The sequence below is a fragment of the Nonomuraea turcica genome (assembly GCF_030718205.1).
Lineage (GTDB): Bacteria > Actinomycetota > Actinomycetes > Streptosporangiales > Streptosporangiaceae > Nonomuraea.
Genome location: NZ_JAUZQF010000003.1, coordinates 339,309 through 394,572, shown reverse-complemented (window position 1 = coordinate 394,572; position 55,264 = coordinate 339,309). Strand labels below are relative to the sequence as shown.

The 55,264-nt window shown below is 70.5% G+C and carries 57 protein-coding genes and 1 riboswitch (2 of these 58 only partly in view); of the genes, 21 read left to right on the top strand and 36 right to left on the bottom strand.

Annotated features, from left to right (window positions below):
- Window positions 1-537: the 5' portion of a hypothetical protein gene (locus Q9G87_RS10650; RefSeq protein ID WP_305916094.1), read on the bottom strand. Its footprint begins 15 nt before the window's first position; only the first 537 of its 552 coding nucleotides appear in the window; its start codon is at window positions 535-537; its stop codon lies off the left edge, out of view.
- Between the two features lie 149 nt (window positions 538-686).
- Here Q9G87_RS10650 and Q9G87_RS10645 point away from each other — a divergent pair, with 149 nt between their 5' ends.
- From Q9G87_RS10645 to Q9G87_RS10635, 3 genes are all read left to right on the top strand, one after another.
- Window positions 687-926: a hypothetical protein gene (locus Q9G87_RS10645; protein WP_305916093.1), complete on the top strand. Its 240-nt coding sequence runs from the start codon at window positions 687-689 to the stop codon at window positions 924-926.
- Window positions 923-1,204: a hypothetical protein gene (locus Q9G87_RS10640; protein WP_305916092.1), complete on the top strand. Its 282-nt coding sequence runs from the start codon at window positions 923-925 to the stop codon at window positions 1,202-1,204. The genes Q9G87_RS10645 and Q9G87_RS10640 overlap by 4 nt, the downstream gene beginning before the upstream one ends.
- Before the next feature lie 69 nt (window positions 1,205-1,273).
- Window positions 1,274-2,716, top strand: coding sequence for an AAA family ATPase (locus Q9G87_RS10635; protein WP_305916091.1), 1,443 nt, complete (start codon window positions 1,274-1,276; stop codon window positions 2,714-2,716).
- Between the two features lie 19 nt (window positions 2,717-2,735).
- On the opposite strand, the gene Q9G87_RS10630 is transcribed toward Q9G87_RS10635, so the two are convergent.
- From Q9G87_RS10630 to Q9G87_RS10605, 6 genes are all read right to left on the bottom strand, one after another.
- Window positions 2,736-3,590: a sugar phosphate isomerase/epimerase family protein gene (locus Q9G87_RS10630; RefSeq protein WP_305916090.1), complete on the bottom strand. Its 855-nt coding sequence runs from the start codon at window positions 3,588-3,590 to the stop codon at window positions 2,736-2,738.
- A 13-nt stretch (window positions 3,591-3,603) separates the two neighbouring features.
- Window positions 3,604-4,608: a Gfo/Idh/MocA family protein gene (locus tag Q9G87_RS10625; protein ID WP_305916089.1), complete on the bottom strand. Its 1,005-nt coding sequence runs from the start codon at window positions 4,606-4,608 to the stop codon at window positions 3,604-3,606.
- A 14-nt stretch (window positions 4,609-4,622) separates the two neighbouring features.
- Window positions 4,623-5,522, bottom strand: coding sequence for a TIM barrel protein (locus tag Q9G87_RS10620; RefSeq protein ID WP_305916088.1), 900 nt, complete (start codon window positions 5,520-5,522; stop codon window positions 4,623-4,625).
- A gap of 3 nt (window positions 5,523-5,525) precedes the next feature.
- The gene (locus Q9G87_RS10615) at window positions 5,526-6,332 is read right to left on the bottom strand and encodes an ATP-binding cassette domain-containing protein (protein WP_305916087.1); all 807 of its coding nucleotides are present in this window, start codon (window positions 6,330-6,332) and stop codon (window positions 5,526-5,528) included.
- Window positions 6,329-7,387: an ABC transporter permease gene (locus tag Q9G87_RS10610; protein WP_305916086.1), complete on the bottom strand. Its 1,059-nt coding sequence runs from the start codon at window positions 7,385-7,387 to the stop codon at window positions 6,329-6,331. The genes Q9G87_RS10615 and Q9G87_RS10610 overlap by 4 nt, the downstream gene beginning before the upstream one ends.
- Window positions 7,388-7,477: 90 nt before the next feature.
- Window positions 7,478-8,506: a substrate-binding domain-containing protein gene (locus Q9G87_RS10605; RefSeq protein WP_305916085.1), complete on the bottom strand. Its 1,029-nt coding sequence runs from the start codon at window positions 8,504-8,506 to the stop codon at window positions 7,478-7,480.
- A gap of 415 nt (window positions 8,507-8,921) precedes the next feature.
- Between Q9G87_RS10605 and Q9G87_RS10600 the strand changes: the two genes are divergently transcribed.
- The 3 genes from Q9G87_RS10600 to Q9G87_RS10590 all read left to right on the top strand — a co-directional run bounded on the left by Q9G87_RS10600 (window position 8,922) and on the right by Q9G87_RS10590 (window position 10,858).
- Complete coding sequence (locus Q9G87_RS10600) at window positions 8,922-9,902, top strand: LacI family DNA-binding transcriptional regulator (RefSeq protein WP_305916084.1); 981 nt, start codon at window positions 8,922-8,924, stop codon at window positions 9,900-9,902.
- A gap of 114 nt (window positions 9,903-10,016) precedes the next feature.
- Window positions 10,017-10,493 (top strand): SRPBCC domain-containing protein, encoded by a 477-nt coding sequence (locus Q9G87_RS10595; protein WP_305916083.1) that lies wholly within the window; start codon window positions 10,017-10,019, stop codon window positions 10,491-10,493.
- The gene (locus Q9G87_RS10590; protein WP_305916082.1) at window positions 10,493-10,858 is read left to right on the top strand and encodes an ArsR/SmtB family transcription factor; all 366 of its coding nucleotides are present in this window, start codon (window positions 10,493-10,495) and stop codon (window positions 10,856-10,858) included. Before Q9G87_RS10595 ends, Q9G87_RS10590 begins: the two co-directional genes overlap by 1 nt.
- 30 nt (window positions 10,859-10,888) lie before the next feature.
- Here Q9G87_RS10590 and Q9G87_RS10585 read toward each other — a convergent pair whose 3' ends face one another.
- From Q9G87_RS10585 to Q9G87_RS10540, 10 genes are all read right to left on the bottom strand, one after another.
- Window positions 10,889-12,388 carry a CoA-acylating methylmalonate-semialdehyde dehydrogenase gene (locus Q9G87_RS10585; protein ID WP_305916081.1) on the bottom strand — a complete coding sequence of 500 codons (1,500 nt, stop codon included), beginning with the start codon at window positions 12,386-12,388 and terminating at the stop codon, window positions 10,889-10,891.
- On the bottom strand, window positions 12,388-13,260 hold the full coding sequence (locus Q9G87_RS10580) for an ATP-binding cassette domain-containing protein (protein WP_305916080.1): 873 nt from the start codon (window positions 13,258-13,260) through the stop codon (window positions 12,388-12,390). Before Q9G87_RS10580 ends, Q9G87_RS10585 begins: the two co-directional genes overlap by 1 nt.
- Window positions 13,257-14,312 (bottom strand): ABC transporter permease, encoded by a 1,056-nt coding sequence (locus tag Q9G87_RS10575; protein ID WP_305916079.1) that lies wholly within the window; start codon window positions 14,310-14,312, stop codon window positions 13,257-13,259. The genes Q9G87_RS10580 and Q9G87_RS10575 overlap by 4 nt, the downstream gene beginning before the upstream one ends.
- A 6-nt stretch (window positions 14,313-14,318) precedes the next feature.
- Window positions 14,319-15,308: a substrate-binding domain-containing protein gene (locus Q9G87_RS10570; protein ID WP_305916078.1), complete on the bottom strand. Its 990-nt coding sequence runs from the start codon at window positions 15,306-15,308 to the stop codon at window positions 14,319-14,321.
- Between the two features lie 134 nt (window positions 15,309-15,442).
- Entirely contained in the window at window positions 15,443-17,359 is a 1,917-nt protein-coding gene (gene iolD, locus Q9G87_RS10565) for a 3D-(3,5/4)-trihydroxycyclohexane-1,2-dione acylhydrolase (decyclizing) (protein ID WP_305916340.1), read from the bottom strand.
- Between the two features lie 5 nt (window positions 17,360-17,364).
- Window positions 17,365-18,282: a 5-deoxy-glucuronate isomerase gene (gene iolB / locus Q9G87_RS10560; protein ID WP_305916077.1), complete on the bottom strand. Its 918-nt coding sequence runs from the start codon at window positions 18,280-18,282 to the stop codon at window positions 17,365-17,367.
- On the bottom strand, window positions 18,279-19,181 hold the full coding sequence (locus Q9G87_RS10555; protein WP_305916076.1) for a class I fructose-bisphosphate aldolase: 903 nt from the start codon (window positions 19,179-19,181) through the stop codon (window positions 18,279-18,281). The genes iolB and Q9G87_RS10555 overlap by 4 nt, the downstream gene beginning before the upstream one ends.
- Window positions 19,178-20,140 carry a 5-dehydro-2-deoxygluconokinase gene (iolC, locus tag Q9G87_RS10550; protein WP_305916075.1) on the bottom strand — a complete coding sequence of 321 codons (963 nt, stop codon included), beginning with the start codon at window positions 20,138-20,140 and terminating at the stop codon, window positions 19,178-19,180. Before iolC ends, Q9G87_RS10555 begins: the two co-directional genes overlap by 4 nt.
- The gene (locus Q9G87_RS10545; RefSeq protein WP_305916074.1) at window positions 20,140-21,024 is read right to left on the bottom strand and encodes a TIM barrel protein; all 885 of its coding nucleotides are present in this window, start codon (window positions 21,022-21,024) and stop codon (window positions 20,140-20,142) included. The genes iolC and Q9G87_RS10545 overlap by 1 nt, the downstream gene beginning before the upstream one ends.
- Entirely contained in the window at window positions 21,021-22,049 is a 1,029-nt protein-coding gene (locus tag Q9G87_RS10540) for a Gfo/Idh/MocA family protein (RefSeq protein ID WP_305916073.1), read from the bottom strand. Before Q9G87_RS10540 ends, Q9G87_RS10545 begins: the two co-directional genes overlap by 4 nt.
- Before the next feature lie 168 nt (window positions 22,050-22,217).
- On the opposite strand from Q9G87_RS10540, the gene Q9G87_RS10535 reads away from it, so the two are divergent.
- On the top strand, window positions 22,218-22,955 hold the full coding sequence (locus Q9G87_RS10535) for a GntR family transcriptional regulator (protein WP_305916072.1): 738 nt from the start codon (window positions 22,218-22,220) through the stop codon (window positions 22,953-22,955).
- Between the two features lie 18 nt (window positions 22,956-22,973).
- Here Q9G87_RS10535 and Q9G87_RS10530 read toward each other — a convergent pair whose 3' ends face one another.
- The 4 genes from Q9G87_RS10530 to Q9G87_RS10515 all read right to left on the bottom strand — a co-directional run bounded on the left by Q9G87_RS10530 (window position 22,974) and on the right by Q9G87_RS10515 (window position 26,799).
- A complete protein-coding gene (locus Q9G87_RS10530; protein WP_305916071.1) occupies window positions 22,974-23,846 on the bottom strand; it encodes a cytochrome c biogenesis CcdA family protein in 873 nt (290 codons plus the stop codon).
- Between the two features lie 30 nt (window positions 23,847-23,876).
- Window positions 23,877-24,461 carry a redoxin domain-containing protein gene (locus Q9G87_RS10525; protein WP_305916070.1) on the bottom strand — a complete coding sequence of 195 codons (585 nt, stop codon included), beginning with the start codon at window positions 24,459-24,461 and terminating at the stop codon, window positions 23,877-23,879.
- A 175-nt stretch (window positions 24,462-24,636) separates the two neighbouring features.
- Window positions 24,637-25,305: a CHAP domain-containing protein gene (locus tag Q9G87_RS10520; protein ID WP_305916069.1), complete on the bottom strand. Its 669-nt coding sequence runs from the start codon at window positions 25,303-25,305 to the stop codon at window positions 24,637-24,639.
- Window positions 25,306-25,318: 13 nt separating this feature from the next.
- A riboswitch (cyclic di-AMP (ydaO/yuaA leader) is annotated at window positions 25,319-25,463 on the bottom strand.
- Between the two features lie 232 nt (window positions 25,464-25,695).
- Window positions 25,696-26,799, bottom strand: a complete 1,104-nt coding sequence (locus Q9G87_RS10515) for an NAD(P)/FAD-dependent oxidoreductase (RefSeq protein ID WP_305916068.1) — start codon at window positions 26,797-26,799, stop codon at window positions 25,696-25,698.
- A gap of 97 nt (window positions 26,800-26,896) precedes the next feature.
- Here Q9G87_RS10515 and Q9G87_RS10510 point away from each other — a divergent pair, with 97 nt between their 5' ends.
- Window positions 26,897-27,241: a winged helix-turn-helix transcriptional regulator gene (locus tag Q9G87_RS10510; RefSeq protein WP_305916067.1), complete on the top strand. Its 345-nt coding sequence runs from the start codon at window positions 26,897-26,899 to the stop codon at window positions 27,239-27,241.
- 24 nt (window positions 27,242-27,265) lie between these two features.
- On the opposite strand, the gene Q9G87_RS10505 is transcribed toward Q9G87_RS10510, so the two are convergent.
- Window positions 27,266-27,637 carry a hypothetical protein gene (locus tag Q9G87_RS10505; RefSeq protein WP_305916066.1) on the bottom strand — a complete coding sequence of 124 codons (372 nt, stop codon included), beginning with the start codon at window positions 27,635-27,637 and terminating at the stop codon, window positions 27,266-27,268.
- 75 nt (window positions 27,638-27,712) lie between these two features.
- Between Q9G87_RS10505 and Q9G87_RS10500 the strand changes: the two genes are divergently transcribed.
- Window positions 27,713-28,363, top strand: a complete 651-nt coding sequence (locus tag Q9G87_RS10500) for a response regulator (protein WP_305916065.1) — start codon at window positions 27,713-27,715, stop codon at window positions 28,361-28,363.
- 70 nt (window positions 28,364-28,433) lie between these two features.
- On the opposite strand, the gene Q9G87_RS10495 is transcribed toward Q9G87_RS10500, so the two are convergent.
- On the bottom strand, window positions 28,434-28,835 hold the full coding sequence (locus Q9G87_RS10495; RefSeq protein WP_305916064.1) for a hypothetical protein: 402 nt from the start codon (window positions 28,833-28,835) through the stop codon (window positions 28,434-28,436).
- Window positions 28,836-28,857: 22 nt separating this feature from the next.
- A complete protein-coding gene (locus tag Q9G87_RS10490; RefSeq protein WP_305916063.1) occupies window positions 28,858-29,469 on the bottom strand; it encodes a hypothetical protein in 612 nt (203 codons plus the stop codon).
- Between the two features lie 394 nt (window positions 29,470-29,863).
- On the opposite strand from Q9G87_RS10490, the gene Q9G87_RS10485 reads away from it, so the two are divergent.
- Both Q9G87_RS10485 and Q9G87_RS10480 read left to right on the top strand, forming a co-directional pair.
- Entirely contained in the window at window positions 29,864-30,277 is a 414-nt protein-coding gene (locus Q9G87_RS10485) for a hypothetical protein (RefSeq protein WP_305916062.1), read from the top strand.
- 194 nt (window positions 30,278-30,471) lie between these two features.
- The gene (locus Q9G87_RS10480; protein ID WP_305916061.1) at window positions 30,472-32,169 is read left to right on the top strand and encodes a glycosyl hydrolase family 28-related protein; all 1,698 of its coding nucleotides are present in this window, start codon (window positions 30,472-30,474) and stop codon (window positions 32,167-32,169) included.
- Between the two features lie 21 nt (window positions 32,170-32,190).
- Here the strand turns inward: Q9G87_RS10480 and Q9G87_RS10475 are convergent, their stop codons facing one another.
- The gene (locus tag Q9G87_RS10475) at window positions 32,191-34,002 is read right to left on the bottom strand and encodes a pectinesterase family protein (RefSeq protein WP_305916060.1); all 1,812 of its coding nucleotides are present in this window, start codon (window positions 34,000-34,002) and stop codon (window positions 32,191-32,193) included.
- A gap of 293 nt (window positions 34,003-34,295) precedes the next feature.
- Between Q9G87_RS10475 and Q9G87_RS10470 the strand changes: the two genes are divergently transcribed.
- Window positions 34,296-35,708, top strand: coding sequence for a pectinesterase family protein (locus tag Q9G87_RS10470; protein WP_305916059.1), 1,413 nt, complete (start codon window positions 34,296-34,298; stop codon window positions 35,706-35,708).
- Window positions 35,709-35,726: 18 nt separating this feature from the next.
- Window positions 35,727-37,163 carry an RICIN domain-containing protein gene (locus Q9G87_RS10465; RefSeq protein ID WP_305916058.1) on the top strand — a complete coding sequence of 479 codons (1,437 nt, stop codon included), beginning with the start codon at window positions 35,727-35,729 and terminating at the stop codon, window positions 37,161-37,163.
- A 3-nt stretch (window positions 37,164-37,166) separates the two neighbouring features.
- Here the strand turns inward: Q9G87_RS10465 and Q9G87_RS10460 are convergent, their stop codons facing one another.
- The 9 genes from Q9G87_RS10460 to Q9G87_RS10420 all read right to left on the bottom strand — a co-directional run bounded on the left by Q9G87_RS10460 (window position 37,167) and on the right by Q9G87_RS10420 (window position 45,605).
- Complete coding sequence (locus tag Q9G87_RS10460) at window positions 37,167-38,351, bottom strand: MFS transporter (protein ID WP_305916057.1); 1,185 nt, start codon at window positions 38,349-38,351, stop codon at window positions 37,167-37,169.
- Between the two features lie 104 nt (window positions 38,352-38,455).
- Window positions 38,456-38,833, bottom strand: a complete 378-nt coding sequence (locus tag Q9G87_RS10455; RefSeq protein ID WP_305916056.1) for a hypothetical protein — start codon at window positions 38,831-38,833, stop codon at window positions 38,456-38,458.
- 1 nt (window position 38,834) lies between these two features.
- Complete coding sequence (locus Q9G87_RS10450; protein ID WP_305916055.1) at window positions 38,835-40,412, bottom strand: AMP-binding protein; 1,578 nt, start codon at window positions 40,410-40,412, stop codon at window positions 38,835-38,837.
- A 10-nt stretch (window positions 40,413-40,422) separates the two neighbouring features.
- Window positions 40,423-41,247: an SDR family NAD(P)-dependent oxidoreductase gene (locus Q9G87_RS10445; protein ID WP_305916054.1), complete on the bottom strand. Its 825-nt coding sequence runs from the start codon at window positions 41,245-41,247 to the stop codon at window positions 40,423-40,425.
- Window positions 41,244-42,077: an alpha/beta fold hydrolase gene (locus Q9G87_RS10440; RefSeq protein WP_305916053.1), complete on the bottom strand. Its 834-nt coding sequence runs from the start codon at window positions 42,075-42,077 to the stop codon at window positions 41,244-41,246. The genes Q9G87_RS10445 and Q9G87_RS10440 overlap by 4 nt, the downstream gene beginning before the upstream one ends.
- A gap of 11 nt (window positions 42,078-42,088) precedes the next feature.
- Window positions 42,089-42,652 (bottom strand): 3-phenylpropionate/cinnamic acid dioxygenase subunit beta, encoded by a 564-nt coding sequence (locus tag Q9G87_RS10435; protein ID WP_305916052.1) that lies wholly within the window; start codon window positions 42,650-42,652, stop codon window positions 42,089-42,091.
- Between the two features lie 60 nt (window positions 42,653-42,712).
- Entirely contained in the window at window positions 42,713-43,954 is a 1,242-nt protein-coding gene (locus Q9G87_RS10430; protein WP_305916051.1) for an NAD(P)/FAD-dependent oxidoreductase, read from the bottom strand.
- Window positions 43,951-44,286, bottom strand: coding sequence for a non-heme iron oxygenase ferredoxin subunit (locus Q9G87_RS10425; protein WP_305916050.1), 336 nt, complete (start codon window positions 44,284-44,286; stop codon window positions 43,951-43,953). Before Q9G87_RS10425 ends, Q9G87_RS10430 begins: the two co-directional genes overlap by 4 nt.
- Window positions 44,283-45,605 carry an aromatic ring-hydroxylating dioxygenase subunit alpha gene (locus Q9G87_RS10420; protein WP_305916049.1) on the bottom strand — a complete coding sequence of 441 codons (1,323 nt, stop codon included), beginning with the start codon at window positions 45,603-45,605 and terminating at the stop codon, window positions 44,283-44,285. Before Q9G87_RS10420 ends, Q9G87_RS10425 begins: the two co-directional genes overlap by 4 nt.
- Window positions 45,606-45,706: 101 nt before the next feature.
- Between Q9G87_RS10420 and Q9G87_RS10415 the strand changes: the two genes are divergently transcribed.
- From Q9G87_RS10415 to Q9G87_RS10390, 6 genes are all read left to right on the top strand, one after another.
- Complete coding sequence (locus Q9G87_RS10415; protein ID WP_305916048.1) at window positions 45,707-46,684, top strand: zinc-binding dehydrogenase; 978 nt, start codon at window positions 45,707-45,709, stop codon at window positions 46,682-46,684.
- Window positions 46,681-47,622 (top strand): 3-carboxyethylcatechol 2,3-dioxygenase, encoded by a 942-nt coding sequence (locus Q9G87_RS10410; RefSeq protein WP_305916047.1) that lies wholly within the window; start codon window positions 46,681-46,683, stop codon window positions 47,620-47,622. Before Q9G87_RS10415 ends, Q9G87_RS10410 begins: the two co-directional genes overlap by 4 nt.
- Window positions 47,619-48,380: a 2-keto-4-pentenoate hydratase gene (locus Q9G87_RS10405; RefSeq protein ID WP_305916046.1), complete on the top strand. Its 762-nt coding sequence runs from the start codon at window positions 47,619-47,621 to the stop codon at window positions 48,378-48,380. The genes Q9G87_RS10410 and Q9G87_RS10405 overlap by 4 nt, the downstream gene beginning before the upstream one ends.
- On the top strand, window positions 48,377-49,297 hold the full coding sequence (locus Q9G87_RS10400; RefSeq protein WP_305916045.1) for an acetaldehyde dehydrogenase (acetylating): 921 nt from the start codon (window positions 48,377-48,379) through the stop codon (window positions 49,295-49,297). Before Q9G87_RS10405 ends, Q9G87_RS10400 begins: the two co-directional genes overlap by 4 nt.
- Complete coding sequence (gene dmpG / locus Q9G87_RS10395) at window positions 49,294-50,295, top strand: 4-hydroxy-2-oxovalerate aldolase (protein WP_305916044.1); 1,002 nt, start codon at window positions 49,294-49,296, stop codon at window positions 50,293-50,295. The genes Q9G87_RS10400 and dmpG overlap by 4 nt, the downstream gene beginning before the upstream one ends.
- Window positions 50,296-50,377: 82 nt before the next feature.
- Window positions 50,378-50,779: a hypothetical protein gene (locus Q9G87_RS10390; protein WP_305916043.1), complete on the top strand. Its 402-nt coding sequence runs from the start codon at window positions 50,378-50,380 to the stop codon at window positions 50,777-50,779.
- Here the strand turns inward: Q9G87_RS10390 and Q9G87_RS10385 are convergent.
- On the bottom strand, window positions 50,776-51,465 hold the full coding sequence (locus Q9G87_RS10385) for a DUF4386 domain-containing protein (RefSeq protein WP_305916042.1): 690 nt from the start codon (window positions 51,463-51,465) through the stop codon (window positions 50,776-50,778). The genes Q9G87_RS10390 and Q9G87_RS10385 overlap by 4 nt on opposite strands.
- Window positions 51,466-51,710: 245 nt before the next feature.
- Between Q9G87_RS10385 and Q9G87_RS10380 the strand changes: the two genes are divergently transcribed.
- A complete protein-coding gene (locus Q9G87_RS10380) occupies window positions 51,711-52,247 on the top strand; it encodes a hypothetical protein (protein ID WP_305916041.1) in 537 nt (178 codons plus the stop codon).
- A gap of 191 nt (window positions 52,248-52,438) precedes the next feature.
- Window positions 52,439-55,219 (top strand): AfsR/SARP family transcriptional regulator, encoded by a 2,781-nt coding sequence (locus Q9G87_RS10375; RefSeq protein WP_305916040.1) that lies wholly within the window; start codon window positions 52,439-52,441, stop codon window positions 55,217-55,219.
- Here the strand turns inward: Q9G87_RS10375 and Q9G87_RS10370 are convergent.
- A protein-coding gene (locus tag Q9G87_RS10370; protein ID WP_305916039.1) for a winged helix-turn-helix domain-containing protein crosses the window boundary here: on the bottom strand, window positions 55,197-55,264 show its 3' end. It continues 253 nt past the right edge of the window; 68 of the gene's 321 nt are visible here — the last part of the coding sequence; the start codon falls outside the window, past its right edge — the gene reads right to left on this strand; the stop codon is at window positions 55,197-55,199. The two genes, Q9G87_RS10375 and Q9G87_RS10370, sit on opposite strands and share 23 nt — an antisense overlap.

The window sequence follows — 55,264 nt, the reverse complement described above, 5'->3', positions numbered from 1 at the left end:
GCCACCGCTCGGCAGGCCGGCGCGGTCGGGCACCACCCGCGGGAGACCGCGTAGCCACGCCTCCAGGTCCGCGGGCCACCAACGGCCCGCGGCCAGCCGGCCGAGCTGCTCCGCGACCGCGACCGCCGAGGAGTGCGCAGGCACCACCCGTACGGGCGCCGCCCCTGCCAGCACGCCGAGCCACCAGTGCCGCCAGGTCTCCGCCATCCCGTCGGGATCCAGCACCAGGTAGTAGTCGGGCAGCACCAGCCGGTCGGCGCGCAGCTCGCCCAGAGCCGCCTCGATGGCCACTTCCAGGCCGCCGACGACTCCGGTGCCGTCGAAGAACGCCGTCCACGCCACGGCCACATCGGCCAGCGGGTCGGCGTCGTGCACCACATACGTGGCCGCCGACCGTGCCGCGATCTCCATCACCTCGGCCGGCCTGCGCTCCCCGCGCGGGATCGTCCGCACGTTGTGCAGCCCGTCCAGACCCGCGACCACGTCTCCAGCGCCGTCCCCCGCCACCACGACCACCGTACTGGTCAATCGCCGCATATCGGGCAGTCTAGCGCCGCCCCTGTCCCGCAGCATGGCCCACACGTCGGATACAAGCCAGACTCAATCCCCGCGCCGGTGCGATGACGGGCGGTGCGCGGATGGGTGCTGCTGCCCGGTGACGAGGGCTTCGAGCAGGCCACGCGGCCGTGGAACCGCGCCGTCGAGCAGCGCGTACGAGCCGTGGCGAGCGCACGGGCTGGCCGGCAACGCCGTCCGCGCGCTTCGCCGTGGTCACCGCGCTGGAGCTGGACCTGTTCCCGGCGCCAAGCCTGTACGGCGGCCAGGTGATCTGGCCGATCGCCCACGCGGAGCAGGTCATGGCCGCCTTCCGCGAGATCGCCACCGCCGCGCCCTGCTGCGCCCGCTGGAGGCCCTCCCCGGCGTGATCGTGGACACCCGCGGCCCCCTGCCGGTCAGCGAGCTGGGCTCCATCTGCGCCGAGCCCACCGAGCCCATGCCCGCCCTCCTGCGCGGCGAGTTGCTGACGGATCTGGACGACGCCACCGTGGCGGCCTTGATGGACGCGGCCGGCCGCGAGAGCGTCGCTCCGCTGGTGTCGATCCAGATCCGTCACCTCGGCGGCGCACTGGCCCGCCCCCGCCAGACCGCCATCGCCCAGGCGATGATCCCGCACACCAGCGGCCGCAAGCCGTTCACGTACTGACGAGCGCCGAGGCGTTGAGTATGGGGATACTCATTCCTCAACGCCCGCCCAGCGGCGATGATGATCGGTGTGACGGAGATCGAGCTCACAGAGGCGCGGGCGCTCGCCGAAAGCCTGCGGCAGGTGTACACCGCGGTGGCCGAACGCATCGGCGCGGACAACGCCGCCTCTCCCCTGATCACGAAGGTGACCGGGCACCTCGGCTGCCCGCTCAGCGACGTCGTGGTGGTGGAGGAGAAGTACCGGCTGTACGAGCACGCGGCGCTGCAGGTCGCTGCCGACCTCTACCTGGACGCGCACTCCCCCGGCGCTGAGTGGTTCGGCATCGTCGGCGGGGAGCGGCGCTGGGAGAGCATCATCAACATGCTGCTGTCGGCGATGCGCGAGGGCAGCCGGCTGCTCGGCCGCCCCGACTACGGCACCGCCCCGATCGGCCCCGACGCCACGATCGAGGTCGTGCAGCTCGGCCTGGTCGCGACGACCGCACCCGACGGCAGCCCGGTGGTCATCGGGCTGAGCGACAAGGACGACTACGACGGATACAGCCTCCTCACCGTGCTGTCGGCCGGCCGTGAGGCGGCCACCGCCGTACGCGACGAGGTGGACCGGCTCATGCGGGAGAACGATCCGTTCCGCGGCCAGGTGCTCAGCTTCGGATTCAGCGAGCACCGGGACAACGAGCTGCTCACCTTCCTGCCCCGCCCGGAGCTCGGCGCCGAGGAGGTGATCCTGCCGGAAGGCCGACTCGAGGCGATCGAGGATCACATCGTGGGCATCGCCGAGCTGGCCGGCCGCCTCACCGCGGCCGGCCAGCACCTGCGCAGGGGGCTGCTGCTCTATGGCCCGCCGGGCACCGGCAAGACCCACACCACGCGCTACCTCATCAGCCGGTTGCGCGAGCACACGGCGGTGCTGATGACGGGGCCCGCCATGCGCAAGATCGACTACGCGGTGGCGATGGCCCGCAAGCTCCAGCCGTCCATCGTGGTCGTCGAGGACGTCGACCTCATCGCCGAGGACCGCAGCCAGTACGAGAGCAGCCCGCTGCTGTTCTCCCTGCTGGACGCCATGGACGGGATCAGCGGCGACGTCGACGTGACGTTCATCCTGACCACCAACCGGGTCGAGGCCCTGGAGAAGGCCCTGGTACAGCGGCCCGGCCGGGTGGACCTCGCGGTGGAGATCCCGCCTCCGGACGCGGCGGCCCGGGAGCGCCTGATCCGGCTGTACGCCCGGAACCAGCCCATCGTGGCCGACGTCGCCAAGGTGGTCGCCGCCACCGAGGGCGTCACCGCGTCCTTCATCAAGGAGCTGCTGCGCCGCGTCATCCTGGTCACGCTCCGCTCCGGCGAACCCGCCCTCACCGACGACCACTTCGACACGACTCTGCAGGCCATGGCGGGCGACAATCAGGCGCTCACCCGCGCTCTCCTCGGCTCCCAGGAGCCAGGCACGGCCACGGGCTCCAAGGACGAGCGGACCCCCGCACGATTGGAGCCGCCCAACTGCTGACCCCCGGTGCGGGGAGCCGTCACCATGAGGCCGTGCGCTTGGTCATCTCCTGGAGCATGAACAAGTTCGACTCGCGCGCCTTGTCCTCCCACGCGAAGACGCACGCGGTCATGATGCCGTCGAAGCCGAGACGGCCGAGGGTGCCGAAGAACTCGTCCCAGTCGACCTCCCCTTGGCCGATGTTCAGGTGCTGGTGGACCCGGGCGGTCGAGCCCGGCGGGTTGACGATGTAGCGCAGGCCGGAGGAGGCGCGATGGTCGAAGGAGTCGGCGACGTGCACATGGGCGAGCAGGTCGCCGGCGTACTCCATGATCTCGGTCAGGTTGCCGCCCTGGTGGAAGGTGTGCGGCGCGCAGTAGAGGAACGACACGTGCGGGGAGTTGATCCCGCGCACCATGTCGACGGCGGTCTTGCCGTCCTCGACGAAGTCGTCCGGGTGCGGTTCGAGGCGTAGCTCCACGCCCTCGCGCTCGAAGACGGGCAGCAACTCCTCCATCGACCGCCAGAACATGGCCTCGCTCCGGGACGCCTGCTCAGGGCGGCCGTTGAACTCCGAGTTCATGACGGTGCAGCCGAGCTCGACCGTGATCTCGATGGCCCGCTTCCAGTAGCGCACCGCCGCCTGGCGCTCCTCCTCGTCGGGGCCGGACCAGCGGTAGAGCGGCAGCACCGAGGCGAGCTTGACGTCCGCTGCGGCGAGGGCGGACTTGAAGGCCGCGACGGTGTCCCGGTCGGCCCTCGGGTGCAGGAAGAAGGGCAGGAAGTCCTCGCGCGGCGACAGCTCGATGTACTCGTAGCCGAGGTCCGCGACCAGCGCGGGCAGCTCGAGCAGCGGGGTGTGGCGCACCATGTACGGATCGAGGGCGATCTTCATGTTCCGGTTCCTTTCAGGCGTACAGACCGGGCCGCTCGACCAGGCTGACCGGGACGGGCGCGCCCGAGTCGAGCGAGGCGACGGCGCTCTCCGCGACGACGGTGGCCGCGTAGCCGTCCCACGCGCTCGGCCCGCCGACGACCCCGGACCGCAGCCCGATGATCCACTCCTGCAGTTCGGCCAGGTACGTCGCGCCGAACCGGACCCGCCAGTCGGCCGGGACCGTCCGGGCGCTGTGGCCGTCGCGGATCACCGCGTTGGCAGTGGGATTCTCCAGCGTCACGACGCCGGTGGAGCCCACGACCTCGCAGCGCACGTCGTAGCCGTACTGGCAGTTGACGAACACCTCGACGGTGACCACGCCGCCGCCGGCCGCCTCCAGCAGCACGATCTGCGGGTCGCGCAGGTGGGCCGCGGCCAGCGGGCTCGGCTTGGTGGCGACGACCGTGGTGCGCACGATCTCCTGGCCGAGCAGCCAGCGGGTGGTGTCGATCTCGTGAATGACCGAGTCGGTCATCGCCATGGGGCTGGTGAAGGAGCCGGGCACGACCGCGTTGCGGTGGATCATGTGGGCCAGCAGCGGCTCGCCGATCGTGCCGTCGTCGACGGCGTCCTTGACAACCTTGTAGCCGGGATCGTAGCGGCGCATGAAGCCGACCTGGATCCAGCGGCGGCCGGTCGCGACCTCCGCCTCGAGCACCTTGAGACAGTCCGCCGCCGTGGTGGCCAGCGGCTTCTCGCAGAGCACGGGCTTCTCCGCGGCGATGCACGCCAGGACCTGCTCGGCGTGGAGGTCGCCCGGTGAGGCGATGACCACGGCGTCGACGCCGGGGTCGTCGATGACCTCCAGCGCGCTCCCCCGCGCCACGGCGCCGGCGTTCGCCGCGATCTGCTCAGTCCGGGCGGTGTCCACGTCGAACACGGCTGCCACCGTGGATCCGACGACCTGGGACGACAGGCGTGTCACGTGGTCGGCCCCGATGTTGCCGGTCCCGATGACGCCGACCTTGATTGTCACGATGCTTCCTTCTTTCAGGGACGCAGGCCGCAGCCGTTGAGGTACGTGCGGGTGCGGGTGGCGATGGGCAGCGGGGTGTCCGGTGGACACGGGTAGAGGTCCTGCTCGACGATCGCGAACAGGTCGGCGTCCAGCTTGCCGAGCTCGGCCAGCAGCGGCTCCATGGCGGGGATGCCGGCGGGCGGCTCGATCATGGCGCCGCGGCGTACGGCCTCGGCGAAGCACAGGTTCTCCTCGCGGACCTGCCGGATGATCTCGGGGTCCACCTGCTTGAGATGCACGTATCCGATCCGCTCGGGGAACGCGCGGATGATCGCGATGTTGTCCCCGCCGCAGTAGGAGATGTGGCCGGTGTCGAGGCAGAGGGAGACGACCTCGGGGTCGGTGTCCTCAAGGAAGCGCAGCACGCGTTCCTGGGTGTCGACGTGGCTGTCGGCGTGCGGGTGGAAGACCAGCTCGACGCCGCATTCCTCGTGGAGGACGCGGGCCAGCTCCGACATGCCCGTGGTGAGGTCCTTCCACTGCTCGGGGGTCAGGTCCACCGGCTGGGTGAGGTTCCCGTCCAGGTCGGTGTAGCCCTCGGGCAGCGAGACCAGGTATTTCGCGCCGAGCGCGGTGAGCAGCCTGGCCTCCGCGCGGCACTCCTCGACGGCCTCCTTCAGCGCCTCCCGGCCGCGGTGCAGGCCGGAGAACACCGCCCCGCCGGACAGCCGGAGCCCGCGCCGGCCAAGCTCGTCACGCAGCTGCTCGGGGTCGGTGGGCAGGTAGCCGTACGGGCCGAGCTCGATCCATTCGTAGCCGGCCGCGGCCACCTCGTCGAGGAAGCGGTCCCAGGGCACCTGGTTCGGGTCGTCGGGGAACCACACGCCCCAGGAGTCGGGGGCGGTGCCCAGCCGGACGCGGGACAACGTCATTGCCTATCTCCCATCAGTGGTCAGGGTCTCGCGGTGGCGCCGCAGCCCGGTCTCGCCCTCGACCACGGCGGCGGTGAGCTCCTTGACGGAGGTCTGCTCGCGCGTGGTGTCGAGGATCTTGCGGCCGTGGTTCATCACGATGTGCCGGTCGCACACCTCGTACGCGTGGTGGAGGTTGTGCGTGACCAGGACCGAGCTGACGCCCTCGCCCTTGAGCCGGGTGAGGTAGGCCAGCAGGGCCTCGGTGGCCCGCACGGCCAGGGCGCTGGTGGGCTCGTCGAGGATGAGCAGGCTGCGTTTGAAGTGCACGGCGCGGGCGATCGCCACCGCCTGCTGCTGCCCGCCCGAGAGCGAGCTGACGAGCTGCCGGGGGCTCTTGATGCCCTCGATCGTCACGACGCTGTCGAGGATGTCCCCGGCGATGTGGTCCATCGCGCGCAGCTTCAGCAGGCCGAGCCGGTTGGTGAGCTCGCGGCCCATGAAGATGTTGCGGGTGATGGTGAGTGACGGGACCAGTGCCGAGTCCTGGAAGATCGTCTCGATGCCGAGCCTCTCGGTGTCCTGGCGGGTCGGCGCGGTCAGCTTCTCGCCGCGCCAGGCGTATTCGCCGGCGTCCGCCCGGATGACCCCCGACATGATCTTGACCAGGGTGGATTTGCCCGCGCCGTTGTCGCCGAGCAGGCCGACCACCTCGCCCTTGCGGATCTGGAAGCCGACGTCGTTCAGGACGACGTTGGGCCCGTAGCGCTTGGTGATGCCCGACAGCTCCAGGAGGACCTCGCCGCCCGGCTCGGGGCCGTTCGAGCTCATTCGGCTTTCCCTTCGATGAGGCGGTTGAAGACGGCGGCGGCGACGATGATCACGCCGATGAAGAGGTTGAGGTAGAAGCCGGGGGCGCCGGAGAGCAGCAGGATGTCCTGCAGCACGAGGATGAGCGCCGCGCCGAGCACCATGCCGAGCACGCTCCCCTTGCCGCCGCGCAGCGACACGCCGCCGACCACGGCCGCGGCGATGGCCTGCAGCTCCATGCCGCGGCCGGTGCCGGGCTGGACGGACTGCGTCCGCACGGCGACGAGGATCGCGGCGAGCGCCACGCACAGCCCGAGGATGCCGAAGGCGATCAGCTTGACGCGGGCCGGGTTGATGGAGATCGCCCGGGCGGCGGACTCGTTGCCGCCGACGGCGAAGATGTGGTTGCCGAGCTTGTGGCGGTGCATGAGCACCCAGAAGAACACCCCGACCAGGACCAGCCACACGACCTGACCGCGGAAGGGGCCGATCTGCCCGGCGAAGATGGTCTGCAGGGTCTCGCCGCGCTGCATGCGCGCGGCCGACGTGCCGTTGTAGAACAGCGCGGCGCCGTCCCAGAACAACATCATGCCGAGCGTGACGATGAACGACGGGATCTTGAACCTGGCCACGATCACGCCGTTGAGCAGGGCGATGCCGATGCCCATGGCGAAGGTCACGAGGAACGCGCCGATGACGTTCCCGCTGGAGTACCAGTGGATGAACACCAGCGCGCAGAAGGTGTAGTTCATCCCCAGCGACAGGTCGAACTCGCCCGCGATCATCAGCACGCCCGCGCCGATCGCCAGGATCGCCAGGACGGGGATCGACTGGCTGAGGACGTTGAAGTTGGCCTCTGACAGGTAGGGGAAGCTGTCCGGCGCCACCAGGTAGGCGATGACGCACCCGATTTGCACCAGCACGAAGATGATGCCGATCTCGAGCGCGCCGCGGCCGCGTACCAGCCGAAGCCACCCGCCGAACGGCTCAGTACGGACGTGAGGGGTGGGGACCGCCACCGTGGGCTGATCCTGCATCGTCGGCGACGGCGCTCCGCCGCTGGTCGTGTTGCTCATGGCTGCTTGACTCTCCATGTCCGTCGCGATGGGCGACCGGTGGGGGGCAGGCCCGGTGGCCCGTTCGGGCCCGCCCCGGTCCCGGTTGGGTCAGCGGATCGTGCCTGCCAGTTGCTCGACGACCGCGACGTTGGACTTGTCCACCAGACCGCCGCCGCCGGAGTTGATCGTGGCGGGGCTGAGGCCGAAGTCGAGCTTCAGAGCCAGTTGGGCCACGGTCTGGAAGCCCTGGATGTACGGCTGCTGGTCCGCGGCGGCGATGATGGTCCCGCTCTTGATACCGTCGATGACCGGCTTGGACAGGTCGAAGCCGACCACCGGGACCTTGACGCCGACGTCGTTCATGGCCGCCTCGATGTTGCGGTGCGGGGTGCCGCCCAGCGGCACGATGGCCGCGACGTCCTTGTGACCGAGCAGATACTGGCTCATCTTGTCCAGCGCGCCCGCGTCGTCGATGCCGGTCGCGACCGTCTCGGTCTTCGCGCCTATGGCGTCGAGGGCCTTCTGGACCCCGGCGTTGCGCTGGATGGCGTACACCTGGTCGGGGAACTCGACCGGGGTGAACACCTTGGCCCCCTGCGGCAGCTTCGCTTCGGCGATCAGGCGCTGGCCGAGCAGGAAGCCCGCGTCCTCGAAGTTCTGGCCGACGAAGCCCGAGGTGCACGCGGCGACGTCGCCTTCCTGCGTGATGTTGTACGCGAGCACCGCGATGCCGGCCTTGGAGGCGGCGCAGACGTTCTCGGTGTAGCGCTTCGGGTCGTCGATCACCACGGCGATGGCGGCGGGCTTGTCCGCGACGGCGCTGCCGATCAGGTCGTTGTACTTGCCCGGGTCGCCCTGGCTCGTCTGCAGGTTCAACTCGACGTTGAACAGCTTGGCCGCGTCCTTGGCGCCCTGCGAGATGGTGCCCCAGAAGGAGTCCCCCGGATCCTGGGAGAGCAGGAACGTGATCTTACGGTTCTGTGCCCGGCTGCCGAGCCCGGACTGCAGCCCCGCCCCCGAGGCGGCCGCGGCGGGCCCCGTGGACGGTGCGCTCGAACCGGCGCCGGCATCGCTCGAGGCGTTCGAGCAGCCGACGAGGGCGAGCACGAGAAGGGGCGCGGAAACTAGAGCGCGCAAGTTAATGCTGTGCCGACGACGGGGTCTGCGAATGGAGTACGGCACTTTGGTTCTACCTCTCCCGGGGAGTGGCCACGGCCTTGTGGATCAGGGGGACATCGAGAGGTTGCGGGGGCTGTGCTGCGACGCGCAACAGCCCCTTAACGCGTCAGCCGGCACCGTGTGTCGGCTGCGATTCCCCGATGTAACCGGCACATGAAGCACCTTGTCAATAGGGTGTCTTGACATTCTTTTGTCTTTACAAAGACTCCCGCGCTACTAGCGCGCTCTAGTTCCTGTTACTATGAGCGCGGTCACACCGGATGTCAACGGCTTGCGACGAGCTGCGCACATCAGGAAAGGGTTGATGGTGGAGCAGGCCCCGGAATCCGAGCCGTCCAAGACGAGAGCATCGGCGCGGGCCAAGCGTCCCACGATGGCGGATGTCGCTGCGCGGGTAGGCGTGTCACGGGCGCTGGTCTCGCTCGTGTTCCGCAACGAGCCGGGGGCGAGCAAGGAGACACGCGACCGCGTGCTCCGCGCCGCCGACGAGCTCGGCTACCGCCCGGACAACGCGGCGCGGCTGCTCGCCCGCAACCGCAGCATGGTCCTCGGCGTGATGATCAATATCCGCAACGCCTTCCACGCCGACCTCGTCGAGGCGATCTACGCCGAGGCCGAACGGCTCGGTTACGAGGTCCTGCTCAGCGCGCTCGGCCCCGCGCGGGACGAGCGGAAGGTCGTGGAAGCCCTGCTGGGCCACCGCTGCGAGGCGTTGATCCTGCTCGGCCCGAACGCCGAGACCGGCTACCTCGCCGAGCTGGGGACGCACACCCCCACCGTGGTCGTGGGACGGCGCGTCCCGGCCAACGGCGTCGACACCGTCCACACCGCGGAGAACAAGGGCATGCGACAGGCCGTGGACCATCTGGTCGGCCTCGGCCACCGCGCCATCGTCCACATCGACGGCGGCGACGGGCCCGGCTCCGCCGAACGCCGCCACGCCTACCGCGCCGCTATGCGCGACCACGGACTGCAGGACGAGATCCGGGTCCTGCCGGGAGATCACACCGAGGAGTCCGGCGAGACGGCCGGCGAGACCTTGCTGCACGACGACCGGTTGCCGACCGCCGTGCTGGCCGGCAACGACCGGTGCGCCATGGGGCTCATGCACGCGCTCAGCCGCGCGGGGGTCGGCATCCCGCGGGACATCTCGGTGGTCGGTTACGACGACAGCCACATGGCGCATCTGTCCCACATCAACCTCACCACCGTGCGCCAGGACGCAGAGCAGATGGCCCAGCTCGCGGTGCGCTCGGCGGTGGAGCGCCTGGACGACCACCGGCTGCCCTCCCGCGAGCTCATCCTCGACGCCCGGCTCGTCGTCCGCGGCACCACCGCGCCACCGCGACCGTGACCCGATCATCGGGTCGGCCGTCATCATGACACGCAACCAGAGGTTGCGCGTTCGAAGAGCGCTTGCTAACGTGAACGCGCAACCAAAGGTTGCACATGAGACGGAAGGATCGTCATGATTCCGAGCATCGAACAAGAAATCCTGATCGAGGCGCCGGTCGACGTGGTCTGGGGCGCGGTGACCGAGCCGGACCAGATCAGCAGCTGGTTCACCAACGCCGCGGACATCGACGTACGGGAGGGCGGCAAGGGCGCGCTCACCTGGACCGACCGGGCAGCCATCGACATCACCGAACCGGTCACCGCCGAGATCACCGTGGTGACCCTCGATCGGCCTCGCCTGTTCTCCTTCCGCTGGGCCTACCCGGAGGGTGCCGTGCCGCGCGAGGGCAACTCCGTGCTCGTGGAGTTCACGCTCACCCCAGAGGGCGAGAGCACCCGCTTGCGGGTCACCGAGAGCGGCCTCAGCGAGATCGACTGGACCGAGGAGCAGAAGGCCACCTACGCGCAGGAGCACACCCACGGCTGGAGCAAGCACCTCGCCGACCTGGTGGCGTACGCTTCCGTGAAGGACCGGGCAGCAGTGAAGTGATGAACCCCGAAGACGAGGAGCTCCTGGCGGCGGTCACCGAACCGGGCCGTCGCCGGCTTCTTGACGTCCTGCTGGCCCTCGGCGAGGCGACGCCCACCGCCCTCGCCGCCGAGCTGCCCTTCACCCGTCAGGCGGTCGCCAAGCACCTGGCGGTCCTCGACCGCGCCGGGCTCGTCGAGGCCCGGCGGGACGGCCGCGAAGTGCGCTACTCCGTCCGCCCGGAACGGCTCGACGCGGCCGTCCGGGCGATGGCGGACGTCGCGGCACGGTGGGACGCCCGGCTGCAAAGGATCAAGCAGATCGCCGAGTCCGCCCACCGCGAGACACGAAGCGGCGAGGCCGCCCGGGCTACGCGCCGGCCTTGACGCCGCGGGTGCCCACAGTCCTCCTGGTCGTCAGTCGTTCTGTGGGAAGCCGAGGTTGAGGCCGCCGTGGCTGGGGTCGAGCCAGCGCGAGGTGACGACCTTGCCGCGGGTGAAGAAGTGCACGCCTTCGGTCCCGTGCGCGTGGGTGTCGCCGAACAGGCTGCTCTTCCAGCCGCCGAAGGAGTAGTACGCCACCGGCACCGGGATCGGCACGTTGATGCCCACCATGCCCACCTCCACCTCGTTCTGGAAGCGCCGCGCCGCCCCTCCGTCGTTGGTGAAGATGGCCGTGCCGTTGCCGTACGGGTTGGCGTTGATGAGGGCGAGCCCTTCGTCATAGGACTGCACCCGGACGACGGACAGCACAGGCCCGAAGATCTCGTCACGGTAGATGGACATGTCCGGCGTGACGTGGTCGAACAGGGTAGGGCCGAGCCAGAAGCCATCCTGGCCGCCGTCGAAGTCCCCCTCCCGGCCGTCGACGACGAGAGCCGCCCCCTCCGCGGCTCCCGTCTCGACGTAGCCGGCCACCTTGTCGCGGTGCTGGCCGGTGACCAGCGGGCCCATGTCGCAGCCGCGGGTGCCGTCGCCGGTACGCAGCTTGCCCATGCGCTCCTTGATCTTCTCGACGAGGTCGTCGGCGATGGTGTCGACCGCGACGAGCGCCGAGATCGCCATGCACCGCTCCCCCGCCGAGCCGAAGCCGGCGTTGACCGCGGCGTCGGCGACCAGGTCGAGGTCGGCGTCGGGCAGGACGAGCATGTGGTTCTTGGCACCGCCCAGCGCCTGGACCCGCTTGCCATGTGCGGTGCCGGTCTCGTAGACGTACCTGGCGATCGGGGTGGAGCCGACGAAGGAGATCCCCCGCACGTCGGGGTGGGTGAGCAGCGCGTCCACGGCTTCCTTGTCGCCGTGCACGACGTTCATGATCCCGTCGGGCAGGCCGGCCTCGGTCCACAGGCGGGCCACGGCGAGGGCCGCCGAGGGGTCCTTTTCGCTGGGCTTGAGGATCACCGCGTTGCCGCAGGCGATGGCGACCGGGATGAACCACAGCGGCACCATGGCCGGGAAGTTGAACGGCGAGATCACGGCCACGACGCCGAGCGGCTGCCGGAGGGAGTAGACGTCGACCTTGGTGGAGGCGTTCTCGCTGAACCCGCCCTTGAGCAGGTGCGGGATGCCGCAGGCGAACTCGGCGACCTCCAGGCCCCGGGTGACCTCGCCGAGCGCGTCGTCGAGGACCTTGCCGTGCTCGGCGGTGATCAGCGCGGCGATCTCGTGCTTGCGTGCGTTCAGCAGCTCGCGGAAGGCGAAGAGCACCTGCGCGCGCTTGGCGAGCGAGGTGCCCGCCCAGCCGGGCCACGCCGCCCGAGCCGTCTCGACGGCCTGGCCGACGAGCGAGGCGGAGGCGAAGTCGACACGGCCGGTGACGGCGCCGGTCGCGGGGTTGTGCACGTCGCCGGTGCGCTCGGAAGTGCCCTCCCAGGAGCGGCCGCCGATGAGGTGGGTGATGCGGGTCAACGTACTCATCATCCTTCCGGATCTGTGACGCCCACACGCTCGCCGGGGCCGAGGTCGGGCGCCTCCACGTCCCCGTGCTGCACCGCGGCGGGTGCGGCGACCTTGCCCGGCTCCGCTTCGCGCAGCTCATGGCTGAGCTCCTGGAGCTCCTGGCCGCCGGCCATCTCGGTGGTCAGCTGCTCCAGGGTCAGGTCGTCGCGGTGCACATCGAGCACGACGCGGCCCAGCTTGAGAACCACGAAGTGGTTGCCGACGAGGTAGGCGTGGTGGGGGTTGTGCGTGATGAAGATGACGCCGAGGCCGGCGTCACGGGCTTTGACGATGTACTTCAGGACGACGCCGGACTGCTTGACGCCGAGGGCGGCGGTCGGCTCGTCCAGGATGATCACCCTGGCGCCGAAATAGATGGCCCGTGCGATGGCGATGCACTGGCGCTGGCCGCCGGACAGTCCGCCCACCGGGCGGTCCAGATCGGGGATGACCACCCCCATCTTGGCCAGCTCGTCGTGGCAGATCTGCTTCATGCGCTCGATGTCCAGGACGCGCAGGAGCCCGGTGCGGATCTCGTTGCCAAGGAAGAAGTTGCGCCACACCGACATCAGCGGCGCGAGCGCGAGGTCCTGGTACACCGTGGCGATGCCGCCGGTCTGGGCCTCGCGCGGGGAGCCGAACGTACAGGCCTCCCCGTCGACCTTCATGACCCCTTCGCTGTGGTCGTGCAGCCCAGAGATGATCTTGATGAGGGTCGACTTTCCCGCGCCGTTGTCACCGAGCACGCAGGTGACCTCGCCCTGGCGGACCCGCAGGCTGCACCCGCGCAGCGCGTGGACGTTGCCGTAGCTCTTGCCGACGTCCTCGAGCTCGAGGATCGGAGCGCTCATCGAAGGTCCGCCTTCCTCTTGACGTACACGTTCACGATGGTCGCCAGCAGCAGCATCACGCCGAGGAACGCCTTGAACCAGTCGGGGTTCCACCCGGCGTAGTTGATGCCCAGCTGGGTCATCCCGAAGATCAGCGCGCCGATCGAGGCGCCCACCACCGATCCGTAGCCTCCGGTGAGCAGGCAGCCGCCGATCACCGCGGCGATGATGAAGATGAACTCCTTGCCGACGCCCTCGCCCGACTGGACCGTGTTGAACTGGAACAGCAGGTGCATGCCGGACAGCCATGCGCAGAACCCGACGGCCATGAACAGGCCGATCTTCGTCGCGCGTACGGGGACGCCGATCGCCCGCGCGGCCGCGGAGTCTCCGCCCACCGCGAAGATCCAGTTGCCTGCCTGCCTGCGCAGCAGGATGTGCGCCGCGACGACGGTCAGCACGACCCAGTACAGCACGGTGACCTTCAGCGTGACCGGGCCGAGCGCGATCTCGGACCCGAACACCGCCTGCGCGCCGGCGAAGCCGTCCATGTCGCTGATGTCGGCCGTGGCGACGTTGCCGGTCAGCAGCCGCGTGACGCCGAGGTTGACGCCCTGCAGGACGAAGAACGTGCCCAGCGTGACGAGGAAGCTCGGCAGGCCGGTTTTGAACAACAGCCAGCCGTTGAACGCGCCGACGCCCAGGGACAGGGCCAGCGCCAGGATGACGCCCACCCACACGTTGAGGCCGAAGTTCCAGGCGAACAGCGACGCCGACAGCCCGGCGGTGGTCACCGCGACGCCCGCGGACAGGTCGAACTCGCCGCCGATCATGAGGAGCGCCACGGGGACGGCCATGATGCCGATGGTGGAAGCGCCGTAGAGGATCGTGCCGATGTTGGCGACGTTCCGGAACGGCACCGCCACGATCATGAAGAGCGCGAAGATCACGATCGCGCCGACGAGCGACCCGACCTCGGGCCTTCTCAGCACCCGTACCGCGAGCGAACGGGTGGCGACCCGGTCGTCCAGGGTCGCCTCCGTTCTGCCCGGCTCTGTTGCCGCAGCAGTCATGTCACCTCACCTCGTGCCGCCCGCGGCGAACTGCTCCACCGCGGTGACGTTGGTCTTGTCGATGAACGCCGGCCCGGTCAGGGTCGCCTGGCCGCCGCCGATGACGTTGCCGTTGGTCTTGTAGAGCCACAGGCTGTCCACCGCGAGGTAGCCCTGCAGGAAGGGCTGCTGGTCGACCGCCCACTCCACCTGGCCGTTCTTGATGGCGGTCACGAGCTCCTTGTTGGTGTCGAAGGTGACGACCTTGGCCGAGCTGCTGGCGTCCTTGACGGACTTGGCGGCGGTCAGCGCGAACGGCGCGCCGAGGGTCAGCACCCGGTCGATGCCAGGGTCCTGCTGGAGCTTGGAGGTGATGGCGGCCTGCACGCTCGGCATGTCGGTGCCGGTGACGTAGATCTTCTCGGTGTCGGGGAAGGACGCCTTGGTGCCGTCGCAGCGGGCTTCGAGGCCGACGTGGCCCTGCTCCTGGATGACGCACAGCGCCTTCTTCGCGCCGTCGGTCTTCAACCGCGCGCCGGCCGCCTCACCGGCGATCTTCTCGTCCTGGCCGAAGTATTCGAGCACGCCCATGCTCTTCCACTGGTCGATGCCGCCGTTCAGCGCGACGACCGGGATGCCACCCGCCAGCGCCTTCTCCACGTTGGCCTTCATGGCGTCGGGCTTGGCCAGGGTGACCGCGATGCCGTCGACCTTCTTGTCGATGGCCGTCTGAACGAGGTTGGCCTGGTTCGCGCCGTCCGGATCCGACTGGTACTCCAGTTTGATGTTGCCCTTGGCCGCCGCGGCCTCGGCGCCCTTGCGCACCAAATCCCAGAAGGTGTCACCGGGAGCCGCGTGCGTGATGAAGGCGACCGTCATCGTCGGCGCGCCGGAGGCGGAGGCGGGCGCGGACGCCGCTTCGGTGCTCTGCTTGCCTCCGCTGGAACTGCACGCCGCCAACGCGAGCGCCATCATGCCGCTGGTCACCAGCACGGCGATTTTTGAAGTACGGGCCACTTCTGTCTGCCTTTCAGTCTCCGCACCCTGGAGGGGGGCGGATCGGGGGTGGTTCGGTGCTCTTCGGGTGTCATCCCGCCGCCGGCGCGATGCGCGCCGGCGGTCTCGTCCCCGCACCCCCCAGTGCGGGATCGTCAGTGGGGCAGGCCGCCTACGTGCGGGCGCTGCGCGGCCTTGTGCGCCGTGTACTCCTCATAGGCACGGCGGGTGGTGTCGAGCTCGCTGACCTGGCTGACCGGCACGTCCCACCAGGACTCGCTGTCCGGGGCGTGCACCGTCGGGTCGGTCTCCACGTGGATGACGACCGGGCCGCCGTCGGCCGGCGCGGATTTGGCGTCCTTGATCGCCTGGACGAGGCCCTCCCGGTCGCGTACCTCGATCACGGTGGCGCCGAGGCTGCGGGCGTTGGCGGCCAGGTCGATCGGCAGCCGGTCCCCGTCGAGCCGGCCGGAGGACTGGTCGCGGAAGCGGTAGCCGGTGCCGAACCGCTGGGATCCGAGCGCTTCGGACAGCGAGCCGATGGAGTGGAAGCCGTGGTTCTGGACCAGCACCAGGATGACCTTGACGTGCTCCTGCACGGCAGTGACCAGCTCGGTCGGCATCATCAGGTACGAGCCGTCGCCCACCATGACGAAGACGTCCCGATCCGGGTCGGCCAGCCGGACGCCGATGCCGCCGGGGATCTCGTAGCCCATGCACGAGTAGCCGTACTCGACGTGGTAGGCCTTGCGCTCGCGCACCCGCCACAGTTTGTGCAGGTCGCCCGGCATGGATCCGGCCGCGCACACGACGACGTCCCGCGGGTCGGACAGCTCGTTGACGCAGCCGAGCACGGTGCCCTGCGTGAGCACGCCGTCGGCCAGCGCGTCGGTGACCTCCGCCGGCGGGTTGTAGGCGGCTTCCACCCGCGCGTCCCACTCGCTCCACAACGCGGCCTGACGCTCGCGGTAGTCCAGGTCCACCCGGTATTCGGCCAGCGCTTGACCGAGCGCGGTCAGCGCCTCCCGGGCATCGGCCACCACCGACAGGCCCGCGAGCTTGCCGGCGTCGAAGCGGGCGACGTTGATGTTGACGAAGCGCACGTCCGGGTTCTGGAAGGCGGTGCGTGAGGCGGTGGTGAAGTCGCTGTAGCGGGTGCCGATCCCGATGACCAGGTCGGCCTCCCTGGCCAGGGCGTTGGCGGCGGTGGTCCCGGTCGAGCCGACGGCGCCCATCGCCTGCGGATGCCCGTGCGGCAGCGAGCCCTTGCCGGCCTGGCTCTCGCCGACCGGGATGCCGGTCGCCTCACAGAACGCGCGCAGGGCGTCCTCGGCGCCGGAGTAGTGCACCCCGCCGCCGGCCACGATGAGCGGCCTGCGGGCCGCGGAGATGAGCGCCGCGGCGTCGGCGAGGTCGGCGGCCTCCGGCAGGGGCCTGCCCACGCGCCAGACGCGCCGCTCGAACAGCTCCACCGGCCAGTCGAAGGCCTCGGCCTGCACGTCCTGCGGCAAGGCGATCGTCACCGCGCCGGTCTCGACCGGGTCGGTCAGCACGCGCATGGCGGCCAGCAGCGCCGCCGGCAGCTGCTCGGGGCGGTTGATCCGGTCGAAGAAGCGCGACAGCGGGCGGAAGGCGTCGTTGACGGTGACGTCCGCGGCGTACGGCACCTCCAGCTCCTGCAGCACCGGCCCCGCCACCCGGGTGGCGAAGGTGCCCGAGGGCAGCAGCAGCACGGGGATCCGGTTGACGGTGGCCAGCGCGGCCCCGGTGAGCATGTTGGTCGAGCCGGGCCCGACGGAGGCCGTGCAGGCCCAGGTCTGCAGGCGGTCCTTGTGTCGCGCGTAGGCGACGGCCGTGTGCACCATGGCCTGCTCGTTACGGGCCAGCACGTACGGCAACCGGTCCGGCCCGCCGGCCAGCTCGTCCTGCAGCAGCGCCTGGCCGAGCCCGGCGACGTTGCCGTGGCCGAAGATCCCGAAGCAGCCGGCGAACAGCCGCTGACGCCGGCCGTCGCGCTCGCTCCACTGGGCGGCCAGGAAACGCACGACGGCCTGGCTCACCGTCAGACGCATGGTAGTCATCGAGGTCCTCCCATCGGCAGGCGGGGATCGACGGCTTGGCCGGCCCAGGTCTCGCGCACCCAGCCGTGGGCGGGGTCGTCGCAGATCAGCCAGGCGCGGGTGGCGCCGGGGCCGGCCATCACGTTGAGGTAGTAGAGGTCGTAGCCGGGCGGCGCCATGGCGGGACCGTGCCAGCCGTGCGGCACGAGGACGACGTCGCCGGTGCGGACCTCGGCGAGCACGTCGATCGGGCGTTCGGCGGTGCCGTAGACGCGCTGGTAGCCGACGGGGTCCGCGCCTTCGGGGGCGCCCGGCTCGGCCTGCACCTCGAAGTAGTAGATCTCCTCGAGCTCGGTCTCCACGCCGTCGCGCTCCTCGTCGTGCTTGTGCGGCGGGTACGAGCTCCAGTTGCCCGCGGGCGTGATCACCTCGCAGGCGATGATCGAGTCGGCGTCGAGCACCTGCGGCACCCCGAAGTTGCGCACCTCGCGCGAAGCCGTGCCGGCGCCGCGCAGCTCGACGGGCACCTCGGCCGCGGCCACGTGCCGGAACGGCGGCGGCTCGGCGCGCTTGCCCGCCTTCGCGCCACACAGGGCGATCTTGCTCTCGCGGTCACCGGCGGAGATCGTGAGCCTGGCGCCCCTCGGGACGTAGGCGACGTCGGTGGGACCGGCGAACACGCTGTCGCGCCCGGCGAGCCGGGCCTTGTGGTGCTGCCCGTCGCGGTCGACGGCCGTGACGTCCGCGCCGCCGCGCAAGGGGACCACGATGATCTCGCTGTCGCCAGTGTCCAGCTCCACCCGCGCGAACGGCGCCAGAGTGACCACGCGCAGGCTCGTGTGCGCCCACCCGGGCGCGGCGTCGGTGACCGACACCTCGAAGCCGCCCTCGCCGGCCGTGCCGAACGGCAGCACCCACCGCGCGTTGTCGTTCATGAGGCACCTCCATGGACGAGCCCGGAGGCGATGTCCACCGCGGCGGCCACATCCCCGTCGGGCGGGAACAGCAGCGCCCGCCCGACCACCAGCCCCCGCACGGCGGGCAGGTCAAGCGCCTGCCGCCAGGAGGCGTAGGTCTCGTCGGGATGGCCGGTCGGGTCGCCGCCCAGCAGCAGGGTCGGCAGCGTGGTGGCGTCCATGACGCGTTCCAGGTCCTCGACGACGGGCAGCTTCAGCCAGGTGTGCCGACTGGTGGCGCCGAGCGCGGCGGCGATGTGGATGGAGGTGATGGTGGAGTCCGGATCGAGCAGGTTGCGCACCCGGCCGTCCGCCCCCCGAACCGACAGGAACGGCTCCACCATCGCCATGACGCCGTGCCCCGCCAGCTCGGTGACCGCTCGGCCGCTCGCCTCCAGCATGGTCACCGTGCCCGGATCCTCCAGGCAGATCCGGTTGAGCATCTTGCCGCCCTCCAGACCGCGGGCGACGATCTCGTCAGCGGTGTAGGCGGTGAAGCGGTCGTCCAGCTCGAAGACGGCGCCCTGCAGGCCGCCCCGGTTCATCGACCCGATCGCGACCTTGTCCTCCAGCGCCCCCATCAGCAGCAGGTCGTCCAGGATGTCGGGGGTGCCGAGCACACCGTCCACGCCGGGGCGCGACAGCGCGATCGCCAGGCGTTCCAGCAGGTTGCTGCGCGAGGCCATCGCCATGCGGTCCGCACGCACGCCGAGCGCGCCGCGGGCCGGATGGTCGGCGGCCACGATCAGCAGCCTGCCGTCCGCGCCCACCAGGTCGCGCCGCTTGCGGGCGGCCCATCCTTCGGTGATGCGCCACGGCTGGCGTACCCGGATCTCGGTCAGCTCGGCGATGCCAGGCCGGCTGGAGATGTGGGTCATCGTCCGCTCTCCTCTCCCTGCGGGGCCTCTCCCAGCAGGGCCTCCACCTCGGCTTCGTACGGCATGGCGCTGGAGCACTCGAGACGGCCGGCGACGATGGCGCCGGCCACGTTCGCAAAGCGCAGGACGCGGGTCAGGTCCCAGCCGCTGAGCAGGCCGTGGACGAGAGCACCGCCGAAGGCGTCGCCGGCGCCGAGGCCGTTGACGACGCTCACGGGGAAGGGCGGCACCTCGACGCGCTCCTCCGCGGTCGCGGCGAGCACGCCCTTGGGGCCCTGTTTCACGATCGCGAGCTCCACGCCCCGCTCCAGCAGGGCGGACGCCGCCCGCTGCGGGTCGGTCTCGCCGACCGCGACCTCGCACTCCTCCCGGTTGCCGACCGCGACCGTGACGTGCTGGAGCGCCTTGCCCACCAACGCGGCGGCCTCGCCGGGGTCGGGCCAGAACATGGGCCGGTAGTCAAGGTCGAGCACGGTGTGCGGGCGGCGGCCGCGAGCCTGCCAGGCGGCGAAGTGCGCCGCGCGCGACGGCTCCTGTGACAGGCCGGTGACGGTGGCCCAGAAGACGCCCGCCTCGCGCACGGCCTCCACCGGAATCTCGTCCGGCTCGATGAGCAGGTCGGGGGCGGTCGGATACCGGTAGAAGTACAGCGGGAAGTGGTCGGGAGGGAAGATCTCGCAGAACGTGACCGGCGTCGGCGGGCCGTCGACCTCGTCGGCGTAGGAGTCGTCGACGCCGAAGTCACGCAGCGCCCGGCGGACGTAGCGGCCGAACGGGTCGCGGCCGGTTCGCGTGATGATCGTGGCGCGGCGGCCGTAGCGGGCCGCGGCCACCGCGACGTTGGTCGCGCTGCCGCCGAGGAACTTGGCGAACCGCTCCACGTCCTCCAGGCCGACGCCGTGGTCGAGTGGGTAGATGTCCACTCCGCAGCGGCCCATGGCCACCAGGTCGTACGCCATCACGCCCCCGCCACGGCGAGGAGGTGCCGGATGCTCGCCCGGACGTCCGCGGCCGGGTCCGCGCCCGCGTCGCCCTCGGCCAGGATGGTGTCCTGCTCCAGGACGTACCAGCCGGTGTAGCCGTGGCCCTCCAGGGCGGAGACGATGGCCGCGATGTCGATGTCGCCCTTGCCGAGCGGGACGTACATGCCGCCGGCCACGGCGGCGGTGTAGGACTCCTCGCCGGCCTGCACGCGCCGCGCCCGGTCGAGCCGGACGTCCTTGAGATGCACGTGGGCGATCCGCCCTGGGTGCTCGCGAGCGATCGCGACCGGGTCGCCGCCGCCGATCAGCAGGTGCCCGGTGTCCAGGCACAGGCCGACGCGGCTGCCGTCGAGCACGCGTGCCGTCTCCGCCCCGCTTTCGACCATCGTGCCGACGTGCGGGTGGAGGGTGGCCACCAGGCCGCGGGCGGCGGCGGCCTCGGTGATGCGGTCGAGGTTACCCAGCAAGGTCGCCCAGCCGGGCTCGTCGAGGACCGGCCGGTCGTCGTAGCCGTCCTGCCCGGTGGCGGCGGCCAGGACGACGGTCGACGCCCCGGCGGCGACCAGGCCCTCCATCGCGCGCTCGACCTCGGGGAGGGGATCGTGCTCCGGATCGTGCAGGACGACCGGGACGAACTGCCCGACCGCCTTCAGGCCGTACCCGGCCAGGGTCGCGGCCTTGGCCTGCGGGTCGTCGGGCAGGAAGCCGTCGGGGCCGAACTCGGTGGCGGCCAGGCCGAGCGCGCGCATCTGGCTCAGCACGGTCTCAGGTTCCAGCTGGTGGCCCCAGCCAGGAACCTCGCAGACTCCCCAGGAGATCGGTGCGCCGGCCACGCGGCCGGCTACGGGTGTGGTCGTCATGGCGTGTCAATACCCTCGATCTCGGACCCCTCGATTTCGGACAGGGCGACGGGTCTGCGCTCGGCCCTGGACAGCTCGCACGCCTCGGCGATGCGGAAGGCCTCGAGCGCGTCGCGCACGGTGCAGGGTGAGGGCCGCTCGCCGCGGGCGACGTCGGCGAAGGCGGTGAGCTCGGCCTGGTAGGCGGGCAGGAAACGTTCCATGAACGACCACTTCTGCGGGCCGCGCGGGAAGTCGACGCCCTCCTCCGCCGAGCGCATCGCCAGCGAGTGGTCCAGGCCGACGGCGATCGTGCCTTTCTCGCCGTGGACCTCCATGCGCACGTCGTGGCCGCCGCCGTTGTAGCGGGTCGAGGAGATCAGCACGATCGTGCCGTCGTCCAGGGTCAGCAGCGCGCCTCCGGTGTCGACGTCGCCGGCCTCGGCGAAGAAGTCCGCGCCCTTGTTGCCGCCGGTGGCGTAGACCGTGGCCACCTCGCGGCCGCTGACGAACCGCAGGATGTCGAAGTCGTGCACGTTGCAGTCGCGGAAGATGCCGCCGGAGGTCGGGATGTAGGACGCGTGCGGCGGAGCCTGGTCATGGGTGCCGGCCCGGATGGTGTGGATGAATCCGAGCTCGCCGGAGGCCACCGCGGCCTGCGCCCGCCGGTATCCGGCGTCGAAGCGGCGCTGGAAGCCGACGTGCACCGGCACGCCGGTCGCGGCGACGAGCTCGGCCAGCTCGATGGTCTCCTTCAAGGTGGCGGCCACGGGCTTCTCGCAGAAGGCCGGCACCCCGGCGGCGATGGCCTGGCGCAGCAGCGGCGCGTGCCCCGGCGTGGCGGTGGCGATCACGAATCCGTCGATGCCCGAAGCCAGCAGCGCGTCGGCGTCCGGGGCCACGTCGAGGCCGAGCTCGGCTGCGACGCGCTCGGCGGCCCCGGTGTCGGCGTCCGTCACGACCAGCTCGTCGACGTAGTCGAGAGCGGCCAGAGTCTTGGCGTGGAAGGCGCCTATCCTTCCGACGCCCGCGAGCCCGATGCGCATGCGCGTCCTGTCCATTCACGTCGTTGGGTCGTCACTCGCCCTACCCCAGGCCTGGTCAGGCCATGGGCGATGTGGTTGAAGCCTGCCTTGTTCACATGGATCGAGTCAAGACTTTGTCCTGACATCATTGCGTAACGTCATATACATGAACAGAGGTACACTCGCCTCGTGGCAGTTCAAGTGGGTGTGACGCTCGATCGCTCTTCCCCCGTGCCCCTCTACCACCAGCTCGCCGAGCAGCTCCGCACGGCGATCGCCAGCGGCCGGCTCCAGCCCGGCGACCAGCTGGAGAACGAGCTCGCCCTGGCCGAGCGGCTCAGCCTGGCGCGCCCGACGGTGCGCCAGGCCATCCAAGAGCTCGTCGACCGCGGGCTCGTGCTGCGCCGGCGCGGGATCGGCACCACGGTGGCCAACCCCAAGGTGCACCGGCGTGCCGACCTCACCAGCCTTTTCGACGACCTCACCCGCGCCGGCGGGCAGCCCTCGACGAGCGTCCTGCGGCACGAGCTCGTGCGTGACGAACGCGTGGCCACCGCGCTCGACCTGCCGGCCGATACCGAGCTGCTCTCTCTCGTCCGGCTGCGGTTCTCCGGCAACCGGCCGCTGGCCATCATGCGCAACTGGCTGCCTCCCGCGCACTACGACATCAGCCGGGAGGATCTGCAGGAATCAGGCCTGTACGCGCTGTTGCGCGAACGCGGGGTGCGCCCCGTCGTCGCCGCTCAGTCGATCGGAGCCCGCCCTCCGACCTCGTCGGAGCGGCACCACCTCCGGCTCGAGCCCGCCGAGCCCGTCCTGACGATGACACGCACCGCCTTCGACTCCGGGGGCAAAGCAGTCGAGCACGGGGACCACTGCTATCGCGCCCAGGACTACAGCATCGAGGTCCTGGTCGACCAGCGCTGACGAGCGCCGGCGAACGCTTCAGTCTTCGGAGCGGCGCGCGCTGCGCCGTGCCAGGCGAGCGGCCAGAGCGGCTGCGCCGAGCACCGCGAGGATGACGGCGACCCAGGCCACGCCGAGGGATTCCAGCCACCGCGCGAGGGCGCCCTGCACGGCGGTCGCGGCGTCGACGATCGCGTCGCGGGAGGAGGCGCCCGCGAAGACGCGCAGCTCGTACCAGCCGTAGTAGGCGACGTACAGGCCGGCCGGGATCAGCAGTCCGCCGCTGATGCGCGACACGTACGGCAGCACGGCCCGGGTACGGGCGACCACGGCCGAGCGGGCCAGCGCCACCGCCAGCGACAGCGCGGAGACCACCAAGCCCATGCCGATCGCGTAGGCGACGAAGACCATCAGGCCGCCCAGTATTCCGCCGGCGGCCAGCGAGGCGGAGGTCACCGCGAGGAACGGGCCGATGGTGCACGACAGCGACGCCACGGCGTAGCTCAGGCCGTATCCGTACAGCGAGGGCAGCGAGGCGATGGGACGGCCGGTGGCCAGCCGGGGCGTGCGGATCAGCAGCTCCCGCCCGCTCAGCAACCACAGACCGAGCCCGGTCAGGGCCAGGCCGATGAGGATCGTCACCCACGGCAGGTATCGGCCCACCGACACCGCCAGTGGGGTCACCACCAGCCCGAACACCCCGAAAACCGTGACGAATCCCGCGGTCATGGCTGCCCCGAGCAGCAGAGCGCGCGCCACCGGCCCACGCGACGACACACCGCCCGCCGGGCGGGTGTCGTCGTCGGCCACGAGCATGGTCAGGTACGCGGGCAGCAGCGCGAACCCGCAGGGATTGAACGCCGCCACCAGGCCCGCGGCCAGGGCCAGCGCCAACGGCACGTCACCGATCACGGCCGGCTCCGGCTCGGCCGCGGCCCGGCGTCAGGCGGCGAGCAGCTTGGCGACAAGGCTATCGAGCTCATCGGAGTCGAGCGGGCCGGAGGCTTTCGCGGTTGTTCCGTCCGGTTTCATGAACACGAACGTGGACTGCTGGGTGATCCCGAGCCGGGTCCACACCACGCCCTTCTCATCCGACAGGTGGACGAGGTCGCCGGTCCCGGTACGCCGGACGAAGTCCTTCATCGCCGCCTCGCTGTCCAGGCCGGCGACCCCCACGAACGAGACGTCGGCGTACTTCTTGGCAGCCGCCTTGACGGCCGGCGCCTCCGACTGGCACTTGGGACACCACGGCGCCCAGAACCAGAACACGATCGGCTTGCCCGCCAGGCTCGCACCGTCGAAGGTCTGCCCGCCCAGTGTGGTGGCGGTGAACTTCAAGGCGTCGGGAACCCGCGCGTCACCGGACGCACCGGGCGTGCCAGATGCCGTGGACGCGGGAGCCGGGGTGGCCGGCGCCACGGTCGCCGACACGGGCGCATCACCCCGGACCGTCTCAGCGGCCCCGCCGCACCCGGCGATCAACAACCCCGCCGCCGCAAGGACGGCCATCACACGAATTCTGCCCACGTCGTGAGGATAGGCCCAGGCCGCGGGCCCGAATCTTACGAGCCGATGACAACGCCGATCTTGTGCGCTCTGATAGGCAGGCACACATGCGACGGGTGGTGCAGGACCCTGTCCTGCACCACCCGTCCACCCTTGACCATCGCACTGGCAAGGAGTCTGGCGACCTGCCTTGGGGTCAGGCCTTGTACTCGGGGTAGCCGTAGCCCACGACGTGGGCCTTGGGCCGGATGCGCTGCTCGACCTTGCCGTTGCCGGTGTTGCCCTCGATCGCGGTGATGGTGCCGTCGCCGTTGTCCTTCTTGACCATGCCGACGTGGTCGATGCCGTCGGTGCCCTGGCCGTTCCAGTCGTAGAAGACGACGGCGCCGGGCTTGGCCTCGGTGCCCCAGTGCTTGTTGGCCTGGAACCACTTGGCGTAGCTGACGGTGTAGGCGTCCCAGCCCATGGTGGGGCGGGCGCCGGCCTGCTCGCCGACCCAGGAGATGAACATGGCGCACCAGGGGGCGTTGGCGTAGGCCTGCAGGCTGCCGCCGTCGCGGGCGACGGTCTCGGCTGCCCGCGGGGAGGACATGTACCAGCTGTGGAACGGGGTGCCGCCGCCGGCGGCGTTCTCGCTCACGCCGATCTGCGACTCGGCGATCTTCAGTACGGTGTCGGCGCTCACCTGGCCGGCGCCCTTTTGCGGGATGGCCTGGGAGGCGGGCAGGTTGGACCGCGCGGGTTGCGTGGACTGCTGGTCGGCGGCGAAGGCCGGGGATCCGGCGACGACCGTCGCGGTCATCCCGGCGGCGACCAGGGAGAGGCTTGCGGACGTCAGGGCACGAGCGAAGACGTTCTTGGCCATGGGTGAAAGATGCTCCTAGCTTCCATGCCGCCTACCGGGTTAGCTGACGGGTTCGGGCGTGGAAGTGCCCTACGGGGCGCTCGTGTCGAGCGCGCCGATTCACCCCAGATGAAGTGGGTCCCCGGTTCCGCAGATTGCGAATTCGGCGGCCGCGTCATAGTCACGGACTCGAATGTCCGTGCTGGTGAGACGCGGTCTCGGCAATACGGAGAGCGTCACGCGGCATGAAATGTTGCCAGGCGTACGCCCTGAGTCCTCTAACGTAAGCGAACGGCATAGAAAGATGCAAACCCCGATGGGGAGCAGGCAACAGAATGCCCTATGAGATAGGCGATCGGGGCGAAATTCTTTACCTACTCCCACCCATCGCCGGGGTTTGTCAGAGCGCTTTCACGCGTGCGCGTCGAAGGAGGCCGCGCTCCGCTCGACCAGCATGGCGCGGCCCTTGATCTCGGCGGTGACCTCGGATCCCACGATGCCGTCGTGGCCGGGCAGCTGGCCCGCGCCGCCCTCCGGCCCGAGCGGGACGAGGATCATGGCCGGTTGCGGCTCGTACGGGGCCGGCTCGCCGTCCCCGGTGATGTGCGCACGGATGTTCTTGGCGAGCAACTCGCCCTGCACACTGGCGAAGGCCGCCATGTTCCGGTCGGCGTCGGCGATGTCGCCGATGGCGTAGACGTGCTCCTGCCCCCGCACCCGCAGGTACTCATCCACCCGCACGTGCCCGGCGGCGTCGCGGGCCGCGGCGAGCGAGCCGCGCAGGTAATCGGTGTGCAGCGTGACGCCGAAGCAGCGGAACCAGATGTCGGCCGTGAGCTTCTCGCCGGCATCCGTGGCGACCGCGACGGGCGCGGCCGTGGCCGGCGCGACCTCAGGCAGCTCCCGGAGCGGGCTGCCCAGCTTGAGCTCCACCCCGAGCTTGTCCAGCTGCACGCGTAGCTCCTCGCGCAGCGCCTGGTCGAAGGGTCCGGCCAGGATGTCGGGCGCGACGTCCGCGATCGTGACGTGCTTGCCGGGGAAGGCCGCCTTGATCTCTCCGGCGAGCTCGAGGCCGACGGGACCGGCGCCGACGAGCAGCACCCGCTGCGCGCCGGCCAGCGCGTCGTGCGCCTCGCGGATCCTGGCCTTGGCGGTCTCGGCGGCCGAATCGTTGATCTTGGCGGGGAACGGATACGCCGAGCCGGTGGCCAGCACCAGGTAGTCCGGCTCCAGGCGGGCGCCCGAGGCGAGCGTGACCTGCCGCCCGTCCACCGCGACGGCGCGGTCCCGCAGGAACCGGCCGCGCGTCAGCAGCCGCCCGTAGGGCAGGAAGATCCGCTCCAGCCACTCCGGCGCCACCAGCGCCCGCAGTGCGGCCACGTTGTGCGTAAAGGAGTCGGAGGGATCGACGAGCGTCACGTCGGCGACGTCGTCGAGCAGCTTGGCCACCTTGTGGCCGCCGTACCCACCGCCCAGGACCGCCACCGTGGGGCGTGCACCAGCGCTCTCAGTCATGCCAGTTCTCTCTTCACTAGGTTTGGAGGTGTCGCTAGGTTATTCATATGTACTTCGAAAATCAAAGTGACACCGAATCTGCTAGTCTTAAGGGGCTATGGCGACGGTCTCCAGGCATGAAGTGGAAGAGTGCGCGCGCGGCGACGCCGCCCTGACGCGTGCCTTCGCCGTGCTCGGCAAGCGCTGGAGCGGCGTCGTGCTCGGCGTCCTGCGCCCGGGCCCGGCGGGCTTCCGCGAGATCTCCCGGGCCATCGGCCAGGTCAGCGACTCGGTGCTGTCCGACCGGCTCTCCGAGCTGACCAAGATGGGGCTCATCGCCCGCGCCGTCGAGGCGGGGCCGCCCGTCAGCGTCTCCTACGAGCTGACAGACGGCGGCAGGGCCCTCATGCCGGCACTGGACGAGATCGCCCGATGGGCACAGGAGCACCTGCCTGAGGAGTGAGTCTCCTCTGATGCGATGCGGGCGTCAGCGGTTCGTGTTCCGGGCGATGACCGGCGTGCTCGCCGGCGGGCCACCATGCCCGGGCCGCCGGGCCAGCGGGGCCAGGCCCGCGAGGTTGAGCAGGGCGCTGAGCGGGAGGAGATCCTTGCTGGCGACCACGACACCGACGCCGAGCACGACGAGCGCCGGGCTCCACCAGCCGATGCGCCCGGCGGCGGCCTGCAGGGCGACGAGCACGACCAGGCCGATGTAGAAGAACGTCGGCACGACGGTGTAGAAGGCGGGCAGCAGGGTCACCGTCACCGATGACGGCCACGGCCCGGGGCCCGCCGACGCGGGCGGCCAAGGGCTGATCGGCATCAGGGAGCGGGCGGCGGCGTGCGGCGGGGACGCCACGTTCGGGCCCGCGCCTTCGGGCCGGGGTTTCCAGGTCTCGGTACGGCTCCCGCGCGGGCACGCGGAGGTGGCCCGATGACGATCAACGTGGTGGTCGCCGACGATCAGGAACTGGTCCGCAGCGGATTCGCGCTGATCCTGGACACGCAGCCGGACATCTCCGTGGTCGCCGAAGCGGGCGACGGCCTCGCGGCGATCAACGCGGTACGCGCGCACCGGCCCCAGGTGCTCCTCCTCGACATCCGGATGCCGCACATGGACGGCATCGACGCCGCCCGGGTCGTGTGCGCGGAGACGGACACGCGCGTGCTGATGCTGACCACTTTCGACCAGGACGACTACGTCTACGACGCGCTCCACGCCGGGGCGAGCGGCTTTCTGCTGAAGGACGTGCGCAGGGACGACCTGGTGCATGCCGTCCGGGTGGTGGCCGCCGGGGAGTCGCTGCTCGCACCGGCCGTGACCCGGCGGCTGATCGACGACATGGTGTCCAAGCGGCCCAGGAGACGACCCGTCGGGCTCGACCTCCTCACCACCCGGGAGCGGGAGACGCTGATGTTGCTCGGTCGCGGCCTGTCGAACGCGGAGATCGCCGCGGCGTTCGTCGTCAGCGAGCACACGGTGAAGACCCACGTCAGCAACGTGTTCGCCAAGCTGGCGGTCCGGGATCGGGTGCAGGCGGTCATAGCGGCGTACGAGTCGGGCCTGATCCAGCCGGGCGGCTGAGCCCGGACACGCCTCGGCTCCCGGCTGGTACGAATCGACCGGCCGGGAGTCGAGGCGGCAGCGGAGAATCTCAGGAGATTCTCACGTAGAACGCGGTGTCGGCCGCGTATCCGTAGCCGCCGTGGCTGCGGACGGCGATGGTGTCGTGCCAGTCACCGCCGCACGCACGGGACCCGCGCTGCACGGACAGCGAACGCGGGGACCAGTGTCGGCCCACGGCCCGGGCATAGAGCTCCTCCGCACCGTCCAGGTCGACGCCGGGCTCCACGACGACACAGTAGGTTCCCGGGTACGCTCGCCAGACATCGGCGATGTTCCTGCTCCTCATGATCGACCCGTCCGCCGCCACCATGGCCGAGGCCTGGGGGAAGCCGTGGGGGTGGCCGTCCGGGGTGTGCGCGAGGGCGGGGGCCGGCGCCAGGATGGCGGTAGCGGCGAGCGCGAGTGCGGAGATGCGCTGGATGGTCTTCATATCGGTGTCCTTTCGGTGCTGGTCAGGAGACGACGAGATCGAAGCCGCCGTCGGCGAGATGGCCGGTGCTGGGGTTGTAGACGTTGACGGAGACGGTGTTGTGCTGGCCGCAGGTCGCCCACGGGCTGCCGTAGACCGGCGACGGGTTCCGGTGGCCCGGCCATCCGTGCTTGTTGCCCCACCCGTTGCGGTGGCCCGGGTTCCGGTAGACCGGCGACCCGTTCCGGTGACCTGGGTTCCGGTAGACCGCCGAATCGTTCCTGTATTCGGCCGAATCGTGCCTTTGGTCCGCCGAAGTGTTCCTGTAGACCGGTGAATCGTTCCTGTAGACCGGCGAATCGTTCCTGTAGACCGGCGACGTGCTCCCGTAGACGACGTGGGCGAGCCGCAGCGCCTGGCGGGAGGAGACCTGCAGCTGCGCGTCGTTCACGTCCACCCGGTGGGAGACCTGGACGCAGTACCGCCCGAGGCCGGCCCGCCATGACCTGATGACGTTCCTGCCGCTGATGAGCGTGCCGCCGGCGTCGACGGTCGCCAGGGCTCGCGCGTACGGGGCCCTGGGGTCGGCCTGAGCGGCTGGGCCGACGGCCATGACGAGACTGGTAGCGGCCAGCGTGAGACCGGTCGCGAGCATGCCACGAAGCATGGAAGTTCCTCTCGATCACATAGGGATAAGAGCCACGACAGAAAGTAAGGTCGTGGAGGCCTTCGAGACGCGAGCCACCCCGCATCGGACGATCCAAAGATTCTTGGCCGATCGCTTCCGAACCAGTGGCCCGTATCGGGCGTCGCGACCGCCTCTTTCCCCGCCGCTTGGCCCGCCGTTCCGGGGCCTTGGCTGTTGGAGCGCGCTTTACCCCGGGCGACGGAGCGGGCACATTCGAGCGCGGTTCCTCGGCATCCTCAACGGCCGGGACTCGCGGGATATACGCCAATAAATGTTGACCTGTGCACTTTCCTGATGGTTAATCAGGAAGGGTGTGCCGCTTTCAACGGGGGAAGCGGCGGTTCATGGCCATGGGGGAAACATGACCAAGCGTCTTGTCGGCGTGCTCTTAGCGGCTACCGTCGCGACCGGGATCCTCGCGACGCCGGCGGCGGCCTCGGCGTCCGAGACGGGGACGACGGCTCGTCCGCATCTGCTCGACTACAAGATCTACTTCGGTAAATGCGAGGACACCTGCCGCATCAAGGTGCGGATCAAGAACGTCTCCCGCACAAGGCTCTATGACGTCAGCCTGAACGCCCGGCTCTGGGTCAACGGCACCAAGGTCGGAGCCTGCTACGACTACGTCGGCAGCATCCGTCCCAAGGCAGTCCGGTGGGCCGGGTGCACCGTACGGTCGGCGAAACTCGCCCGGCTGTGGACCCGCTACCTCGACGGCGGGATCGACTTCAACACCAAGACCAAGACCAACGTCCACTACGAGTACTACTCATGACCAGTGAGCCAGGGGCCGATCCTCCTCGGCCCCTGGCCACCGGAACGAAGACACGTCCGACGTATCGCGGACGTCGCCACGTTTCATGTAAAAGTCGTTCCCGGTCTTAGCCGGTTGACAGTCCTGACATTCTGTGGGATCACCATCAAAAGATCCCACCTTTGAGTGGAGTGCTCGACCCCCCGAGGAGCACCATGCGTCAGGACCTTGCCAAGCTGAGCCGCCGGACGCTCGTCGGCGGCGCGGCGGCGGCCATCGCCGCGCCCGCGCTCGCGAGCGGAGCCGTGGCGGCGGCCCGACCCGCCCGAGCGTCGGGCCGGCCCGCGGATGCGGCGTCGGCCGCCCTGCTGGACCAGTGGGCGCAGGCGCCCGGATCCCACCCGCTGATTCCCGACATCTCCCGCGCCGGTTACCGTCTCGGAGCCCGTCCGCCGCGGCCGGACGTGGTGACCAGGGTGACCGACCACGGCGCTCGCGCGGACGGGACGACGGATTGCGCCCCGGCCTTCAACGCGGCGCTGCGCGCGGCCGGGGAACGGGGCGGCGGCGTGGTGCTGGTGCCCCGCGGCACCTGCCTGCTGTCATCGCCGGTTTTCGTGCACTGGTCCAACGTCGTCCTGCGCGGCGCCGGGCGTGCGGCCACCGTGCTGCACTTCACCCGGACGCTGGACGACGGCTACCGGCCGGCCCGGCAGTCCAATGGCAACAGCCGCTGGTCGTGGACCGGCGGGCAGGTGTGGTTCATGGCGGCCGAGCGGCGGGCCCGTTCGGAGGCCGAGGACTTCGCCGGCACCGAGGGCTGGCTGCTCGGCGACACCCTCGCGGAGGTCGGCGCCGCCTCTCGCGGCCAGCGCACGCTCCTGGTCTCCGGCACCGGAGGGCTGCGTGCGGGCGACATGGTGATGCTCGAGTGCGCCAACCCGCCGGACGCGAGCCTGCTGACGCATCTGGCCGGGGAGGTGCCCGGCGCCCGATCGTACGACTGGCCGCGCAGAGCGCCGCAGCTCGTCACCGGCTCCGGCGGGCAATACATCCAGTACGCCTCCCTCCAGTGGCCCGTCCGCATCGAGGCGATCCTCGGCGACCGCCTCATCCTCCTGGCCCAGCCGCTCAAGTACGACCTGCGCCCCGGCTGGCCGGCCCGGCTGCGCGCGCTCGGCCCGACCGTGCACGACAGCGGCGTCGAGCAGCTCACCATCCGCAACGAACCGGTCGCGATGACCGCGCACAACAAACACCCCGGCTCGAACGGGGTGTGCTTCCAGGCCGTGCACGACTGCTGGGCGAGCGATGTCCGCGTGGAGAACTGCGACCTCGGCTTCGGCTTCACCTACGCCAAGTCGACCACGCTCTCCCGAGTCGCCGTGGGCGGCCGGGCCGCCCACCACAGCTTCGCCTGCCGGATGCAGTCGCACGACAACCTCGTCGACGACTTCGAGATCGAGGCGTTCACCGTCCCGGTGCCGTCCGGCGCCGTCCACCACGGACTCAATGTGGAGGGTCTGTCGTCGGGCAACGTGTGGCGGCGGGGCCGGATGGCCGAGGGCACCTTCGACACCCACCGGGCGCTCCCGTTCGAGAACGCCCGGACCGACATCACCCTGGTGAACAACGGCCGCGTCGGCGGCTCGGCGGCGTCCGGGCCGCTGTTCGGGGCGCGGATCGCGCATTGGAACGTCCGGGTCACGAGCGGCAGCGCGTACGCCGTGACGATCGCCGACGTCGCGCCCCGTAGCGTGACGGTGGGTGTCCAGGGCACCAACGGCACCGCAAGCGAACTGCCTCCGGACTTCACCGGCGACCTGGAGAACCTCCTGGTCGAGCAGGGCTCACGTCCCCGCGTCACCGACCTGTACGCCGCCCAGCGTCACCGCACGCCGGAAAACGACTAGAAGGACGACAGCACGGTCCGGTCAGGTCCCGGACGGAAGAGTCCAGTTCCGCAGGAAGGTCCGGACCGTGTATGCGCGTGCCTCGTCGTCGGTGAGCTGCGGCCGGTCCGCCGTGACGGCCGCGCCGGGGCCGGTGTTGCGGTATTCGGCGAAGCGGCCCTCGCCCTCCCACGGATCGTCCTTGACGTGCGTGCCCAGCCAGGAGTCGCGGACGACGACCTGAGCGCCGTCACCGGACCGTCCCAGGGCGACGGCCTTCGCCACGTCGCCTTCCAGCCGGCTGCCGGCGATGAGGACGGAGCCGCCCGCGGCCACGGTCCCGGCGCCGAGCGACTTGATCACGCAGCGGTCCAGGACGGCCGTGCCCGGGCCGCGGACGATGTCCACGTCGCCCTCCACGTAGCAGTCCCGCAGGTAGGCCCGGCCGTCCGCCTGGTAGGTGCCCTCGTTGCCGAGGAAGCGGGTGCCCTTGAAGGTGATCCGGTCACCAGCCGTCTGCACGGCGGGCGCCGGGCCGGCGGCGAGGGACTCGTCGTAGGCGTTGCGCAGCGTGACGCCCTCGACCGTGATGTCGTTGCCGAGCACGCCGAAGGTGGCGCTGCCGGCCGGTCCCCACGTGCCGCCGTAGAACTTCTGCCCGTTCGCGGGCAGCTCGTAGGTGATGACCACGTCGTCGGGGTCGCCGGTCGCACCCTTGATCGTGAGGTCCCTGCGACCCGCCCACACCCGGACCATCTCGCGGTAGACGCCCGGCTTGACCGTGATCACCGCGCCCCGGGGGGCCGCGCCGACGGCCGCCTGCACGCTGCCGAAGTCGCCGGTGCCGTCGAGCGCGACGATGATCCGCTGCGGCGCGGGCCGCTCTCCGCCGAGCGGACCGGCGCCGCGGCCGACGATGGCGGGCACCCGGTCGGCGGGGTCGAGCGTGTAGGCGTAGTAGGCGGATGGATCGAAGGCCGCGCCCACGTTGTCGGTGCGGCCCTCGCTGCCGTCGAACACGTTGCCGCGCTGGACCACCTGGGAGGCGGGGTCCTTGGCCACGATCGGGTCGGGCACCGACCGGTAATAGCTGTTCTCGACGACCAGCTTGCCGCTGCCGCGGATCATGGTCCCGTACATCGCGGTGTCCTGGACGTAGTTGTTGTACCAGTGCGCGGCCAGGGTGTTGTCGATGCTGGCGTTGCGCTGATGGGTGCCGCGGATCCAGTTGTGGTGCATGGTCACCTTGGTCACCACGTTCGGGGTCCAGCCGACGCCCACGGCCTTGTTGTGGTCGCTGAACACGTTCCAGGAGACGGTGACGTAGTCGCTGTCCTTGCGGATGTCGAGCAGGCCGTCGCCGGTCCTGGTGAAGTGGTTGTGGTCGATCCACACGTGGTGGGCGCCGTCCATCTGGACGCCGTCGTAGTCCTTGCTCTTGCCGTCCCAGTCGCCGGCGACGTAGGAGTCGCGGATGGTCAGGTTGCGGATGATGACGTTGTGCACCTGGTTGAGGAAGAACCCGCCCTGTACGATCTCGGCGCCCGCGCCCTCGCCGACGATGCTCTTGTCGGAGGCGACCGCGATCTCCTTGCCGTAGGGCTCCAACCTGATCGGGCCCCTCACCTTGATCACGTACGGCTCCGCCGCCGTGGCGTACCGTTCCAGATCGGCCTGGTTGTCCACGGTCACGGTGGGGCCGGCGGCGCCACCTGTGGTGCCGTCCACGCCGAGGGCGCTCAGCCCGGCGAACCCGTCGGCGCGTCCTGACCATGGCGTGTCCGCCGTCGCGGGGGACGGGACGGCCGCCGTCAGCGCCACCGCGAGCACGACGAGCAGGGTGGGGCGTTTCATCAGGTGCCTCCGGCTGGGGGGTGCGGTCGGAGGAAACGTTGCGTTAGCCCGAACGCAACGTCAACGGCATGAAAACGCCCCCGAGCCCTGCTAGCAGGCAGAATCCCCGCAATTTCGAAATTTTCGCGGCTGAGCAGCGAAAAGGCCGGCAGCGCACGCCGGGCGGCCCACCAAGGCGTTCGCATGAAAGTTTCATCCGCGACCATGGTTTTCCGGCCCGATCGCGGTGGTTCAGTTGACAGATCTCTTACATGTGCTTCTTCCTCAGTGGCTACGAGGAAGGAGCACATGAGATGTTCGTGCGCAAGCACGCGGCAGGCGTCGCCCTGCTGACAGTGATCGCCTGGGGACTGGCCCCACCTGCGGCGCAGGCGGATGTGCCCGTGCCGGGCGGGGTCTACCAGCTCAAGGTGACCAAGAGCGGCATGTGCCTGGATGTGGTCAGCGGCTCGCTGGACAACGGCGCGTTGTTGCAGCAGTGGGGGTGCTCGGGTGCCGCCTGGCAGCAGTTCACGGTCGTCTCCGCGGGGTCGGGGGTCTACACGATCCGCAATGTGAACAGCGGCCGATGCGTCGATGTGCCGAACGGGTCGGCCACCTCCGGGCTGCGGCTGCAGCAGTGGGGGTGCGGTGACGGCACCAAGAGCAACCAGCTGTGGCGCTTCGTCGCCTCAGGCACCGGTACCTACCAGGTCGTCAGCGCCGCCACCGGGCTGTGCATGAGCGACCAGGGCGCCTCCACCGCCTCAGGAGCCGCGATCATCCAGGAGACCTGCACCGCCAACACCAACAAACAATGGTTGTTCGCCCCTGCGTCCAAGCCCACGGTCGCGGCCGACGGCTCCGGCACGTACCGGACGGTCCAGGCCGCGGTCGACGCCGTGCCGTCAGGGAACGCGAGCCGGGTCACGATCACCATCGCACCCGGGACGTACCGGGAGATCGTCCGGGTTCCGTCGACCAAGCCGTACGTCACGCTGCAGGGTCTCGGCTCCTCGGCGACCCAGACTGTTATCGTTAACAACCACCATGCGGGCGAATACGGGACATCCGGCAGCGCGACCGCGTTCGTCGACGGCCACGACTTCGTCGCCACGAACCTGACGATCTCCAACGACTTCAACGAGGACCCGGCCGTCTCCGGTCATCAGGCCGTGGCGCTCAACCTGAACGCCGACCGCGCCCGCCTGTCCAACGTGCGCCTGCTCGGCGACCAGGACACGTTCCTGGTCAACAACTCCGCCCGGGCCTACGTGTCGAACTCGTACGTGGAGGGCACCGTCGACTTCATCTTCGGCGGCGGCACCATCGTCTTCGACTCCTGCGACATCTACGAAAAGCGCAGCACCGGCGGTCCGCTGACCGCGGCGAGCACGGACGCCGCCAAGACCTACGGCTTCCTGTTCTACAAGTCCAGGATCAGCGGGGCGGCCTCGGCCGGCACCACCAGCCTGGGCCGCCCGTGGCGCCCCGACGCCCAGGTGCTCTACCGGGAGTCCACGCTCGGATCCCTCATCAACACCGCTCAACCGTGGACCGACATGTCCGCCAACTCCTGGAGGAACGCCCGCTTCTTCGAATACAGGAACACCGGGGCGGGAGCCGGGACGAACGCCAACCGGCCCCAGCTCAGCGACACCCAGGCCGCGAACTACACCCCGCAGAAGTACCTCGCCGGGTCCGACGGCTGGAACCCCATCGGCTGACCATCTCCGGAGGAGATCATGAACATCCGCGCTCGCGCGGCATTAGCCGTCCTCGCCGCCCTGACCTCGCTGGGGGTCGTGTCCGCACCCGCCCAAGCGGACACACCCGTGGCAGGCGGCGTCTATCAACTCAAGGTGACCAAGAGCGGCATGTGCCTGGACGTGGTCAGCGGCTCGCTGGACAACGGCGCGTTGTTGCAGCAGTGGGGGTGCTCGGGCGCCGCCTGGCAGCAGTTCACTCTCCGCTCGGCGGGATCGGGCGTCTACAACCTGGTCAACGTCCACAGCGGACGCTGCGTGGACGTCCCCAGCGGTTCCACCACCTCAGGGGTACGCCTGCAGCAGTGGGGATGCGGCGACGGCACCAAGCCCAACCAGCAGTGGCGCCTGACCCCGTCCGGCACCGGCACGTACCAGATCATCAGCGTCGCCAGCGGCCTGTGCATGAGCGACCAGGGCGCCTCCACCGCCTCAGGAGCCGCGATCATCCAGGAGACCTGCACCGCCAACACCAACAAACAATGGTTGTTCAGCTCGGCCGGCGGACGCACCTGGTCCAACAGCGCCGACGGCTTCGCCGCCACCAGCGGCAACGGCCTGACGACCACCACGGGCGGCGCGGGCGGCGCCACGGTCACCGTCACCACCTACGCCGACCTGGTCAGGTACGCCACCGCCAGCGCCCCCTACGTCATCAGGGTCGGCGGCCCGATCACCGTCACGCCGTACGGCACCGAGATCAGGGTCGCCTCGAACAAGACCATCGTCGGCGTCGGCACCAGCGGCCACGTCGTCAACGGCGGCTTCTTCCTCGGCGCCGGCGTCAGCAACGTCATCATCAGGAACCTGACCATCCGCGACACCCGGATGGCCGACGACGACCCCGGCGACGACACCTACGACTACGACGGCATCCAGATGGACACCGCCCACCACATCTGGATCGACCACAACCACATCACCCGCATGAACGACGGCCTGATCGACAGCCGCAAGGACAACAGCTACCTGACCGTGTCCTGGAACGTCCTGGCCGACAACAACAAGACCTTCGGCATCGGCTGGACGGAGAATGTGACGGCGCGGATGACGATCCACCACAACTGGTTCCGGGGCACCAACTCGCGCAACCCCAGCACCGACAACGTCGCCTACGCGCACCTCTACAACAACTACCTGCAGAACGTCACCGGCTACGGCAACTACGCGCGCGGCGCCACCAAGATGGTGATCGAGAACAGCTACTACGACACGGTCAAGGACCCGTACTACAAGGACGACGCCGCCCAGTTGCGTCAGTCCGGCAGCATCGTGGTCAACTCCTCCGGGCAGCAGGAGACCGGCGGCTCGGCCTTCACCCCGAGCTCGTTCTACTCCTACACCCTCGACCCCGCCGCCAACGTGCCGTCCCTGCTCAGGACGTACGCGGGGCCGCAGGCCACCATCGGCGCCTGACCCTCATCGGCGGGGCAGGCGGGCGATCAACCCGGTGACGACGAGCCCCGCGGCGCACATGCCGGACAGGGCCCACAGGCCGGCGTCGAAGGAGCCGGTCGCGTCCTTGAAGGCGCCCAGCCCGTAGGCGAAGGCCACTCCCCCGAGGTTGGCGCAGAAGTTGCTGAACCCGGTGACCAGGCCCGCGTTCGCCGTGCCGACATGCTGCAACGGCACGGCGAACAGCGGCCCGAAGTAGAGCTGGAGGAACACCGAGTTCACCGCGATCACCGCGATCAGCGCCGGCAGGGCGTCCACGAACGGAATGAGGAAGATCGTGACGGCCAGCATGGCCAGGGACACGCCGACCACGGCCAGCGGCCGCCCGAGCCGGTCGGACAGCCAGCCGCCGAGGAAGTTCGCCGGAGCCGTGACCGCCGCGCCGATGGCCACGACCGCACCGGCCACGCCGAGCGAGAAACCCTTGTCCTCCACGATGAGGCTCGGCAGCCAGAACCCGATCCCGGTGACCACCGCGAGCCGGACGAACTGGATGAAGCCGGCCAGCCACACGGCCCGGTGCGACAGGATCTCGCGGGCATCCGCCCAGGTCGGTGGCTTCGCATCAGCCTTGTGCGGGGCGGAGTCACCGAGCCTCGCGAAGGCCAGCAGCACCAGCAGGCCGCTGGCGGCGAACAGGATCATCAGCCAGCGCCAGCCCAGCGGGCCGACCAGCACCGGGCCGAGCGCATTGAGCAAGATGTTGGAGGAGAAGCCGCCGGCGACGTAGAGCCCCATGGCCGTGGCCCTGCGGTCCGCCGGGAACTGCCGGCTGATCAGCAGCAGCCCCGGCGCGAACACCAGCGCCCGGAAGACGCCCGAGACCGCCTGATTGACGACCAGCCAGCCGAAGGAGTCCAATGACGCGAACGTGATCGACAGCAGGTTGGTGCCGACCAGCCCCACCACGAACAGCCGCTTGGTGTCGAACCGGTCGGACAGGTATCCGGACGGGATCTGCATGAGCGCGTACGTGAACGTGCCCGCCGCGGCCAGGAGCCCCGCCTGCGACGGGCTGATCCCCACGTCCTGCCTGATGAGCGGGAGGAACAACGCGACGCCGCCGAAGCAGAGGGCCTGCATGCTCTGACACACGACGATCAACGTGCGATTGAGCGCCGGGCCCCAGCTGCGTACCGGAGATTTCACGGCCTCCGTCGCCGCGCCCCCCATCAGAGGGCGCCGTCATCCATGCATGCGTATGTCATCGACCTCACTCTAGGATCCGCCGGCAGGCCCGCCCACGCCCGGGGTCAGCTGTCCGGCACGTGGCCGAGATCCATGTCCGCCCTGGTCACCCACGCGGGCTCGGCCACCAGGAGGCTGAGCTGAGCGTCGGCCAGGTCCACGTCGACGACGTACCGGAACCCGGCGGCCTCCGCGGCGGCGATCCGGGCCAGGTCGCCTTCCGGGACGGCGTACACCACGCGGCGGCAGCGCGGGTCGGCCACGCTCACGGCGTCGACCAGCGCCCGGAGCAGCTCGGTCCCGGCCTCGTCGACCTGCAGCTCCAGGTCATGGGCGGCCACGGGGTAGGCCTCGCGGAGCCGCCCGGCGGCACAGCGCGCCAGCCGGACGCGCGCACTCTGGAAGGCCGGGGCGAGGTCGGGCAAGGGCGGCACCGTGATCATGTCAGCCGTCCTCCTCGACCATGCGCCGGATGGCGATCTTCTCCAGTTTGCCGGAGGCGTTGCGCGGCACGTTCCGCACGAGCTTGAGCAGCCTGGGCAGCTTGTATCTGGCCAGGTGCGCGGAGGCGTACTCCCGGACGTCGTCCAGCGTAAGGGTCACGCCCTCGGCCGGGGACACCACCGCGACGACGGTCTCGCCCCACTGCTCGTCGGGCGCGCCGACGACGGCCACGTCCACGACCCCCGGCATGGTGGCCAGCACTCGCTCCACCTCGGCCGGGTAGACGTTCTCACCACCGCTGATGATCATGTCCTTGAGCCGGTCGACGATGTACACGCAGCCGTCCTCGTCGAAGTAGCCGATGTCGCCGGAGTGGAACCAGCCCTCCTCGTCGAATGCGGCGGCGGTGGCCTCGGGGTTCTCCCAGTAGCCGGGGGTGACGTTGGGGCCGCGGACCACGAGCTCGCCCGCCTCGCCCGGCTTCAGCGGCTGGTTGGTGTGCGCGTCGACCACGCGTACCTCGGTGTACGGCATCGGGATGCCGGCAGAGCCGGCCTTCGTCAGGGTGTGCTCGGCGGGCAGGTGGGTGGCGAACGGCGCGGTCTCGGTCAGCCCCCACGCCTGCTGCAGCAGCACGCCGTGCGCGGCGTACAGCTCGATGAGCGCGGGCGGCACCGGCGCGCCGGCGACCACGATGGAGCGCAGCGGGGTGAAATCCATGTCGAAGACGCCCGGGACCCGGCTGAGCGCGGCGAACATCGCGGCCACGCCGAACATCGAGTTGATCCGGTACGTGGCCAGGTCGTCGAGGAACCCGACCGGGTTGAAAGCGCGGCGGACGAGCACGGTGCCGCCGCGCACGAGGGCGCGCAGCGCGAAACTGTTGAGCGCCCCGATGTGGAACAGCGGCGCGCCCGCGTACGTGACGTCGCCGCGCCGGGTGTCGAGCACGGAGTCCACGTTGACGGCGTTCCACCAGGCGTTGCCGTAGGTGAGGATGACTCCCTTGGGCAGCCCGGTAGTGCCGGAGGTGAACATCAGGATCGCCGGCTCGTCGAAGGTCCTGGGGACCACCGTCGGCGTCGGCGCCGCCGTGGCCATCGGTCCTGACCAGGGCTCCCACCCGGGGACGCCGCAGGTGGCGGGCACCGCCGGGTCGTCGTCCACCAGGAGGAACCGGGTCAGCGCGGTGCCGCCGCGGACGTGGTCCACGTGCGGGCGGTGCCCCTCCTCGCAGACCATGGTCCGGGCGCCGCTCTTGTCGAGCACCCGCTCCAGCTCCGGTTCGGCGAGCCGGAAGTTGACCGGGACGAAGATGGCGCCGATCCGGAAGACGGCCAGCATGGTGACGAGGAACGAGGCGCTGTTGAGTCCGAGGTAGGCGACGCGGTCGCCGGCCGCGACACCGCCGTCGGACAGGACGGTCGCCAGCCGCGCCGCCTTGTCGTCGAGCTGGGCGTAGGTGAGGTCGCCGCCCGGGTAACGGACGGCGACGACGTCCGCCCGGTAGCGGGCGTTCCGCGCGACCGCCGAGGCGGGGTTGACGTCGACTGTGCCAGGGATTGGGGGGTGGGTCACGATCGGCTCCTCAGAGGTGGTCGCCGCCGGCGGCGCGGGCGAAACCCCGGACGCCGATGCCGCCGTCGGCCGAGATCGCGTGTCCGGTGATGGGACCGCTCTGCTCCCGGGCCGCGAGCAGGACGTACGGGGCGGTGAAGTCGCGCGGGTCGGTGCTGGAGTCGTGCAGCGGGATGGGCGGGCTGGCCCCTCTCTTGGCGAACGACGCCGCGATCGAGCGGTCCCCGAGCGCCAGCGTCTCGGGGCCGCGCAGGTCGGTGTTCATGCCGCCGCAGGCGACGCCGTTCACCCGGACCTTGGGGGCGAGCTCGTAGGCGAGCTCACGCATGAGGCCGAGGCAGGCGTGCTTGCTGGCGGTGTAGAGGGGACCGCCGCCGTTGACGTGGAACGACGCGTTGGACAGCGTCATGACGATGCTGCCGCGGGTCTTGACCAGCTCCGGCCAGGCGGCCTCGGCGGCCAGCAGGTAGCCCTTGACGTTGATGGAGAAGACCTCGTCGAAGGCGGCGTCGATCTCCTTGCCGGACAGGCGGGTGAGCTGGCGCTGGTAGTCCCACACGCCGGCGTTCGCGACGAGGGTGTCGAGCCTGCCGAAGCGCTCGACCGTCTCGGCGACGGCGGCGTGCAGCGCCTCGGAGTCGCGGACGTCGGCGGTGACGGCGTGCATCCTGGCCGGGTCGGGCGCGGTGCCGATGACCTCGTCGAGCTGTGCTTGGTCGCGGCCGAGGATGGTCACGCACGCGCCCTCGGCGAGGAAACGCTCGGCGACAGCGCGGCCGATGCCGGAGCCGCCGCCGGTGATCAGGGTGGCGTACCCGTTGAGCCAGCCGCTCATGTCAGGAACCCGGTGACGAGGTTCTCGAACTCTTGCTGCCGCTCCAGTTGCACCCAGTGGCCGCACCGCCCGAACACGTGCAACTGCACGTCGCGGATCTGCTTGAGCATGAGCTGGGCGCCGTCGAGGGTGATCGTGCGGTCGTCGCGGCCCCACAGCAACAGCGTCGGCGCCTTGATCTTGTGCAGGTCCTTCCACAGCGGGTCCATGCCGCCGCGTTTGGCGAAGGCGGCGTTGTAGCGGTGGTAGAAGGCGACGTGGCTCTCGTCGAGTGAGGCCTCGTAGCGGCTCTTGACGACGTCCTCGCCGAACTGGCGGTGGTCGAAGACCATGGTGCGGATGAACGCGGCCATCTTCTTCTCGCTCGGACCGCCGCCGTTGTAGTAGCGGAACATCTCCTTCTGCCCCTCGGTGGGCGTGGGCCCGGACGGCAGCCACCCGCCGCCGGGCGCCATCAGCACCAGCCGGGTGACCCGCTCGGGGCGCTCCTGCGCCATCGCGATCGCGGCGGCGCCGCCCAGGCTGTTGCCCAGCAGGTGGAAGGTGCCGATGCCGAGGGCGTCGAGCGCCTGGAACAGCGCGTCCACGGTGATCTCGGTGATGGACCGCTTGTCCAGGTCTTCCTCGGTGGGGCGGTAGCTGCCGCCGAAACCGGGCTGGTCGGGCAGCACGACGCGGAAGTGGCGGGCCAGCGCCGGGAGGTTCTGGTGATAGTTGCTGACGCCGGAGGCGCCGGGGCCGCCGCCGTGCAGCATCACCAGCACGGGGCCCTCGCCGGTCTCGGCGACGGCGATCTCGCCGAGCGTGGTGGTCACGCTGTGGTGCTTCACAGGGGCTCCCATCAGAAGAAGGTCGAGATGTTCTTCGCGAGAAGGATGTTCTGGTCGAGCAGGATGGCCCGGCGGGCGACCTGGAAGCCGGCTCCGACCCGGCGCAGCACGTCGGTGCGGCTGCCGGCGAAGACGCTCTCCTCGCGCTCCAAACGGTTGCGGTAGACCAGGAATGCCGAGCGTACGTGCAGGTCATCGGTGGTGAAACCGGGGTGCTGGGCGGGGTCGGCGTGCCGGACCATCACGTTCGTCACCAGGTGGCGGGTGCGCGAGGGCGGGTCCTCGGCCCAGGCCATGCCGGAGTCGAAGCGGCGGATGCGCCAGGCCAGGCTCTCCTTGCTCTCGTCGTAGTAGGCGGCCTCACCGCGCACGGCCACCGACAGCGCCTGCTGGCGGCGCAGCCGGTTGGTGCGGGTGGGCATCCAGTAGTCGAGGTCGTCGGCGAGCAGGTCCAGCCAGTCGGCGTAACGGCCGGCGTCGAGGAGGTCGGCCTCCTCGTAGTAGAACTGCTCGACCTCGAAGTGGGTGTCGCGGTCGGCACGCAGCCCGGCCCGCGCGTCGGTGGCGGTGCTCACGGTGTCATTCGATCCCTTCTGGAGGGTGGTGGGGAACGGGGTGTGCCGCAGGGTGGCACGTCAGCCGCGCAGCAGCGTGCGCAGGCTCGCGGACGGGTCGGACAGCCGCGCCGGGTCGGCCGGGACCCGGCGGTCGATCATGCGGCGGGCAGCCCGCACGGCGGTGGAGTCGTCGACCGCGGCGGCCGCGACGACCAGCCCGTCCCGCAGGCCGAAGACGGAGAAGGACGGGTCGTCGAACGAGCCGCGGACGATGACCTCTTCGGCCGTCTCCATGTGGTCGGCGACCTCGACGTGGCGGCCGTGCCGGTCCGTCCAGAACCACGGCGCGGTCGGCGCGGGGGCGCGGGTGCCGAGGATGGTGGCCGCCGCGCGGGCGCCGTCGTGCTGGGCCGCCTCCCAGTGCTCGACCCGCGGCCCTTGACGGGTCCGCGCGCCGTCGCCCACCGCGAGCACGGCCGGGTTCGAGGTGATCTGTCCGGCGTCCACGAGGACACCGCGATCCACGTCGAGTCCGGCCGACTCCGCGAGAGCGGTCTGCGGTGTCATGCCGACGCCGAGCACGACCGCGTCGAACACCCGCGACGGCTCCGCAACCACCCCGGGCCCGGCCACGTCGAACGTCCGCGGCTCGACGCCGCCCGCGAAGCTCGCCTCGATGCCGTCCGTGGTCTCGGCGAAGGACGCGACGCCGGCCCGCACGGTGGTGATGCCGCGCCGCGCGTGCAGTCCGTGCAGCCAGGCGGCGAGGTCCTCGCCGAGAGCGGCGGCGAGCGGCGTGGCCACGGGGTCGGCCAGGACGACGTCGGCGCCCAGGTCGACGGCGGTCGAGGCGACCTCGGCGCCGATCAGCCCGGCGCCGACGACCAGGATCCGAGCGCCGGGGGTCAGCACGGCACGCAGCCGGTCGGCGTCCTCCGCCGTGCGCAGCACGTGCACGCGGTCGCTGCCCACGCCGGGGATCGGGGGGCGGGCCGCGCCGCCGCCGGTGGCCAGCACCACCCGGTCGGCGCGCAGCAGCAGGCCGCCCGCCAGTTCCACCGTGCCGTCGGCCGGGTGCAGGGCGGCGACCGTGCACTCGTTGATCAGCCGTACCCCCTGCTCGTCGTACCAGTGCGGGGGCTGCAGGGCGATCTGCTTGAGATCCCTCGATCCGGCCAGGTACTCCTTCGACAGCGGCGGGCGGTCGTACGGGAACTCGCCCGCGTCGACCAGCGTGAGATCGCCGTCGAAGCCGCCCGCGCGCAGGGCCGCTACCGTGCTGACGCCGGCGACGCCGCCGCCGGCCACCACGATCCTCATGGCGCCTGGTTCGGGAAGAGGTAGACCTCGCCGTCGCGGACCTCGACCCGGTGCGGGCAGGTGCTCCTGGTGGCGGGCAGGCCCTGAACCTCGCCGTTCTTCAGGCAGAACTTGCTGGAGTGCAGCGGGCACTCGACGTAGCCGTCCTCGACCCAGCCGTCGGCCAGCGAGGCGTCCTCGTGCGTGCAGGTGTCGTCGAGCGCCCACACGCTGCCGTCGGTGTCGCGCAGCAGCGCGATGTCGTCGGCGGTGCCGATGATCGACTTGTCGATGGCGACGCCCTCGCCCTCGGGGATGTCGTCCAGCGCCGCGACCCGGATTCCCTGAGTCATTTGTCCTCCTCGTGCCAGGCCGGGGTGTTCATGAGCTCGCGCCAGCGCGCGTAGAAGGCCCGGCCGGCGGCGTCGCTGTAGAGCTCGCTGGTCGTGCCGGGGTGACGGCCGTCCTCGCGTTCGGAGCCGAGGCCCATCTGGTAGTTGAGCGGCACGTTGTTGGTGATGAACCCGTGCGAGACGGCCTGCACCTCGCTCCAGTTCTCGCCGTCGTCCTGCTCGAAGATGCCGCTCGGGCCGAACGTGCGCAGGTTGTACAGGCGTTGCGCCTCGCGGACCTCGTGCGGCATGGACTTGTCGACGATCGTCCAGGCCCACACCTCCATCCGGTCCGGGCCCTTGGGGTGCCAGATCCGGATGGAGCCGTTGACCGGCAGGTAGGAGAAGTTGGGGAAGACGGTGGCGTGCCCGTTGGTCAGCGGGCCCTCGACGCGGGCGTCGCCGAGCCGTTCGCGCAGCGCTTGATAGTCGGTCCATTGGTGGACGGTTCTCGCGTCGAAGCGGTTCTTCGGGTGCACCGGGAAGCCGGCGCCGTGACCGTTCCGGCCGGCGTACTGGCGGCCGGAACGGTGCACGATCTCGTCCTTGGGGCCCTTGCCGGTGGGCGAGAGCAGCATGAGCGCCGAGGCGTGGCTCATGTTGACGTGGTACCAGTCGGTGGCGAACTGCTCGGCCGCCAGCTTCCAGTTGCCCTCGAGCACCCACTTGTGCACGCCGCCCACGACCACCGTGCCCTCGTCGTCGTGGTCGAGCATCGCGTCCATGTACCAGGCCATATCGCCGAGCGACTCGCGCAGCGGCACCGGGTCCGGGTTCCAGGTGCCGAAGATCAGGCCACGGTAGTTCTCGACGTGAGGCACCTCGACCAGGCCCCATTCGCCCGTCTCGAACGACTCGGGGTAGCCCGCCTTGTTCGGCACGCTGACCAGCTTGCCTTCGAGGTCGTACGACCAGCCGTGGTAGGTGCAGGTGAAGTTGCGCGTGGCGCCGTAGTCGGCGCGGCAGACGCGGGCGCCGCGGTGGCGGCAGGAGTTGAGGTAGGCGCGGACGCGCCGGTTGCGGTCGAGGGTGACGATGACCGGGTCCTCGCCCATGGAGGTGGTGAAGAAGTCGCCGGGCTTGTGGAACTGGTCGGCGTGCGCGAGGAACAGCCAGCTCGGCGCGAACACGCGGCGCAGCTCCTGACGGTAGATCTGCTGGTCGGTGAAGATGGCACGATCCACCAGCCCGCCCTCGGCATCGACGAGCCCGGAGACGTCGATGGTCCGCGCCAGCTCGCCCGGGCGTCGCAGGGCCCCGCGCGGGGGTTCGATGGTCATGGGCCCAGATAACAGCCACGGACCCGCCGCTTTCCAACCCTTGTTCCGTACGGCGGCACACGCGCTGTTCCCCGGCGATGACCGTCGGACAGCGTGGGGGCATGCTTGCCGCCACCGCCGTCTCCCAGAGCGCGACCGACCCGCTGGGCGGGCTCGTCCTGGGCGACGTACCCAGGCCCGAACCCCGGCCCGGCTGGTCGATCGTCCGGGTCGTCTCGTCCTCGCTCAACATGCATGACCTGTGGACGCTGCGCGGCGTCGGCCACCCGCCCGACCGGCTGCCGATCGTCCTCGGCTGCGACGCCGCCGGGTACGACGAGGACGGCAACGAGGTCATCGTGCACCCGGTCATCGCCGACCCGGACGCCGGCCGGGGCGACGAGACCCTCGACCCGAACCGGGCCCTGCTGTCCGAGCGGCATGACGGCGCCTTCGCCGAGTACCTGACGGTGCCCGCCCGCAACCTGATCCCCAAGCCGTCGTGGTTGTCGTTCGACGAGGCCGCGTGCCTGCCGGTCGCCTGGACGACCGCGTACCGGATGTTGTTCACCCAGGCGCGGATCACCGCCGGCGACCGGGTGCTGGTGCAGGGCGCGGGCGGCGGCGTCGCCTCGGCCGCGATCAAACTGGCCGTCGCCGCCGGCGCCGTCGTGTACGCGACCAGCCGCAGCGAGGACAAGCGGATCCAGGCTCTGGCCTGGGGAGCCCGGGCCGCGGTGCCGACCGGCGAGCGGCTGCCCGAGCGCGTGGACGTCGTCATCGAGACGGTCGGCGAGGCGACCTGGTCGCATTCGCTGAAGTCGCTGCGTCCCGGCGGCACGATCGTCATCGCGGGCGCGACCAGCGGCACGAACCCGCCCGCCGACCTCGGCCGGATCTTCTACCTGCAGCAGCGCATCCTCGGCTCCACCGGCTGCACCCGCGGCGAGCTCGTCGCCCTGCTCAAGATGATGGACGCCACGGGCCTGCGCCCGGTGATCGACCGCACGCTGCCGCTCGACGAGATCCACAAGGGCTTCCAGCTCATGATCGACGGGCGGCTCACCGGCAAGCTCGTCATTAAGGAGATCGCCTCATGAAAGCCGCAGCCGTCGGCTTGTCCCACTCCCCGCTCATCGGCAAGAACGACCCGGCGCCCGAGGTCATCGCGGCGGTGGACGCCGCCGTGGACGAGGCCCGGGCCTTCGTCCGCGCGTTCGACCCCGAGCTCGTCGTGCTGTACGCCCCCGACCACTACAACGGCTTCTTCTACAAGGAGATGCCGCCCTTCTGCCTGGCCACCGAGGCCGGCGCGGTCGGCGACTTCGGCTCGGCCGCGGGAGCGCTGTCGGTGGACGCCGGCGCCGCCCGCGCCATCGCGCGCGGTGTGCTCGATCGCGGCGTCGACCTCACGATCTCGGCGCGGATGACCGTGGACCACGGGTTCGTGCAGCCGCTGGAGGTACTGTTCGGCGGCATCGCGAACGTGCCTGTCGTGCCCGTCTTCGTCAACGGGGTGGCCACTCCGCTCGGCCCGGTCAGCCGCATCCGCGCCCTCGGCACCGCGATCGGCGAGGCCGCCGCCGAGCTGAACCGGCGGGTGCTGTTCCTCGGCTCCGGCGGGCTCTCCCACGATCCGCCCGTCCCGGTGCTCGACGGCGCCCCACCGCGGGTGGCCGACGCCCTCATCGAGGGCCACCCGCCCACGCCCGAGCAGCGTGCGCGCGGTGAGCAGCGCGTGATCCAGGCCGGCCGCGACTACGCCGCCGGCTCCACAGCGATGCTCCCCATCAACCCGAACTGGGACAACCTGGTCCTGGACACGCTCGCGTGCGGCCGCCTTTCCGACGTGGACGGCTGGAGCGTGGAGTGGATGGGAGAGCAGGGCGGCGGATCGGCCCACGAGGTGCGGACGTGGATCGCCGCGTTCGCCTCGCTCGCCGCCACCGGCAAGTACCGGATGACCTCCCGCTTCTACCGCGCGATCCCCGAATGGATCGCCGGCTTCGCGGTCGCGACGGCGGAGGCCGCGCGATGACCGCCATAGACGAGGCCGTGGACCGGCTGGCGGACGCGGCTCTCACCGGCAAGCCGTGCCGGCCGGTCCGCGACCTCATCACCGACGTCGCCGCCGCCTACGAGGTGCAACGCCGACTCAACGCCCGCCGGGCCGGCACTGTCGCCGGCCGGAAGATCGGCCTCACCTCCCCCGCCGTGCAGCGGCAGCTCGGCGTGGATCAGCCCGACTTCGGCGTGCTGTTCGCCGACATGGAAGTGTCCGGGACCGCTGCCGTGGAACGCCTCCTGCAGCCGAAGGTCGAGGCCGAGATCGCCTTCGTCCTGGCCCGCGACCTCTCCGAGGACCTCGACCTGGCGGCCGTCCGGGCGGCGGTGGACTACGCGACCCCCGCGCTGGAGATCGTGGACAGCCGCATCGCGAACTGGGACATCACGATCACCGACACCGTCGCCGACAACGCCTCCAGCGGCCTGTACGTGCTGGGCTCGGAGCGGCTGCCGCTGAGCGCGTTCGAACCGGTCGAGGCGACGATGCGCATGGACGCGGGCGGCCGGATCGTTTCCGAAGGCAACGGGGCCGCCTGCCTCGGCGACCCGTTGAACGCGCTGCTGTGGCTGGCCCGCACCGCCCGGGACTTCGGCGACCCGCTGCGCGCAGGCCAGGTGATCCTTTCCGGCGCCCTGGGACCGATGGTTCCCGTCTCCCCCGGTGTCACCGTACGAGCCGAAATTTCCGGACTCGGGGCGGTGGCCGTGACCTTCGAGGACGCGTCATGAACAAGACCAAGGTGGCCGTGATCGGCTCCGGCAACATCGGCACCGACCTGATGATCAAAGTGCTCCGCCTCTCCGGCATCCTGGAGATGGGCGCCATGGTCGGCATCGACCCCGACTCCGACGGCCTCGCCCGCGCCCGCCGCCTGAAGGTCCCCACCACCCACGAGGGCGTGGACGGCCTCATCGCCATGGACGGCTTCGCCGGCATCGACATCGTCTTCGACGCGACCTCCGCCAAAGCCCACCTCACCAATGCCGCCAAGCTGGAGCCCTACGGCAAGACGCTCATCGACCTCACCCCGGCCGCCCTCGGCCCGTTCGTCGTCCCGCCGGTCAACCTCGACGCCCACCTCGGCGCACGCAACGTGAACATGGTGACGTGCGGCGGTCAGGCCACCATCCCGATCGTGCACGCCGTCTCACGCATCACCCCCGTCGCCTACGCCGAGATCGTCGCCTCCATCGCCGCCAAGTCGGCCGGCCCCGGCACCCGCGCCAACATCGACGAGTTCACCGAGACCACGGCCGCCGCCATCGCATCGGTCGGCGGCGCCGCCCGCGGCAAGGCCATCATCGTCCTCAACCCCGCCGACCCGCCGCTCATCATGCGCGACACCGTCTTCTGCCTGATCGGCGACGCCGGCCACGACGCCATCCGAGCGTCCATCGAGGAGATGGTCGCCGAGGTGGCCAAGTACGTCCCCGGCTACCGGCTCAAGCAGGATGTGCAGTTCACCCCCATCGACGAGCCGGTGACCACGCTCACCCCCGAGCCGGTGACCACCCGGGTGTCGGTGTTCCTGGAGGTGGAGGGCGCCGCCCACTACCTGCCTGCCTACGCCGGCAACCTCGACATCATGACCTCGGCCGCCCTGCGCGTCGCCGAACGCATCGCCAACGCAGGAGCCGCCGCATGACTCTCTATATCCAGGACGTCACCCTCAGGGACGGCATGCACGCCGTACGGCACCGCATCACCCCGCACGATGTGGGCCGCATCGTCGCCGCCCTGGACGCGGCCGGCGTGGACGCCATCGAGGTCGCCCACGGCGACGGCCTGGCCGGCGCCTCCGTCAACTACGGCCCCGGCAGCAACACCGACTGGGAATGGATCGAGGCGGCCGCCGAGGCGGCGAGCCGGGCCACGCTCACCACCCTGCTGCTGCCCGGCATCGGCACCATCGCCGAGCTCAAGCACGCCTACTCCCTCGGCGTGCGCTCCATCCGCATCGCCACCCACTGCACCGAAGCCGACGTCGCCGCCCAGCACATCACCACCGCCCGCGAGATCGGCATGGACGTCGCCGGCTTCCTCATGCTCAGCCACATGGCACCCCCCGCCGAACTCGCGCGCCAGGCCAAACTCATGGAGTCGTACGGCGCCCACTGCGTGTACGTCACCGACTCCGGCGGCCGCCTCACCATGGACGGCGTCCGGGAACGCATCCGCGCCTACCGCGACGTCCTCGACCCCGGCACGCAGCTCGGCATCCACGCCCACCAGAACCTCTCGCTCGCCGTGGCCAACTCCGTCGTCGCCGTCGAGGAAGGCGTCACCCGCGTGGACGCCTCCCTGGCCGGGCACGGCGCGGGCGCCGGCAACTGCCCCATCGAGCCGTTCATCGCCGTCGCCAACCTCAACGCATGGACCCACGGCTGCGACCTGTTCGCCCTGCAGGACGCCGCCGACGACCTCGTCCGCCCGCTGCAGGACCGCCCCGTCCAGGTCGACCGCGAAACCCTCACCCTCGGCTACGCCGGCGCCTACTCCAGCTTCCTGCGCCACGCCGAGGCCGCCTCCCGCCAGTACGGCATCGACGTACGGACCATCCTGCTCGAAGTGGGCCGGCGCCGCCTGGTCGGCGGCCAGGAGGACATGATCGTCGACATCGCCCTCGACCTGCTCAAGACCTGAACACGTGGCTTCCAAGTCGCTCACAAGTATGGGGGCCTATCTCTAGGAGTGTCCGATTCACGCGTCATTCCGGAGTCCCCTCATGCGTCTGCTCACCCTCCTCACCGCCGCCATCCTCCCGCTGGGCGTGGCCGTCCCCGCCGCGGCCACGCCCGCCATCTGGAAGTGGCGCCCCGTCCATTCCGCCGACGGCATGGCCAGCGCCTGGGGCAAGGTGGCCATCAGCCAGTTCGGCTATGTCGTGTACGGCAACCTGGAGGACACCCGCGGCAAGGGTTGCGCCTGGGCCGTGCTGCGTGCCCAGGACGCCCGCAACGGCCGGTGGAAGGTCTACGGCTTCTACAACTGCACGCCCGGCACCGGGACCTTCCGCAAGAACTACGGCAGCGTCCTGCAGATCAAGGTGCAGGTCTGCCGGGGCACCTCCAAGCGCCCCACCGGCGAGTGCTCCAAGCAGAAGACCATCATGACCCAGGGCGGCTAGGCCCCCGCCCGCGCATCTCTCCGCGCGACGTTCCACCCTTTGACCAGCAGCCAGATCATGAGCACGGGCTCCCCGACGAAGGTGACCATGGCCACGTCGAGCGAATAGCCCGGCACGAGGAGCACGCCAAGGCTGTCCACGAGATAGCCGAGCCCCGCGATCACGAGGAGGACGCCCACCCACCTGGGTACATAGCGCGACTTGTACGCCAGGTATCCCAGGAGAGCCAGGTGAAGCGCGAAGAGGCTGAGGCCGGCCTTCCAGATGTCATCGAATGCGTTGATCTTCGACAGCACCTCGGCGGGTAAGACGCCGGTGGCGCCAAGGAGGGACGGCACCGCGGCGAGCTGGGCGATCGCAACGATGAACACTCCCCCGTACACCGCCCTGCACCAGGCCGCGAGCGTCGCGACGCCTTCGTTCACCGGCTTGAAGTAGACCAGCAGTGGCCAGGCCACGACCACGTCGAGAAGGGCGGCCAGGAGGAAGCCGGTCACGCCGTAGCGGAACAGGCCCTCCGCCTCGCGCAGGTCCCGCACGGTCCGCTCCGCGTCGCCTTCGGTGACGAGGGTCTCCAGGACGCCGAAGTTGGCGAGGCCTGCCACGACGGCGATCGCCAGCAGCGCGATTCCCGCGATCAGGCCGGCCCGGCGTATCGGCTGAGGGGTTGTTTCCGACGCGGTCATGCTCTCTCCCACTTCGACGATGTAAAGCATTTTTGACATCCCCCAACGTAACGAATCTTTGACGTCATGTCCAGAATCTTTTACATCATCGGCAGCGCGATCCCCTCGGTCACCCTTTTGCCGACACCGGACCGTCACCGTCCGTGTGAACACGGCGTCAGGCGGTTATCTCTGCACGGAGAAGACCGCTTGCCGAAACCGTCCGATGGGGCACATCGTCACGCCGCCCTGACCCGAGGAGCCTTATGCCGACCCTCGCCCGGCTCACCACCGCCGCCCTGCTGATCACGCTCACTGCCTGTGCCAACCAACCCGCCGCACCGCCGGCGCCGCCCTCCGCGGCAACGGCGGCCCCTGCGGCGACACCGACGGCAGCGACACCGACGGCGCCCCCGACGCCGACGCCATCCACCCCCACCCCGGCTGCCAGCCCGCAAACGGCGGCCGATGGGAACGATCTGGCTGCCTGCAAGGACGCCGACTGCGAGGTCGAAATCCGGGCAGGCGACCGCCTCACCATCGACGAGCGGTTCGGCCTGCAGCGGCTCACGATCAGCTCCCTCAACGCGGACGAGGCCGTTCTCACGCTCCTGGGTTCCACCGGCGGGCTGCGGGCCGAGGGAATGAGCGTGAGCGTCAGCGGCACCTGCGTCAACGGCCGCTGCCGCGACGAGGGCAAACTCACCCTGACTCCGCACTCACCCGGCCGCATCAACAGCATCCGGCTGGAACTGCCCTACCTCACCGACGACCACGCCATTCTGCGGCTCACACGGAAATAACGACGCGGCATTTCAGGCGCATGTAAGTGGATCTCAAGTGGACGGCAGCAGAATGAGCAAAAGCCAGAAGATCGGCCACGGAGAGCTACCATTGCCCACAAAAGCGGGTACGGTCCAGAACACTCCCACAGTATTGGGCGATCTTGCCGCAACAACTCAACGCAGTCACGGGCGACACAAGAGGGGGCAGTGTGTCGTTGCGCTTCGGCATTCTCGGTCCACCCGTCATCTGGCAGCATGACCAAGAGATCCGCCTGACCACCCGCCGTTCGCGTGCCGTTCTCGCGCACCTGATCCTGAGCCCGTCCTTCTCCGCGTCCGTCGACCGGCTCATCGACGTCATCTACGGCGACGCGCCCGGCAAGAGCGCACGCAACCAGGTCCATCGCGGTGTGGGCGAGCTACGCCGGCATGGCGTCACCATCGAGGTGCACGACAACGTCTACACGCTCGACGCCGACGAGGAGGCGATCGACGCGTTCGTCTTCACGCGGCTGTGCGACCGGGGGCGGGCCGCCGCGCGGGCGGGCGACCACGCCGAGGGAGCCAGGACGCTTCGAGCGGCGCTGGCTCTGTGGCGGGCGCCCGCGCTGGCCGGGCTCGACAGCACGGCCTCGCTGACGGCCGCGTCCGCCTGGAACGAGCGGCGGCTGAGCGCGATGGAAGAGCGCATCGACGCCGACCTCGCGCTCGGCAGGCACCGCGAGCTGATCGCCGAGCTGCGTGACCTGACCGACGCGCACCCCATGCGCGAGCGCTTCTACGCCCAGCTCATGCTCGCGCTGTATCGGGCGCAGCGGGGCAGCGAAGCGCTGGCTGTGTTCGCCGGCCTGGAGCGGCTGCTGCGCGACGAACTGGGCACCGACCCCGACCCCGAGCTGCGCAAGCTACGGCTACGCGTGCTGCGCCAGGATCCCGGGCTCGGCCGGCAGCGGCTTTCCGGGGTCAACGGGCCACGCCACGACGAGCCCGCCGCGCGGCCGACCACCGTGCCTCGTCAGCTCCCACCGCGCCCGGGTGCGCTGGTCGGCCGCGACGGCGAGCTGGCGGAGGCCGTGTCCGCCCTGCGCGGCGGCGTGGGGCTGCTGGTGATGGCCGGACCCGGCGGGATCGGCAAGACGGCGCTCGCGCTGGAGGCCGCGCACCGGGTGGCCGGAGACTTCCCCGACGGGCAGCTCTACGCCGACGGCTCGGGCGACCCCGGCGAGACGCTGAAGGGGTTCCTGTCCGCGCTCGGTGTGCGCGAGATCCCCGACGGCGTCACCGCCCGGTCGGTGGCGCTGCGCAGCGCGCTTGCCGTCCGCCGGGTGCTGATCGTGCTGGACGGCGCGGCGGACCCGGGGATGGTCCTGCCGTTCCGGCCGGGCAGCGCGGGCAGCGCGGTCGTGGTGACCAGCCGCTCGGCGCTGGCCCTGCTGCGGGACGCGCACAGGGTGACCGTGCCCGCGCTCACCGGTGCGGACGCGAGGAGGCTGCTGGCCGCGACGGTCGGCGAGGAGCGGCTGGCGGCCGAGCGGGAGGCGGCCGACCGGATCGTCGAGCTGTGCGCGGGCCTGCCCGTGGCGCTGACCATCGCCGCCGCCAAGCTCGCCGCGCGCCCCCACTGGCCGCTCAAGCACCTGGCCGACCGGCTCGCCGACCCTTTGGCCATCCTGGACACGCTGCGGCACGACGGTCAGTCCGTACGGCCCACGCTGCGGCACGGCTACGCCGCCCTCTCGCCCAGGTTGCGTGCGCTGGCGCGGGCCATCGGCTGCTACGGCGTGCCGGAGATCTCCTCGTCCGTGGCCGCCGCGCTCGCCGGTCTACCCGTGGACACGGCGGACAATCTGCTGGCGGAGCTGGCGGAGGCGCACTTCCTGGTCCCCGAGGGCCCGGCGGAAGGCGGTGGCTTCCGCTACCGCTGCCCCGAACTGCTGCTCGCCTTCACCGCCGAGCGGGCCGCCGCGGAGGACGCCGAGCCTGTGCGCCGCGCCGCGGTCGAGCGGGCGCTCGGCACGTGGCTGACCCTCGCCGACGCCGCCCACGCTCTGCTTCGCGGCAGAGACCACGCCATTCCCCGCGGCACGGCTCCGCGTCACCCCGCGGGCGACGCCGAACCCGGTCCCACCTGGCTGGCCGACCATCTCGACGAGCTTATGACCGGCGTACGGCGAGCCGCGGCCACCGGCCTGGCGGAGACCTGCTGGGAGCTGGCGATCGCCCCGCTGGCGCTGCTCGAGACCGGCCCGCACTTCGCCCGGTGGCTGGAGTCCCACCAGCTCGCCCTCGATTGCGTACGGCAGGCCGGCAACATCAGGGGCGAGGCGGCGTTGCTGTACTCGCTCGGCCAGCGTGCGCTGCTGGTCGGCGACTACGTCAGCGCGGGCGACCACGCCGACCGCGCGCTGGAGCTCTTCGGGAAACTGGACGACCGCCACGGCAAGGGGCTCGCCCTGCGGTTAGGGGGCGACCTCCACCAGCTCCACGAGGACCTCGCCATGGCCCGCGACGCCTACGAGGAGGCGGCGAGCCTGCTGCGGGAGAGCGGCGACCCGGTGGCGGAGGCCGACGCGCTCGGCGGGCTGGCCATGGTGTTCCACAGGACCGGCGAGCAGGAGGAGGCGCAGGTCTGCCTCGGCCGTGCGCTCGAGCTGTGCAGTGAGGGCGGCAGCCTGCGAAGCGAAGCCCAGATCCGGCGGGGCCTGGCCAAGCACGCGGTCAGGACGGGCACGCTGGAGAAGGCGAACCTGGAGTTCGAGCACGCCCTGGACATCGCCAGGCACCTCGACGACCGGGTGATGCAGTCACAGATCCTCCTCGACCTCGGCACCACCCGGATCCTGCTGGGCGATCCCGAGGCCGCCCAGCAGACCCTGGCGTGCGCGGAGGAAATGGCGCTGAGCTCGGGGCTCGGGCGGGTGGTGGCCCGTACCAGGACGGCCAGGGCCTTCCTGGCGGCCACGCCGGCTAGTCCCCCTCCGTCTTCGTGACGACCGCACTGCCGGCGATCTCCTGCAGCGCGCGCAGGTGCCGTT

Coding starts and splice junctions, on each gene's coding strand:
- Q9G87_RS10630 (WP_305916090.1), bottom strand. CDS start 3,590: ATGAAGATCGCCCTCGATCCGTACATGGTGCGCCACACCCCGCTGCTC.
- Q9G87_RS10620 (WP_305916088.1), bottom strand. CDS start 5,522: ATGACGTTGTCCCGCGTCCGGCTGGGCACCGCCCCCGACTCCTGGGGC.
- Q9G87_RS10615 (WP_305916087.1), bottom strand. CDS start 6,332: ATGAGCTCGAACGGCCCCGAGCCGGGCGGCGAGGTCCTCCTGGAGCTG.
- Q9G87_RS10610 (WP_305916086.1), bottom strand. CDS start 7,387: ATGAGCAACACGACCAGCGGCGGAGCGCCGTCGCCGACGATGCAGGAT.
- Q9G87_RS10600 (WP_305916084.1), top strand. CDS start 8,922: ATGGCGGATGTCGCTGCGCGGGTAGGCGTGTCACGGGCGCTGGTCTCG.
- Q9G87_RS10595 (WP_305916083.1), top strand. CDS start 10,017: ATGATTCCGAGCATCGAACAAGAAATCCTGATCGAGGCGCCGGTCGAC.
- Q9G87_RS10590 (WP_305916082.1), top strand. CDS start 10,493: ATGAACCCCGAAGACGAGGAGCTCCTGGCGGCGGTCACCGAACCGGGC.
- Q9G87_RS10585 (WP_305916081.1), bottom strand. CDS start 12,388: ATGAGTACGTTGACCCGCATCACCCACCTCATCGGCGGCCGCTCCTGG.
- Q9G87_RS10580 (WP_305916080.1), bottom strand. CDS start 13,260: ATGAGCGCTCCGATCCTCGAGCTCGAGGACGTCGGCAAGAGCTACGGC.
- Q9G87_RS10575 (WP_305916079.1), bottom strand. CDS start 14,312: ATGACTGCTGCGGCAACAGAGCCGGGCAGAACGGAGGCGACCCTGGAC.
- iolD (WP_305916340.1), bottom strand. CDS start 17,359: ATGCGTCTGACGGTGAGCCAGGCCGTCGTGCGTTTCCTGGCCGCCCAG.
- iolB (WP_305916077.1), bottom strand. CDS start 18,282: ATGAACGACAACGCGCGGTGGGTGCTGCCGTTCGGCACGGCCGGCGAG.
- Q9G87_RS10555 (WP_305916076.1), bottom strand. CDS start 19,181: ATGACCCACATCTCCAGCCGGCCTGGCATCGCCGAGCTGACCGAGATC.
- iolC (WP_305916075.1), bottom strand. CDS start 20,140: ATGGCGTACGACCTGGTGGCCATGGGCCGCTGCGGAGTGGACATCTAC.
- Q9G87_RS10545 (WP_305916074.1), bottom strand. CDS start 21,024: ATGACGACCACACCCGTAGCCGGCCGCGTGGCCGGCGCACCGATCTCC.
- Q9G87_RS10540 (WP_305916073.1), bottom strand. CDS start 22,049: ATGCGCATCGGGCTCGCGGGCGTCGGAAGGATAGGCGCCTTCCACGCC.
- Q9G87_RS10520 (WP_305916069.1), bottom strand. CDS start 25,305: ATGGCCAAGAACGTCTTCGCTCGTGCCCTGACGTCCGCAAGCCTCTCC.
- Q9G87_RS10515 (WP_305916068.1), bottom strand. CDS start 26,799: ATGACTGAGAGCGCTGGTGCACGCCCCACGGTGGCGGTCCTGGGCGGT.
- Q9G87_RS10510 (WP_305916067.1), top strand. CDS start 26,897: ATGGCGACGGTCTCCAGGCATGAAGTGGAAGAGTGCGCGCGCGGCGAC.
- Q9G87_RS10500 (WP_305916065.1), top strand. CDS start 27,713: ATGACGATCAACGTGGTGGTCGCCGACGATCAGGAACTGGTCCGCAGC.
- Q9G87_RS10495 (WP_305916064.1), bottom strand. CDS start 28,835: ATGAAGACCATCCAGCGCATCTCCGCACTCGCGCTCGCCGCTACCGCC.
- Q9G87_RS10490 (WP_305916063.1), bottom strand. CDS start 29,469: ATGCTCGCGACCGGTCTCACGCTGGCCGCTACCAGTCTCGTCATGGCC.
- Q9G87_RS10485 (WP_305916062.1), top strand. CDS start 29,864: ATGACCAAGCGTCTTGTCGGCGTGCTCTTAGCGGCTACCGTCGCGACC.
- Q9G87_RS10480 (WP_305916061.1), top strand. CDS start 30,472: ATGCGTCAGGACCTTGCCAAGCTGAGCCGCCGGACGCTCGTCGGCGGC.
- Q9G87_RS10475 (WP_305916060.1), bottom strand. CDS start 34,002: ATGAAACGCCCCACCCTGCTCGTCGTGCTCGCGGTGGCGCTGACGGCG.
- Q9G87_RS10470 (WP_305916059.1), top strand. CDS start 34,296: ATGTTCGTGCGCAAGCACGCGGCAGGCGTCGCCCTGCTGACAGTGATC.
- Q9G87_RS10465 (WP_305916058.1), top strand. CDS start 35,727: ATGAACATCCGCGCTCGCGCGGCATTAGCCGTCCTCGCCGCCCTGACC.
- Q9G87_RS10455 (WP_305916056.1), bottom strand. CDS start 38,833: ATGATCACGGTGCCGCCCTTGCCCGACCTCGCCCCGGCCTTCCAGAGT.
- Q9G87_RS10445 (WP_305916054.1), bottom strand. CDS start 41,247: ATGAGCGGCTGGCTCAACGGGTACGCCACCCTGATCACCGGCGGCGGC.
- Q9G87_RS10430 (WP_305916051.1), bottom strand. CDS start 43,954: ATGAGGATCGTGGTGGCCGGCGGCGGCGTCGCCGGCGTCAGCACGGTA.
- Q9G87_RS10425 (WP_305916050.1), bottom strand. CDS start 44,286: ATGACTCAGGGAATCCGGGTCGCGGCGCTGGACGACATCCCCGAGGGC.
- Q9G87_RS10420 (WP_305916049.1), bottom strand. CDS start 45,605: ATGACCATCGAACCCCCGCGCGGGGCCCTGCGACGCCCGGGCGAGCTG.
- Q9G87_RS10415 (WP_305916048.1), top strand. CDS start 45,707: ATGCTTGCCGCCACCGCCGTCTCCCAGAGCGCGACCGACCCGCTGGGC.
- Q9G87_RS10410 (WP_305916047.1), top strand. CDS start 46,681: ATGAAAGCCGCAGCCGTCGGCTTGTCCCACTCCCCGCTCATCGGCAAG.
- Q9G87_RS10405 (WP_305916046.1), top strand. CDS start 47,619: ATGACCGCCATAGACGAGGCCGTGGACCGGCTGGCGGACGCGGCTCTC.
- Q9G87_RS10400 (WP_305916045.1), top strand. CDS start 48,377: ATGAACAAGACCAAGGTGGCCGTGATCGGCTCCGGCAACATCGGCACC.
- dmpG (WP_305916044.1), top strand. CDS start 49,294: ATGACTCTCTATATCCAGGACGTCACCCTCAGGGACGGCATGCACGCC.
- Q9G87_RS10390 (WP_305916043.1), top strand. CDS start 50,378: ATGCGTCTGCTCACCCTCCTCACCGCCGCCATCCTCCCGCTGGGCGTG.
- Q9G87_RS10385 (WP_305916042.1), bottom strand. CDS start 51,465: ATGACCGCGTCGGAAACAACCCCTCAGCCGATACGCCGGGCCGGCCTG.
- Q9G87_RS10380 (WP_305916041.1), top strand. CDS start 51,711: ATGCCGACCCTCGCCCGGCTCACCACCGCCGCCCTGCTGATCACGCTC.